Raw genomic sequence first — 57095 nt, 5'->3', positions numbered from 1 at the left:
TGGAACCATTTCACGCAGTGCCTGGCCACCGCTGGAGGCGGGCATGCCGCCGGCCATGCGATCGAATTCAACCTGATAGGCACCACGGGCCAGGCCTACTTCCATGCGACCGTTGCTGATGACGTCGAGCAACGCGCATTCACCGGCAACGCGCAACGGGTGCCAGAACGGCGCAATGATGGTGCCGGCGCCGAGGTGAATGGTGGTGGTTTTGGCCGCGAGGTAGGCGAGCAATGGCATCGGGCTTGGCGAGATGGTGTATTCCATGGCGTGGTGTTCGCCGATCCACACGGTGCTGAAACCGCCGGCCTCGGCTATCAGGGTCAGTTCGGTGAGGTCTTCGAACAGTTGGCGGTGGCTGACGCTTTCGTCCCAGCGTTCCATGTGGATGAACAGGGAAAATTTCATGACGCTTCCTCGGATTTTTTGTTGTTGAGGCTACAAAAATCGGTGGGAGTGAGCGGTTCGCGATCGCGCTGTGTCAGTCGCTTGCTGCGTGGCCTGTAACACTGCCTTCGCGAGCAGGCTCGCTCCCACATTTGATTTGCATAGGGCTGGAGGTTTTGATCAGGCCAGGACGGGCAGGGCGCCCATCTTGCCGTGGCAATACACCAATGGCCCGGTGTGCTGTTCGGGAACGATCAGATTCTTCACCGCGCCGACCATGATGGCGTGGTCGCCGCCTTCGTATTCGCGCCACAGCTCACATTCGATGATAGCTGTCGCGTTGGCCAGGATCGGGTTACCCAGTTCGCTCAATGTCCATTCGATGCCTTGTGCCTTGTCCTTGCCTTTGCGGGCGAAGGCGTAGGCTTCGCTTTGCTGGCCGCCGGACAGAACGTGGATCGCAAAACGCTTGTTCTTGATCAGTACCGGGTACGAATCGGAGCTGTAGTTGGGGCAGAACAGCACCAGCGCCGGGTCCATCGACAGCGAGCTGAACGCGCTGGCCGTCAGGCCGACAATCTGACCGTCATCGTCCAGGGTGGTGATAACGGTTACGCCGGACGGGAACGAGCCCATGACTTGTTTGTAGATGGCGGCATCGATCATTGGTCGGTCCTCGGGTGTTGTGACGCTATTTTTATGTGTTTGTTGGTCTGATGGTATACCAGTATTCAATCTTTGCAAGGGCTTTTAAGCTGAACCGATAAACGTGCCGCGTTCGTCGGAAACTCAGCATTCACGGGGCTTTCGGCTGGTCTGCAAGCGGCTGTTTCAGCGAGGATGGCGTATCAGTTGGCGCCGTAAACTACGGATCAGTCTTGTGAATTGTTTGGAATACCATAATATGGTCTGCATCTGAGGGGCGGCCAGAGAGTCCCCCCGGTTTGGCTTCATACAACGATAAGAACAGACAAACTCGAGTTCATGCATATGTCCCAGATGTCCCGGCAAGATCCGTTGATCGAGAACCATACGGTCGACTACGTCCCACTCGCGGAACGCCACGGGAAGGCCCGCGACCTGTTCACTCTTTGGTTCAGCACCAACATTGCGCCACTGCCCATCGTCACCGGCGCCATGGTGGTTCAAGTGTTCCATCTCGATTTGCTTTGGGGGCTGCTGGCGATTGCGCTGGGGCACATGATTGGCGGTGTAGTGATTGCGCTGGCGTCGGCGCAAGGCCCGCGCATGGGCATTCCGCAAATGGTCCAGAGTCGCGGCCAGTTCGGTCGTTACGGCGCGCTGCTGATCGTGTTTTTCGCAGCGCTGATCTACATCGGTTTCTTTATTTCCAATATCGTCCTGGCCGGTAAATCCATCGTTGGCATCGCGCCCTCGGTGCCGGCGCCGCTGAGCATTCTGATCGGTGCACTCGCCGCTACGGCGATTGGCGTGATCGGCTACAACTTCATTCACACGCTCAATCGCATCGGTACGTGGGTGATGGGTGGCGCGTTGCTCGCCGGTTTCATCTATATCTTTGCCCATGACTTGCCGGCGGATTTTCTTAGCCGTGGCAGCTTCAACCTGTCCGGTTGGCTGGCGACGGTGTCGCTGGGGATCATCTGGCAGATCAGTTTCTCGCCGTACGTGTCCGATTACTCGCGCTACCTGCCTGCGGATATCGGCATTGCCAAGCCGTTCTGGGCGACTTATCTGGGCGCGACGCTGGGCACGATTCTGTCGTTCAGCTTTGGCGCCGTTGCGGTGCTGGCGACCCCGGAAGGCACCGAAGCGATGGTCGCGGTCAAGCAATCGACCGGGTGGCTCGGGCCGATTCTGATGGTGTTGTTTCTGCTGAATATCATCAGCCACAACGCGCTGAATCTGTATGGCGCGGTGCTGTCGATCATCACCTCGATCCAGACCTTCGCCAGCCAATGGACGCCGAGTATCAAGGTGCGCGTCGTGTTGTCGAGCTTGGTGCTCGCGGGTTGCTGCGTGGTTGCGCTGGGTGCATCGGCGGATTTCATTTCCGAGTTCATCGGTTTGATTCTGGCGTTGCTGCTGGTGTTGGTGCCGTGGGCGTCGATCAACCTGATCGACTTCTACCTGATCAAGCGCGGCAGCTACGACATCGCCTCGATCTTCCGCGCCGATGGCGGGGTTTACGGGCGCTTCAATCTGCACGCGATCACTGCGTACTTTATCGGCATCCTCGTGCAGTTACCGTTCGCCAACACCTCGCTGTACGTCGGGCCGTACGCCAATCTGGTCGAGGGCGCGGACTTGTCCTGGCTGGTCGGCCTGGTGGTCACCGTGCCGTTGTATTACTGCCTGGCGACACGCGGCCAGACTCAGCAGAGCAGGGCGGCGAGGTTGGGTTACACCGACTGAACTGATCCGCTTCACGACAATGCCCGGCCATTCGCCGGGCAATGTTGTTTCCGCATCCCGGCGGTCAATCAAATTGGCCACATCGATCCCCTTTTGGCCCATCCCCCACTGTGCTCCGGCTACGCTGTCAGCAAGAATCAAAGCCACAACCAGACGCTGAACCTTTTATTCCTTGGCTGCCTTTACAGCCGCTGCCGTGTACAGAACATAAAAACCATCGAACTCACGCTGCCTTTTGGGGAACAACCATGGTCACGATGAAACGTATTCTGGGTGCCACTGTGTGTGGGCTGACGCTGTTGGCCGGCGCTGTCCAGGCTGAGCAGCGCGAACTGCGCGTCTACAACTGGGCGGACTACATCCTGCCGTCCGTGCCCAAGGATTTCGCCGCAAAAAGCGGCATCAAAGTGACCTGGGACACCTTCGACACCAACGAATCCCTCGAAGCCAAACTGCTGACCGGCAATTCCGGTTACGACCTGGTGGTGCCGTCGAACCAGTTCCTTGAAACGCAGATCAAGGCTGGCGTGTTTCAGAAGCTGGATAAATCGAAACTGCCGAACTGGAGCCACCAGGACCCGGAACTGTTGAAACTGCTGGGCAAGAACGATCCGGGCAACCAGTACGGCGTGCCTTACATGGTCGGCACCGTGCTGATCGGCTTCAACCCGGCCAAGGTCAAAGCGGCGTTGGGCGACAACGCGCCGGTGGACAGCTGGGATCTGGTGTTCAAACCGGAGAACATGGAAAAACTCAAATCCTGCGGTGTAGCGATGCTTGATTCGCCGACAGAAATCCTGCCGCTGGCCCTCCACTACCTGGGCCTCGACCCGAACAGCCAGAACCCCGCCGATTATGAAAAAGCCAAGGAGCTGATGCTCAAGGTTCGCCCGTACGTGACCTACTTCAACTCGGCCAAATACATGACCGACATCGCCAACGGCGACATCTGCGTGGCCATCGGTTACTCCGGCAGCTTCTATCAGTTCGGCAACCGCGCCAAAGAGGCGAAAAACGGCGTAGTGGTCGACTGGCGCTTGCCGAAAGAAGGCGCGCCGATCTGGTTCGACACCTTCGCCATTCCGAAAAGCGCGAAGAACGTCGAGGAAGCGCATGAGTTCCTCAACAACCTGCTCGATCCGAAAGTGATCGCACCGATCAGCGACTTCCTCGGTTACCCGAATGCGAACAAGGATTCGATTCCTCTGATCAATAAGGAAATCACTGACAACCCGAACCTGACACCGACCCCGGAAGCGCTGAAAAAACTCTACGTTGTGCAGCCGTTGCCGCAGAAACTCGAGCGTGTGCGGACACGTGTGTGGACCAGCATCAAGTCCGATAAGTAACCGTCACCGCAATCCAAATGTGGGAGCGAGCTTGCTCGCGAAAGCGGTGAGTCATTCAACTTCGATGTTGACTGGTCCAACGCCTTCGCGAGCAAGCTCGCTCCCACAGGGTTTTGTGGTGTGTCATTCAGTGCTGCGTTCGCTCTCTCTGGTGGTCACCAGGCTCAGCAAAACCGAACTCAGAATAACCCCGCCCACCACCGCCAACGACCACTCCACCGGCATGTGCAACCACGGCATCAACACCATCTTGCCGCCGATAAACACCAGCACAATCGCCAGCCCATACTTGAGCAGATGAAAGCGGTCGGCCATGTCTGCCAGCAGGAAATACAGCGCGCGCAGGCCCATGATCGCGAAGATATTCGAAGTGAAGACAATGAACGGATCAGTCGTCACGGCGAAGATTGCCGGGATGCTGTCGACCGCGAACATCAAGTCACTGGCCTCGATCAGCACCAGCACCAGGAACATCGGGGTGGCCCAGCGCACGCCGTTCTGCAGGACGAAAAACCGTTCGCCATGAAAACTACTGGTGATGCGCATATGCCCGCGCACCCAGCGCAGCAACGGATTCTTTTCCAGATCGGGTTGATGGTCGGCAAACACCAGCATCTTGATCCCGGTGATGATCAGGAACACGCCGAACACGTACAGCAGCCACTCGAACTGCGACACCAGCCACACCCCGGCAAAAATCATCACCGCGCGCATTACGATGGCCCCGAGCACGCCGTACAGTAGCACCCGCCGCTGCAGCTCCGGCGGTACGGCGAAGTAGCTGAAGATCATCACGAAGACGAACATATTGTCGATCGACAGCGATTGCTCGATCAGATAACCGGTGAGGAATTCGAGGGTTTTCTGCCGGGCGATTTCGCCGCCGAACTCCCCGTTCAGATACCACCACAGCAGCCCGGCGAAGCTCAGCGCCAGCAAGCACCAGGCAATGACCCAAGCCGAGGCTTCTCGCACTGAAACCCGATGCGCCTTGCGCCCGCCGAATACAAAAAGGTCCAGGGCCAACATCGCAAGTACGAAGACGATGAAGGCGCCCCACATCCACGGTTCGCCGATATTGATGTTCGTTTCTGGCATGTCACGCTCCCTCTTTCTGGTTGTATTAGGGTCAGACGAGGTCATGCTAGCGACGTATTCGCGCGAAAGAAAAATCGTTTATTTCTGGGTTGGATTTCGGTTTTAACGAAGTATTGACCCCGTGGATGATCGCGGATCAGCGAAAAAACTCCCCCGGCGTCTCCCCAAACTGCTGGCGAAACGCTGCAATAAACGCTGACGTCGAGTCGTAACCACAGGCCAGCGCGACGTCGGTGACGCGTTCACCTTTTTCCAGCGGCGTCAGCGCACCGAGCAGGCGCAGACGCTGGCGCCAGGCGCGGAAGGTCAGGCCGGTGTCGCGCAGGAACAGGCGGGTGAGGGTCTTTTCGGTGACACCGAACTTCTCGCTCCAGTGGCTTAGCGTGGTCTGCTGTTCTGGATGCTGTTCAAGGCTCTGGTAGATCTGTTTCAAGCGTGGGTCTTGTGGCAACGGCAGCATCAGGTCGATCTGCGGCGCCTCGGCCAGTTGATCGAGGATCACCTGGGCCAGACGTCCGTGTGGGCCGCTCTGATCGTATTCCACCGGAACCTGACTGAACGCACGGATCAATTCCCGGAGCAGATCGCTGACGCCCAGCACATGGCAGCGCTCAAGCGCCCATCCGGCGACGCTGCAATCGATGTAGAGGCTGCGCATTTCCGTGTGCGGCGAGCTGAACACCCGATGCGGCACACCCGCCGGAATCCATACTGCGCGCTCGGGCGGGGCGACGAAGCGGCCGGCGCTGGTCTGTATTTCCAGTACCCCCTGAATCGCGTAGGACAACTGCACCCATGGGTGGCTGTGGCGCCGGGTCAGGGCGCGATTGGGCAGCGATTCGGTGCGCCCGTAGAGTGGACGCGGCAGGCTGGGAAGCCCGGGAATGCTGCGACGGACGCTTTTTTCATGTCCTTTAGGCGGCATCTTGTGGCCCTTCGGCGTTAGTCGGTAATTCGCAGCCACGTTAGAGTCGTCGGCACGCCCTGGCAACCCCCGGATGAACCGACCATGACTCGCCCACGTTTTTTGCCTGACAACTTCACCCTGACGCTGATCGGCGTCGTACTGCTGGCCAGTTTCCTGCCGGCCAGCGGCCAGGTCGCCGTCGGCTTCGGCTGGCTGACCAACATCGCCATCGCGCTGCTGTTTTTCCTCCACGGCGCCAAACTCTCCCGCGAATCAATCATCGCCGGCGCCGGTCACTGGCGCCTGCATTTGCTGGTGTTCGGCCTGACGTTTGTACTTTTCCCGTTACTGGGTCTGGCGCTCAAGCCGCTGCTGTCACCGCTGATCGGCGACAAGTTGTACATGGGCATGCTTTACCTGTGCGCACTGCCGGCCACGGTGCAATCGGCGATCGCTTTCACCTCTCTGGCGCGGGGCAATATCCCGGCGGCGATTTGCAGCGCGGCGGCATCGAGCCTGTTCGGGATTTTCCTCACACCGTTGTTGGTCACGCTGTTGCTCAACGTACACGGTGATGGCGGTTCGACGCTGGATGCGATTCTGAAGATCAGCGTGCAATTGCTGCTGCCGTTCATTGCCGGGCAGATCGTCCGGCGCTGGATCGGCGCGTGGGTGGGGCGTAACAAGAACTGGCTGAAGTTCGTCGATCAGGGCTCGATTCTGTTGGTGGTCTACGGCGCGTTCAGTGAGGCGGTCAATGAAGGCATCTGGCATCAGATTCCGGTCGTTGATCTGCTGGGATTGGTGGTGGTCTGCTGCATTCTGCTGGCGCTGGTGCTGTTGGCGTCGACGCTGTTGGGCAAGGCATTCGGCTTCAGCCAGGAAGATCGCATCACCATTCTGTTCTGCGGCTCAAAAAAGAGTCTGGCCACCGGCGTGCCAATGGCGCAGGTGTTGTTTGCCGGCAGCACGATTGGCGTGTTGATTCTGCCGTTGATGCTGTTCCATCAGATCCAGTTGATGGTCTGTGCGGTGCTGGCTCAGCGCTACGCCAAACGCCCCGAGTCGGTGCCGGAGTTGATGGCGCAGGTCGATCCATAACACACCGTCTACGTGTAGGAGCTGCCGCAGGCTGCGATCTTTTGATCTTGTCTTTTAAAAACAAACTCAAAAGATCGCAGCCTGCGGCAGCTCCTACAGAGTTCCTGCGTATTTCACGGCTGCCGCCCGCGAGGGCACGTTCAACGTGCGCAACAACGACGACACATGAATGCGCACCGTGAACGGGGAAATATCCAGTTCACGGGCGATTTCCTTGTTGGTCTTGCCTTGGGCGATCAAGCGCAGCACGTCTTGCTGCCGGGGCGTGAGGGCGGTGGCGGTTTCCAGCGGCAGCAGCCCTGACGGCGCGAACTTCACCAGCACTTCACCTTCTCGAATCGCCAGAATCGCCTGGCCGATTTCCTCGGGGGCGATGTTCTTGCCGATAAAACCGTCGATACCGGCGGCCATGACCTCGCTGATCAACGCCTCATCATCAACCATCGACACCACGATCAGTGTGGTGCGTGGCAAGCGCTGGCGCAGCCCGGCGAGCTGGCTGATGCAGGTCAGGCCCGGAAAACGCAGGTCCAGCATCAGCGTGTCCGGCTCGTCACCCGACGGCAGCAGTGCGAGCACCGCGTCGAGATCGCCGGCTTCGTCGACGATGGCGTCGGGCAGCAAACGCTGGACCGTGCGCAGCATCGCTTCGCGAAACAGTGGGTGATCGTCGGCTATGATAATTCGGCATGTCATGGCATGACCCTCCCTGGGTCAGGCGTTGCTCAATGCGTGCACCTTAACACCGGGCGCAAATGTTGCCTGTAGGCTGCTTCTGAATCTGACGAATACCGCACAAGGACGTTTCCCGTGAAGTTCGAGAAAAATACCGAACTCGACCAGGCCAATCTGCGCATTATCATCGCCGCGATTGCCGTGGTTTACATGCTCGTCCTCGGTTTTTTGCCGGGGCAGCGCTTCGATACCTATTTGCCGGTGGTCACTTACATCGGCCTGTTTTTGCTGGCCTCGATTGTGCTGCGCCAAGCGATTGTGCGCTGGCCCGGGCATTACCCGGTACGGCGGATCTTCGCCATGATCCACGATTACACCGGTACCTGTTTCGGTCTGGTGGTCGGTGGTGAGGCGGCATTGCCGCTGTACGCGGTGATTGTCTGGGTCAACCTCGGCAACGGTATGCGTTATGGCTCGCGCTACCTGGCAATCGCCACGGCGCTGGCGTTGCTGTCGCTGCTGTGTGTCTATCGGCTGACACCGGTGTGGCAGGCGCAACCGTTTATGGTGTTGATGCTGATGATCACCAGCACGGTGATCCCGTTTTACGCGCACTTGCTGCTGGAGCGCACGCGCAAGGCCTCCGAGGAAGCGGTTGCGGCAAATCTGGAAAAGTCGCGTTTTCTCGCGCAAGCCAGTCATGACCTGCGCCAGCCGATTCACTCCATTGGGCTATTTACCGCGTGCCTGCGTGAATCGCGTCTGGGCGATGAGGAGCGACGCCTGGTCGACAATATCGATCGTTCGTTGCTCAACGTCTCGCAGTTGTTCCGCTCGATTCTCGATCTGTACACCCTCGACAACGGGCGAGTCCTGCCCAAACTGCAAATCTTCAATTTGGGTGAATGGCTGGCAGACCTGATTCGTCAGAACGCCGAAGCGGCGCGTTGGGCGGGCGTGGAACTGCGCTTGCGGCCCTGTGAATATTGGGTGTGCAGCGATCCGGCGTTGCTGGCAACCATGGTGCAGAACGTGCTTTCCAACTGCTTCAAATACGGTGCGCATCGGCCGGTTTTGATCGGCGTGCGTCGCCGCGGGGCTGGGCTGGCCATCGTGATTTGTGACCGCGGCAACGGTATCGCCGAAGAACATCTGGCCAAGGTGTTCGAGGAGTTTTATCGGATACGGCAAGTGCGCGACAAAGATGTCGAAGGCGTGGGCCTGGGTCTGTCGATCGTCAAGCGTCTGGGTGAATTGATGGGGGTCGGTGTTGCCCTGCGTTCGCAGTCCGGGCGGGGAACCGCGGTGACCTTGTACGGCTTGCCGATCGCCGCGCCGCCGCCCTTGACGGTCAATCGCGAAGAGGCGCGACAGGTCGGTTTGCTGACCGGGCTGAAGGTGTGTCTGGTGGAGGACGACCGCAACGTGCTGCTGGCGACGTCAGCGTTGCTGGAACGTTGGGGCTGTGTGGTTCAGGCCGAGTTGACTGCGCGGGATCTGGTCACCGACTGCGACATCATCGTCGCCGACTATGACCTAGGCACCCACGCCACCGGTATCGAATGCATCGATGATGTGCGCAGGCAAAGGGGCTGGGCGGTACCGGCGATGATCATCACCGGGCATGACGTGGAAAAAATCCAGGCAGCCCTGCATGACCGCCAGATTGCCATCCTGTCCAAACCGGTACGCCCGGCCGAACTGCGCGCGACCCTACGAACGCTGCGCGACTGCGAAACCCAAACCGTGTAGGAGCTGCGGCACGCTGCGATCTTTTGATGTCAATCAGAAGAGCAAGATCAGAAGATCGCAGCCTCGTTGCACTCGACAGCTCCTACAGGGTCAAGCGTCTAGCGTTTGCACAGGTAATCCTGGGTGATGGTGGTCTGCAGGCAGTTGTACTGGCCCATGGTGCGGCAGATGTTTTTCTCCGAGCCGGTGACCTCGGCGTTTTTGTAGCCCCAGGTCTTGCAGCGTTGTGTGGCGACGGTCAGGCCCTGTTCGGCGCTGGTCTCGCCGCTTTCGAACTGGCCAAGTTCATAGGAAACCTGGACGATGCCGTCGTTTTTGCTGCCGCCAGTGGCTTCCCATTGTTTTGGCGTGGCGCAGCCAGTGAGGAAAAGGGCGCTGAGGGTGAGTGTTGCGATCAGGGTTTTCATGGGCAAACGGAGTCCTTTACCGGGCGGGAAATTATTGCAGTGGGATTGGCGAAGCGCCTTTTGGCAGGCACGACAGCGGCGGCTTCATGATGCCCATGCTCGCCACGGCGATGATGACGCCGCTGGGCAATTCACAGTTGTATTCCCCGGCCGGGGTGTAGGCGGTGTAGTAGGTGAGGGTGCTGTCGTTGCGGATGTTGTCGATTTTCGACACTGGTTTACCGATCACCGTCTGAGCACGTTCTTTCATGCTCGCTTCCGTGGGTTTGACGGTCTGGCAGCCGGCCACGCCGAGCAGTACAGCGCCGGCCAGGGCGATCTTGCAGAGGTTCGCATGGAGTTTCATGGTGTTTCTTCCTTGGTGTTGTTCTGATTTCCAGGCACAACGATCCCGTACGCTGCGAACTGGCAACGTTGAGGAGCATCGAGGGGTGCCGAGGAATATAACGCCACCTGGCAGGGCGGTCGATTAGCACAAATGTGCTAGTGCGGCGGGGAGCGACGGGCGTTAGGCGCTTCTCTTCCTGCCCGACTCGGGCAAAGCTCGAATCAGTCTAAAAACACTGAGTCGCGCTGGCGAGCCTTTGCTAGGCTCAAAGGTGTAGGCGAAGACGCAGACTGATGCGCAATCGGATAGCAAGGGGGCGTGGGGCGCGCTCCGAAAGGTACACGGTTAGAAAGATCTCCGCGCTGAGATCCAGCCCTTATGCCGTGTGAAGCAGCCGAGGCCGTACCTTTTCAATTTGGCCCGGTACTGTGGGAAGCCCGATAAACCTTGTAAGCCAGAGACCAGCACTGGCCGCCTGCTCGAACACCAAAGCCCGCTTCGTGCGGGCTTTGTCGTTCTTGCCAGGTCAGATCGATTGCAGTGCCTGCGCCAGATCGGCGCGCAGGTCTTCGACGTCTTCAACGCCCACCGACAGACGCACCAGACCATCGCCGATGCCCAGTTTTGCCCGGGTATCAGCCGGAATGGTGGCATGGGTCATGATCGCCGGATGCTCGATCAGGCTTTCCACGCCACCGAGACTTTCCGCCAGGGCGAAGATCTTCACGTTCTCCAGGAAGCGCCGCGCACCGTCCAGATCACTGTTCAGGTCGACGGAAATCATCCCGCCGAAACCGCGCATCTGGCGCTTGGCCAACTCATGCTGCGGATGCGACGCCAGTCCTGGGTAGTAGACATGTTTGACCTGCGGCTGCTGTTCCAGCCACTGCGCCAGATTCAGCGCATTGCTGCAATGACGCTCCATGCGCAGTGCCAGGGTTTTCACCCCGCGCAGGGTCAGAAACGCGTCGAACGGCCCGGCGATCGCGCCCACAGCGTTCTGCAGGAAGCCCAGTTTTTCCGCCAGTTCAGCGTTCTGCCCAACCACGGCGATGCCGCCAATCACATCGGAGTGACCGTTGAGGTACTTGGTGGTCGAGTGCAGCACGATGTCGAAACCCAGTTCCAGCGGTCGCTGGATATACGGGCTGGCAAAGGTGTTGTCGGCCACGCTGATGATCCCGCGAGCGCGGCAGATACGGGCGATAGCGGCGAGGTCCGACAGGCTCAGCAGCGGGTTGGTCGGTGACTCGACAATCACCAGTCGTGTGTCGTCCTGCAACGCCGCTTCGAACGCCGCCAGGTCAGTCAGATCGACGTAGCTGAAACGGTGTCCGGCACTGCGCTGACGGACCTTGTCGAACAGGCGGAACGTGCCGCCGTACAAGTCATTGCCGGAGATCACGTGCGAACCGGCATCGATCAGTTCGAGCACCGTGGAAATCGTTGCCAGCCCGGAAGCAAAGGCAAACGCCTGGGTGCCGCCTTCAAGATCCGCCACGCAACGCTCCAGGGCAAACCGCGTCGGGTTGTGCGAGCGCCCGTAATCGAAACCCTTGTGCACGCCGGGGCTGTCTTGCAGGTACGTGGAGTTGGCGTAGATCGGCGGCATCAGCGCGCCGGTGGTCGGGTCCGGCTCCTGCCCGGCGTGGATCACCCGGGTCGCGAAGCCTTGGGATTTATCGTCGTGATGACTCATGCGAGGGATCTCCGTAATTGGTTGAGCATGTCGGTGCGGGTGATCAGGCCATGGAAGCCCGATGCATCGGCGATGATCGCGACAAGGCCACGGCTGAGCACCGCTTCCAGTTCGGCGAGGCTGGCGCCAGGGGCGAGGGTCTGTAGCTTGTCGGTCATTACGCTGGACACCGATTGGCTGAAGCGGGCGGCGTCTTCGTGCACCGCCAGCAGGATGTCGGATTCGTCGATCACCCCGACCAGTTGTTTGCCGTCCACCAGCACCGGCAATTGCGAGACATCGGCCAGGCGCATGCGCTGGAACGCGGTGAGCAGGGTGTCGTCAGGGCCGACGCTGATCACCCGGCCGTCCTCGAAACGTCGAGCGATGAGGTCACGCAGATCACCGTAACCCTTGCGCTGCAACAGGCCTTGATCGGTCATCCACTGGTCGTTGTAGACCTTCGACAAGTAGCGTGTACCGGTGTCACAAACGAAGCTGACCACACGTTTCGGCTCGGTCTGTTCGCGGCAATAACGCAGCGCCGCAGCGAGCAGGGTGCCGGTCGACGAGCCGCCGAGAATGCCTTCGGCCTTGAGCAACTGACGGGCGTGAGCGAAGCTTTCTTCATCGCTGATCGAGTAGGCGTGGCGCACGCTGGAGAGGTCGGTGATCGACGGAATAAAGTCCTCGCCAATGCCTTCCACGGCCCATGAACCGGGCTTGGGCAGAGAGCCGTCGCGGCTGTATTGCGCCATCACCGAACCGACCGGATCGGCCAAGACCATTTCCAGGTCCGGCTGCACGCGTTTGAAGAAGCGGCTCAGGCCCGTCAGCGTGCCGGCCGAACCGACGCCGACGACGATGGCATCCAGATCATGCTCGGTCTGCGCCCAGATCTCCGGCGCCGTGCTGCATTCGTGGGCCAGCGGGTTGGCCGGGTTGTTGAACTGATCGGCGAAAAAAGCGCCGGGAATGTCTTTTGCCAAACGTGCGGCGACGTCCTGGTAATACTCGGGATGGCCCTTGCCGACGTCGGAGCGGGTGATGTGCACTTCGGCACCCATGGCCTTCAAGTGCAGGACTTTCTCGGTGGACATTTTGTCCGGCACCACCAGCACCACGCGATAACCTTTGGCGCGGCCAACCAGTGCCAGACCCAGGCCGGTATTGCCGGCGGTGGCTTCGACGATGGTGCCACCGGGTTGCAGACGACCATCACGTTCGGCGGCGTCGATCATGGCCAGACCGATGCGGTCCTTGATGGAACCGCCGGGGTTCTGCGATTCAAGTTTGAGAAACAGTGTGCACGGGCCAGTATCGAAACGAGTGACTTGAACCAGCGGAGTGTTGCCTATCAGCCCAAGTACGGCAGGGCGTGATTCCTTTGACATTTCTTCACCTCTTAATGGTGTTGATCGCGTTCCAATCGCGGGGAAAAGACTCGCGTGCAACATAGGCGCAGACATCAGCTGTCGCAACCTTTAGTCAGCCGCAAATACAGCCATTTCGATCTAACGATAGAACCAAATCAGCGACCTTGAAGGAATGAATCGAGTGCGTTTACACAGAGGCGCCATTGAGTTTCCAAAGGGCGTCTTTGCGTGATGAAAAGCTTGATCTGCAAATGAATATCCTGCACTCGCGAAGGCATTTTCTGCAGCCGACAGCAACTAACTGATCATGAGGAGATCTCGTGTTCAACAAGATTAAAATGAGTTTGTCTCACCAGTGACCGATGCCGACAATGGCCGCCATCAACAGGACATTGGAGTTGTTTGTTATGGCACTGGCCCATTCCCTTGGATTTCCGCGCATCGGTCGCGACCGCGAACTGAAGAAAGCGCAAGAGGCGTTCTGGAAAGGAGAACTGAACGAGGCTGGCCTGCGTGACGTCGGTCGCGAGCTGCGCAAAGCTCATTGGGACTTGCAGAAAAACGCCGGTATCGAGCTGCTGCCGGTCGGCGATTTCGCCTGGTACGACCAGGTCCTGACCCACTCGCTGATGTTCGGCGTGATCCCGGAGCGCTTTCGTCCGCACGACGGCAAGGCCAGTCTGCAAACCTTGTTCGCCATGGCCCGTGGCGTCAGCGACAGTTGCTGCGGCGGTGCGCACGCTCAGGAAATGACCAAGTGGTTCGACACCAACTACCACTATCTCGTCCCGGAATTCAGCGCGGATCAACAGTTCCAACTGGGTTGGGAGCAGTTATTCGAAGAGGTCGAAGAAGCCCGTGCGTTGGGCCACAACGTCAAACCAGTGATCATCGGCCCGCTGACGTACCTGTGGCTGGGCAAGGCCAAGGGCGCGGAATTCGACAAGCTGGACTTGCTCGATCGTTTGCTGCCGCTGTACGGCCAGATCTTCGCGCGTCTCGCCGCCCAAGGCGTGGAATGGGTGCAGATCGACGAGCCGATCCTGGTGCTCGACCTGCCGCAGGAATGGAAGAACGCTTTCGAGCGTGCCTACAACCAGATTCAGCGTGATCCGCTGAAAAAACTCCTCACGACTTACTTCGGTGGTCTGGAAGAAAACCTCGGCCTGGCTGCCAACCTGCCGGTTGATGGTCTGCACATTGATCTGGTCCGCGCGCCGGAACAGTACCCGACCATTCTTGATCGCCTGCCGGCCTACAAAGTGTTGTCGCTGGGCGTGGTCAACGGGCGTAACGTCTGGCGTTGCGATCTGGAAAACGCCTTGGCGACGTTGCGCCATGCCCATGAACGTCTGGGTGAGCGTCTGTGGGTCGCGCCGTCCTGCTCGCTGCTGCACAGCCCGGTGGATCTGGGCCGTGAAGACAAACTCGATGCCGAACTGAAAAGCTGGCTGGCTTTTGCCGTCCAGAAGTGCGAAGAAGTGACAATTTTGGCGCAGGCCGTCAATGAGCCGGAAGCGCCGAAAGTGCTGCGAGCACTGACCGAAAGTCGTTCGGTGCAGGCCGCTCGTGCTGCTTCGCCGCGCATTCACAAACCTGCGGTGCAAGCCCGGGTTGCCGCTATCACGGCCAAGGACAGTCAGCGTCAATCGCTGTTTGCTCAGCGTATCGCCAAGCAACGCGCTGGCCTGGATCTGCCGCTGTTCCCGACCACGACCATCGGTTCGTTCCCGCAAACTGCATCGATCCGCCTCGCTCGCCAGTCATTCAAACAAGGCAAGTTGACCGAAGCTGAATACACCGAAGCGATGCACAGCGAAATCCGCCACGCGGTGGAAATTCAGGAGCGTCTGGGCCTCGATGTGCTGGTGCACGGTGAAGCCGAGCGCAACGACATGGTCGAGTATTTCGCCGAACAACTGGACGGCTACGTATTCACCCGGTTTGGCTGGGTGCAGAGTTACGGTTCACGTTGTGTGAAACCGGCGGTGATCTTCGGCGACCTCAGTCGCCCGAAAGCCATGACGGTCGAGTGGATCCGCTACGCCCAAGGCCTCACCGACAAGGTCATGAAAGGCATGCTGACCGGGCCGGTGACCATGCTGATGTGGTCGTTCCCCCGTGAAGATGTCAGCCGTGAAGTGCAGGCCCGGCAACTGGCGCTGGCGATCCGCGATGAAGTGGTCGATCTGGAAGCCGCCGGCATCAAGATCGTGCAGATCGACGAAGCTGCGTTCCGTGAAGGTCTGCCGTTGCGTCAGGCGCAGTGGCAGCCTTATCTGGACTGGGCGACCGAGGTGTTCCGCCTGTGCGCCTCGGGTGTACGCGACGAAACGCAGATCCACACGCACATGTGCTACAGCGAGTTCAACGATGTGATCGAGTCCATCGCCGCCATGGACGCCGATGTGATCACCATCGAAACCTCGCGCTCGGACATGGAATTGCTGGACGCCTTCGAAGCCTTCGCTTACCCGAACGAAATCGGCCCGGGCGTTTACGACATTCACTCACCACGCATCCCGGATGCTTCGGAAATGGTCAATCTGCTGCGCAAGGCTGCCAAACGGATTCCCGCCGAGCGGCTGTGGGTCAACCCGGATTGCGGTTTGAAAACCCGGGGTTGGCCGGAGACCGAAGCGGCGCTGGTGCACATGGTCACCGCTGCCCGGCAACTGCGCAAAGAGCTGGCCTGACAACAAACCGGAGCATTGCTCCGGTTTTCTCACTCCAACGACAACACCTGTGGGGGCGAGCCTGCTCGCGAAAGCGTCCTGTCAGTCAACATCATTGTTGAATGATCTGCCGCCTTCGCGAGCAGGCTCGCTCCCACAGGGTTTTGTGTAAGTCAGGCGATTTTGGATGGCCTCACGGGGCCCGCAGTTGCTACTGTGCCCAGCCGCATCCCAGGTGTTTGCCGTTACATGAGTGATCAACCCGTTATCCAGGCCGTGTCCGACGCAGACATTCCCGAGGTGCTGGATTTTGTTCTAAGCGCCCGTGCCGAGCTTTTCCCCAAGCTCAGCGCGACGGGCATGCCCGACGATCTGGCGCGTTTTGCCGAGGTTTATCTGCGTGGGGCAGGGCGCTTTCTGATCGCTCGCCATGAAGGGCAGATCGTGGCCTCGATCGGCTATCTTCCTTACGACCGACGCTTCCCGCACTTGCCTTATCCGTACCTTAAAGTGGTGGAAATCGTCCGCCTGTTCGTCCTGCCATCGCAGCGACGTTCAGGGTTGGCCGGTGCACTGTATCGATCACTCAAGGATCTGGCGCTCGCCGACGCAGTCGAGGTGATCTACCTGCACACCCATCCATTTCTGCCGGGCGCCATCGAGTTCTGGCAGCGACAAGGTTTCGACATTATCGATGTCGACGCTGACCCGGTCTGGCAGACCACGCACATGCACAGCGTCATGAATGGAATCGAAGAATCTGCGCCCCATCAAACGGGTCCGTCAGGTAATGCGCCCTGACCCCGAATGTCTCTTGTAAACGCTGCGGTGTCAGCACCTCCAGCGGCGCGCCCAGCGCCACCAGCCGCCCGCGCTCCAGCACCGCCAGACGATCACATTTCAATGCCTGATTAAGATCATGCAGTGCGATCAGCGTGGTCACCGGCAACGCCTGCACCACGTTGAGAATGGTCAGTTGATGCTGAATGTCGAGGTGATTGGCCGGTTCGTCGAGCAACAGAATCTGCGGCCGCTGCGCCAATGCCCGGGCGATGTGTACGCGCTGCCGTTCACCGCCGGACAAGCTGCGCCACAGACGCGTGCGCAAGTGCATCGCGTCAACGTCGATGAGTGCCTGCTGGACGATGGCGTCGTCTGCGTTCGACCACGGTTGCAGCGCCGACAGCCAGGGCGTGCGCCCCAGCGCCACCGCATCGAACACGCGAATGCCGTCGTCGGTGTCAGCCTGCTGTTCAACCACCGCGAGTTTTTGCGCAATGCTGCGCCGGGCCATTTTGCCCAGGCGTTGACCGTCGAGCAGCACCTCGCCGGCACTCGGTTCGCGCAGGCCGGCCAGAAGTTTGAGCAGAGTGGATTTGCCCGAGCCATTCGGCCCGACAATACCCAGGGTTTCTCCGCGCCGGACGTCGAGGCTGACACCGTTGAGCAACTCGGCGCCGCGTACGCGGAAGCTCAGGCCGGAACAACTCAAAACACCGCTCATCGTGCGGACCTGCGGCCAATCAGAATCAAGGCAAACACCGGCGCGCCGACCAGTGCGGTAATCACTCCGACCGGAATCACCTGGCCCTTGATCAGCGTGCGCGACAGCACGTCGGCGGCAATCAGAAACACCGCGCCGCCCAACGCACTGGCCGGCAGCAACCGCGCATGACCCGTACCGAGCAACAGGCGCGCGGCGTGGGGAATCACCAGACCGACAAAACCGATCGAACCGACAATCGACACCATCACCGCCGTCACCAGCGCTGCGCAGCCAATCAACAGAATCTGCACACGCCGCACCGGAATGCCGAGCGATGCCGCCGAATCCGCGCCAAAGGTAAACGCATCCAGCGCCCGCCGATGCCACAGGCACACAACCAACCCCAACACGGCCACCGGCACCGCCAGCCACACCGACGGCCAGCGCACCCCACCAAGATTGCCCAGCAGCCAGAACATGATCCCGCGGGCCTGTTCGGAGCTGGCCGAGCGAGTGATCAGAAACGCCGTTAGCGCGTTGAACAGCTGCGAGCCGGCGATCCCCGCAAGAATGATCTGCCCGGTGCCGCTGGCCGAGCCGCTGACCCGCGCCAGCACAATCACCAGCACGAACGCCGTTACGGCGCCGGCAAAGGCACCGACCGACAGCGAGATCAACCCGGCACCGACGCCAAGCAGCGCGACCAACACCGCCCCGGTCGAGGCGCCGGCAGAAATGCCCAGCAGATACGGATCGGCCAACGGGTTGCGCAGCAGCGACTGCAAAATCACCCCGCAGGTGGCTAACCCGGCACCGCATGCCGCCGCGACCAATGCGCGGGTCAGGCGGTAGTTCCAGACGATGCCTTCATCGATGGGGTCGAGCACGTGCCCGGCGCCCCATAATTTGTTGGCCAGTACTTGGCACACCACGCCGGGTTCAATCGAGGTTTCACCAATGGCCACGCCGGCGATCACTGCAATCAACAGGGTCGCCAGGGCCACGAGCGTGCGGATCAGGCTGGCACTCATCGCGGCAGGTCATAGCCGTTGATGGCCTTGGCCAATTGTTCGATGCCCTCGAACATGCGCAGGCTCGCCTGCAGGGCCATGGCGTCGAGGATGATGATGCGGTTGTGTTTCACCGCGTCCATGTTGCGCGTGACAGGGTCGCTGCGCAGGAAGGCGAGTTTCTTTTCATAGTCGTCGGCGGGGAAGCGTCGACGATCCATGCGCGCGATGACCAGGAAGGTCGGATTGGCCTTGGCGATGGTTTCCCAACCGACCGTTGGCCACTCTTCATCGGACGCCACCACATTGCGCACGCCGAGCGTGCTGAGCATGAAGTCGGGAGCGCCTTTGTGCCCGGCCACGAACGGTTCGATGTCCATTTGTGCGCTGGAGAACCATACCAGGGCGCTGGCGTCCTTCAGTTGTTTGCCTTGGGCGGTGGCAATCGACTTGGCGAGGCTGGCCTTGAGTTCGTCGTTGAGCTGCTGACCACGATCCTGCACATCGAAGATTTGCGCCAGTTGGCTCACGCTCTTGTAAATCGAGTCGATGCGAAACGGTGCGAGCCGCGTGCCATCGGCGCCGACGAGGTTGTCCTTGGCTTCGCAATCGGAAGGCAGCAGATAGGTCGGAATCTTCAGCTCATGAAACTGCTCGCGAGTGCCCACCGCACCTTGCGGGCCGACCATCCATTCCAGCTCCACGGCGACCAGTTGCGGGCGCTTGCCGATCACCGATTCGAAACTCGGCTCGTTGTCGGCCAGGCGCTCGATCCGGTCGTTCTGCGCCTTGTACTTGTCCAGCACGTTGTTGAACCACAGCGAAGTGCCGACGACTTTGTCGCCCAGACCCATGGCGTAGAGCATTTCCGTGCCGGCCTGGCCGATGGTCACGGTGCGGGTCGGGGCCTGCGGGAAGGTCAGGGTGCTGCCGCAGTTCTCGATCGTCAGCGGATAGACAGTCGGTGCCGCCTGCGCCAGGGCGCAAAGGCTCAGGCCGGTGATGAGGGTGGCAATGCGGGGCAGCAGCATGGGGCAGTCTCCGAGGGAACCGTACGGGGAGCGGGAGAGTACGGTCTGGAAACACACCATCGAACGCGGTCAGGGCAACCGCGCAAGGCCGGGCAGCAATCGAAGACGCGCACGGCACGATGTCCTTCCCGGACACCCCGCCGGTTAGTAGTCACTGTGCCGGCAGGTCTCCTGACTGATGCGTCATCACCTGGCTCCGGCCTTCCCGGGTTCACCCAGTGGCAGTCGTGGAGCAGGCTCGGCACCTACAGTTGCGGGGGCAGTTCCGATCAATGCTGTGCAAGCATCTCGGATTCCCTATTAGTCCCGTTCGGGAACCAGCGGCGGCATGGTAGTCGATCAAGCCGCTGAAGGGGAGACGAATCTGTCGCGGCGAGGATCAGTGCTGGCTCATCAAACCGTGCAACACGCCCAGACGCAGGCCCGGTTCCGACGGCAGCATTTGCGCGATGCCGAACACTTTGAACGCCGCCAGCATCAACACCAGACCGCCGGGCAAAATGCTCTGGCGGTGCGGTTGCAGGCCGGCGAGCTTGAGCTGTTGTACGTTGTTCACCTTCAACAGCAGCAGCGACAGGCGCAGCAGTCCGCCGTAGGTGATGCCGTCCTGACCGAAGTCGTTTAGGCAATTGGCTTTGAGCACTTTGGCAAGCATGCGCGCGGTGCCGGAAGAGCCAATGGTCTGCTGCCAGCCTTGCGCACGGTAGCGTCGGGCAACTTTTTCAAACTGCAGGATGGCGAAGCGTTCGGCCGCCTGTAGCGCGCCGGCAGACACATCGCCGCCGCGAAAGAACCGCGTGCTCAGGGTGCCGCTGCCGATGGCGATGCTCTCCGTCAGCAACGGCTGTGAGCCTTGGCCGAGGATCAGCTCGGTCGAACCGCCGCCGATGTCGACTACCAGGCGCATGTCAGCAGCGCTCGGCAAGGCATGGGTCACACCGGCGTAGACCAGTCGCGCCTCTTCATGGCCGCAAATGACATCAATGGGAAACCCCAGATGCCGCTCGGCACTGGCGAGAAACAGTTGCGCGTTGTCAGCCTCGCGCACTGCACTGGTCGCCACCGCACGCACTCGGCCAGCCTCGAAACCGCGCAGCTTCTTGCCGAACCGCGCCAACGCCTGCCAGCCGCGATCGAGGGCCAACGCATCCAGTGCGCCGCCGTCAAAGCCTTCGGCAAGGCGCACTGGTTCACGCAATGTTTTCACTTCCTGAATCATGAAGCCTTTTCGGCTGCGCACTGACTGGCCGATCATCAGGCGAAAGGCATTCGAACCCAGGTCGATGGCGGCAAACAGCGAGGCGTCGTCTTTCATGGGAATCCTTGCAGAGCATCCGCCCGAAGGCTCAAGACGGTTGCGAGGATTCTGCCTTGATCTTGATGACATCCTGATGACGGGGCGGGGGTGGTTCAGTGAATGTGCGGTTGTCATGACACTGTCATTATCCGGCGTCTATGCTGAGGCCAATACATCGCGTGTTCTTAAAGTTTTTGCTGCCAGATTTGGCAGCTTTTTTTTGCCTGAAATTTGAGCGAGGGCCTGCCCCGCCTGATCGTTCCCACGCGGAGCGTGGGAACGATCATCAGCAAGATCAAAAGATCGCAGCCTTCGGCAGCTCCTACAGGGGGCGTATTTGCAATTTTCAATAGAGGTTGGCTAATATACGATCCATATACAAATCGTATCGGATCCATATATGGGCATCGTAAAGATTTCAGAGGACATGCACGAGAATCTGCGCATCTCGAGCAATGCGCTCAGCCGCTCGATCAACGCGCAGGCCGAGCACTGGATGCGCATCGGCATGCTCGCCGAACTGCACCCCAACCTCGACCACAGCGCCATTTGCCGCTTGCTGATCCGCGCCGAACAGAACGGCGGGCTGGATCTGCAACAACTGACTCAGGAAGCCGTCAGCGCATGAGAAACCAGATCAAGATCAACACTCCGGCCGACATCGCGCAATCGCGTGCTGCCGGCAAACTCGCCGCTGAAGTGCTGGCCATGCTGGTGCCGCATGTGAAGGCGGGCGTCACCACCGATCAGCTCGATCAACTGTGCAACGACTACATCGTCAACGTGCAGAAAGCGGTGCCGGCGAATGTCGGTTATCACGGTTTTCCGAAAACCGTCTGCGCCTCGGTCAACGATGTGGTCTGCCACGGCATTCCATCGGGCACGCCGTTGAAGGATGGCGACATCGTCAACCTCGACATCGCCGTGATCAAGGACGGCTGGTTCGGTGACACCAGCCGCATGTACGTGGTCGGCGAGGCGACGCCTGAAGCGCAACACCTGATCAAGACCACCTACGAGGCGATGTGCGCGGGCATTCGCATGGTGAAACCGGGCGCTACGTTGGGCGATATCGGCCATGCGATCCAGAGCCTGGCGGAAAAGGAAGGCTTCAGTGTAGTGCGCGAGTACTGCGGGCATGGCATCGGCAAGGTCTACCACGATGAGCCGCAGATCCTGCATTACGGCTTCCCGAATCAGGGAATGAAGTTGAAGGCGGGGATGATTTTTACCGTTGAACCGATGCTCAACGCCGGCAAGCGTCACGTGAAGAACATGGCGGATGGCTGGACGGTGCTGACCAAGGACGGCTCGTTGTCGGCGCAGTGGGAGCATATGGTGGCGGTGACCGAAACCGGCTTCGAAATCCTCACGGCGTGGCCGGATGAGATCGAAGGTTACCGCGCCATTACCTGATACCGCGTCGACTGGTTCCCTCACCCTAGCCCTCTCCCAGAGGGAGAGGGGACTGACCGAGTTGCTTTGGCGTTATACATCGACTTGAAAGTCCTGAGTCGATCTCAGGTCCTGAAAAGCCCCCCGATCTGCTCCCTTTCCCCCTCGCCCCCCTTGGGGGAGAGGGCTGGGGTGAGGGGGCAAACCTCACAGACAACACGATTTCAGTGAGCGCCCGCAGCCTTGTTGAGATCGCTTTCGGTCCATTCGGTATACACGCAGGCATCGGCAGTCGCCCAGCGCACTTGCACTGGATCCCCGGCCTTGAGCGGCATGCCAGCGGCCGACAACGCCTTCACCGTCATCGACGTGCCGCCCGAAGTAACCACACTGCAAGTCTGGCTCTCACCGAGAAACAGCACTTCCACCACCTTCGCCGAAACCTCGTTCCAACCGGCCGCCAGCGGTTCGCTGCTAGCTTGCTCCACGCTCAACGCCAAGGCCTTTTCCGGCCGCACCATCAGCAACACATCCTGATCGGTATGCAACCCGGCCGTCAGCCGAATCGACAACGATTGCCCTTCAAAACTCGCCGCCGCATTGCTTTGCGCCTTGAGCTTGAGGAAGTTCGAGTTGCCCAGAAACGACGCGACAAAGGCATTCGGCGGATTCTGATACAGGTCATAACCACTGCCCAGACCAACAATCTTGCCGTGACTGAAAATCGCGATGCGTTGCGACAAACGCATGGCTTCTTCCTGGTCGTGGGTCACGTAAACGATGGTGATACCCAAACGGCGATGCAGCTGGCGCAGTTCATCCTGCAAATCTTCCCGCAGCTTTTTATCCAGCGCACCGAGCGGTTCGTCCATCAACAGGATGCGCGGCTCGTAGACCAGCGCCCGGGCGATGGCGACGCGTTGTTGCTGGCCGCCAGACAGTTGCGAAGGACGGCGATGAGCGAACTGCTCAAGCTGCACCAGTTTCAGCATCGCATCGACGCGCTTGTCACGTTCAGCCGTAGCCAGTTTGCGAATCGCCAACGGAAACGCGATGTTGTCGCGCACCGACAGATGCGGGAACAGCGAGTAGCGCTGGAACACCATGCCGATGTCGCGCTTGTGCGGTGGCACATTCACTAGCGACTGACCGTTGACGAGGATCTCGCCGCTGCTCGGTGTTTCAAACCCGGCGAGCATCGACAGCGTCGTACTCTTGCCCGAGCCGCTGGAGCCGAGGAAGGTCAGGAACTCGCCGTCCTTGATGTCCAGCGAGATGTTGTCGACGGCGGCAAAGTCGCCGTAGTGCTTGTTCAGGTTGCGCAGGCTGACCAGGGGTTTGTCGTTCTGCTGGGAAGCGTCTTTGATCACGGCACTCATGTCGTACTCCTGGGCGCTCAGGCGCTGATTTCGTTGCGCCGGCGCAATGCGGCGGCGATGACCATGACCAAAACCGACAAGCCGATCAGCAGCGTCGAAGCGACGGCGATCACTGGCGTCAGGTCCTGGCGCAGGGTGGTCCACATTTTCACGGGAAGGGTTTGCAGGGTGGGACTTGCCATCATCACGCTGAGCACCACTTCGTCCCACGAAACGAGGAAGGCGAAGAGGGCGCCGGCGACCATGCCCGGACGAATCGCCGGGAACGTCACCTTGAACACCGCTTGCAGGCGCGAGGCACCGCAGATCACCGCTGCGTCTTCAATCGACTGATCGAACAGCTTCAGCGAGTTGATGATCGAGATAATCGTGAACGGCAGCGCGACGATCACATGGCTGACGACGAAGGCGAACATGGTCCCGGTGTAACCGAGCTTGAGAAGCAGCGCATACACCGCCACGGCAATGATCACCAGCGGCACGATCATCGGCAGGGTGAACAGGCCGTAGAGCATTTCCCGACCGGGAAAGCGCCCGCGAACCAGCGCAAACGCCGTCGGCAAACCGAGGGCCACGGCGCAGATCGTGGTCAGCACGGCAACCTTGAGGCTAGCGGCTGCGGCGTTCATCCAGTCCGGGTTGGAGAAGAACTGGCCGTACCATTTCAGCGTCCAGCCCGGTGGCGGGAACACCAGCCACTGCGAGGAGCCGAACGACAGCAGGACGATGAAGACGATCGGCAACAGCAGGAACAGACCGATCAGCCCGGTGGTGGCGTAGAGGCCGAAGCGCATGCGCCGGCTCATCGCATTGGGGGTCAGGAGCATGTCGGCTTACCTCGCGTTACTGGCGCCAACCGGGGATTCCGGCTGAAGCTTCAGGTAGAAGTAGAACAGCACCAAAGTGATCGCGATCAGCAACGCAGCGCCGGCACTGGCCAGGCCCCAGTTGAGGAACGATTGCACCTGCTGAATGATGAACTCCGGCAGCATCATGTTCTGCGCACCGCCGAGCAGCGCCGGGGTGACGTAGTAACCGAGCGACATGACGAACACCATCAAGCCGCCGGAGGCCAGACCCGGCCGGCACAGCGGCAGGAACACCCGGAAGAAGTTGGTCCACGGGCTGGCGCCGCAAATCGAGCCGGCCTGCAGAATCATCGGATCGATGGCCTGCATGGTCGCCTGCAACGGCAGCACGATGAACGGGATCATGATGTAGCTCATGCCGATCACCACGCCGGTGAGGTTATGGACCATTTCCAGCGGCTGATCGATGATGCCCATCGCCATCAAGGCCTTGTTGATCACCCCGGAGGCTTGCAGCAGCACCAGCCACGAATAGGTGCGGGCGAGCAGGCTGGTCCACATCGACAGCAGCACGATGTTGAGGATCCAGCGCCCCCAGCCGCGCGGCACCAGCGTGATCGCCCACGCCAGCGGAAAGCCCAGCAGCAGGCTGAACAGCGTCACCAGCCCGGCCACCGAGAAGGTGTTGAGCAGCACCCGCGCATAGGCCGAGTTGGCGAACAGTTGTTCGTAGTTGCCGAGGCCCGGAGTTGGTTCGAGTACGCCGCGCAACAGCAGGCCAATCAACGGCGCGAGAAAGAACAGGCCGATGAACAGCAGCGCCGGTGCGAGATTGCCGGCGCCGCGCCAGCGTTGTCTGAGGGACGGGGCTTGCTGCATCGCAACCGCCTGTTTTCCGTGGGCCTTACCGGCAGCGCTGGTCGCGCTCCCGGTGGCAGTGGAGGGACGGGACGCGGTGGCCGCCATTTTCATTTGACCAGCCATTCGTTCCACCGTGTCGCGATGGCCTGGCCGTTTTTGGCCCAGTACGCGAAATCAAGAGTGATCTGATCCTTAGCGTAGGCAGTCGGCAGGTTGGGGGCCAGCGTCGAATCCAGACGCTCCACACTGTCGAGGTTGACCGGGGCGTAGGCGGTCAGGTTGGAGAAGTCGGCCTGGCCCTTGGCGCTGCTGGCGGCGGCCAGAAACTTCATCGCCGCGTCCTTGTTTTTCGAGCCTTTTGGAATCACCAGAATGTCGGCCATGACCAGGTTTTGTTTCCAGCTCACACCGACCGGTGCGCCGTCTTCTTGCAGGGCGTGGATGCGACCGTTCCAGAACTGGCCCATGCTCGCTTCACCGGACGCCAGCAGTTGCTGCGACTGCGCGCCGCCGCCCCACCAGACGATGTCTTTCTTGATGGTGTCGAGTTTCTTGAAGGCGCGGTCGAGATCGAGCGGGTAGAGCTTGTCGGCGGCTACGCCATCGGCCAGCAGTGCCAGTTCAAGCACGCCGGGGCTTGGCCATTTATAGAGGGCGCGTTTGCCGGGGTAGGTTTTGGTGTCGAACAGGGCGCTCCAGTCCTGCGGCTTGTTGGCGCCGAGTTTGCCCTCGTTGTAGCCGAGGACGAAGGAGAAGAAGAACGAACCGACGCCGTGATCGCTGACGAAACGCGGGTCGATCTTGTCGCGCTGAATGACTTTGAAATCGAGGGGTTCGAGCAGGCCTTCAGCGGCGGCGCGCAGGGCGAAATCGGCTTCGACATCGACCACGTCCCACTGCACGTTGCCGCTCTCGACCATGGCTTTGAGTTTGCCGTAGTCGGTCGGGCCGTCCTGCACGACGGTGATGCCGCTGGCCTTGCTGAACGGATCGGCCCAGGCCTGTTTCTGCGCATCCTGGGTGCTTCCGCCCCAGCTGACGAAGTTCACGCTTTCGGCAGCCATGGCAGCCTGACCGGTAACGCTGAGCAGTCCCGCGAAAAAGATCGCGGTTGCAGCTTTGTTCAACACCATTTTTACGCCCTCATTGTTGTGTTTTTGAGCGGGCTTGCGTTGTTGCCCGCCTGTCGGGAGCAGTAGACGGACGTCCGTTGGAGTGTCCGGTCTATGGAATATCATATTATGGTATTCCAAACTTTGTGCAAGCACTTTGCCTTACCGGTTATCTGGCGGTGGGTGATTTTTTCACTCGAGAGATGTGTAGAAATTCTAGATCCAGCCCCTCACCCCAGCCCTCTCCCAATGGGAGAGGGGGAAAGGGAGCAGATTTTCATGCTGTTCAAAACCGAGTCCGACCCGGTATTGGAAAGGGAGCCGATCCTCATGTTGTTCAAAATCGAGCTCGACTTGTTATTGGAAAGGGACCTGATATTCGTGCTGTTCAAAACCTGAGTTCGCACCGGTATTTCAGGTCGATGTATAGCGACTAAACACCTCGGTCGGCGCCCTCTCCCTCCGGGAGAGGGCTGGGGTGAGGGCAGCTTCACTCGGTGAACGGAATACTCTCGACCACCTCCAGGTCATACCCGGTCAGACCAGCGTATTTCAGGGGAGGGCCCAGATGCCGCAGCTTGCCCACCCCCAGGTTTTGCAGAATCTGCGCCCCAGTCCCCACCTCCGAATAAATCCGCGATTGCGAACGGCTGAACTGTCTCGGCGGCTGGGTCAATTGCGGCACCCGCTCCAGCAGCGCCTGCGAAGACTCGTGATTGGCCAGCACCACGACAACCCCATGGCCCTCAGCTGCGACCCGTTGCAACGCCGCCCACAACGTCCAGTTCGTCGGCCCGCTGTACTCGGCGCCGACCAGGTCGCGCAGCGGATCGATTACATGCACGCGCACCAGCGTCGGCACTTCACGGCGCAAATCGCCCATGACCATCGCCATGTGCACGCCGCCCTCGATGCGATCCTCAAAGGTGATCAAGCGGAACGTGCCATGCACCGTCGGCAGCTCCCGTTCGCCGATGCGTTCAATGGTGTGCTCGGTGCTCAGGCGATAGTGGATCAGGTCGGCGATGGTGCCGATCTTGATCCCGTGCTTGCGCGCAAACACTTCCAGATCCGGGCGACGGGCCATGGTGCCGTCGTCATTCATCACCTCGACGATCACCGAGGCCGGGGTGAAACCGGCCAGCCGCGCCAGATCGCAACCGGCTTCGGTGTGGCCGGCGCGGGTCAGCACGCCACCTTCCTTGGCGCGTAGCGGGAAGATATGGCCCGGCTGCACCAGATCTTCCGCACGCGCATTCGGCGCGACGGCAGCGGCCACGGTGCAGGCGCGATCTGCTGCCGAGATACCGGTGGTCACGCCAACCGCCGCTTCAATCGACACGGTGAACGCCGTGCTGAACACGCTGCCATTGGCCGGCACCATTTGCTCCAGGCCCAGACGCTGGCAATGCTCGTCGGTCAGGGTCAGGCAGATCAGCCCGCGCGCTTCGCGGGCCATGAAACTGATCGCTTCCGGCGTGCAACGGTCGGCGGCCAGCAGCAGGTCGCCTTCGTTTTCGCGGTCTTCATCATCGACCAGCAGGACCATTTTGCCGAGACGATAATCTTCGATGATTTCTTCGATGCTGTTGAAGGCCATGCTGGACTCTCAGGGTTCGTTGGAAATATATTGGTATACCATAATACAAAATCAACAAAGAGGTCACTATGAAGGCGTACTGGATTGCTCATGTGGATATAGCCGATGCCGATCACTACAGCCAATACACCCAGCGCGCGCCGGTGGCGTTTGCTGAGTTTGGTGCGAAATTTCTGGCGAGGGGCGGGCGCAGCGAAGCGATGGAAGGGCGCAAGACGCCGCAACGCAGCGTGGTGATCGAGTTCGAGAGCTATGAGAAGGCTGTGGCGTGCTACCACTCGGCGGCGTACCAGGAAGCGAAGAGTTACCGCGAAGAATGGGCGAGGGCGGAGATCATCATCGTCGAAGGCATCGCCCCAATCTAAGCGACACCACTACACCCCTGTATGAGCTGCCGAAGGCTGCGATCTTTTGATCTTGCTTCCAAAAACAAAGTCAAAAGATCGCAGCCTTCGGCAGCTCCTACAGTGATTGGTTAATGCTGGAAATCAGCGGATAAAGTGAATCTTGCCGCTGTCATCATTGCCCATGTAAATCCCATACACCCCAGCCTGACGCTCCTCGATATAGCGCTCGAGAATCTGCCGGATCGCCGGATAGTAGATCTGCTCCCACGGAATGTCTTCCGGCGCGAAGAACTTGTAATCCAGGGTTTCCGGGCCGTACTGCCCGGTGATCTCCAGCGCAATGGCACGGAAGATGATGTACACCTCGCTGATCTTCGGCACGCTGAAAATCGAGTACGGCGAGACGATTTCCGCGCGCACGCCGCTTTCTTCCCAGACTTCGCGGATGGCCGCTTGTTCGGTGGTCTCGCCGCTTTCCATGAACCCGGCGGGCAGCGTCCAGGTGCCCGGGCGCGGGGGAATCGCCCGTTGGCACAGCAGGTATTTGCCGTCCTGCTCGATGATGCAGCCGGCAATGATCTTCGGATTGACGTAGTAGATGTAGCCGCAGCCACGGCACATCAGGCGCTCGTGCGTATCGCCCGGCGGCACCTGCTGACCGAGGTCAGGGCCACCGCATTTCGGGCAATAGCTCGGGCTGAACATATCAGTGACCTATACGGGGTTCTTTCAGCGCGATGGGCAGGGTGATGTTCGGCGTGGCGCCGGTCTCTTCCTGTTTGCGCTTGAGGTAGTCGAGCGCCACCGCAGCAGCGGCGCGAACGTGATCGACGCAGGCCTGATGCGCCGCCAGCGGATCGCCGCTCTTGATCGCCTCGACCATTTTTTCCATTTCGTGGTTACTCGCGCCGCGACGGTTTTCCTGGGACACCGAAGTCGCGCGCAGGTAGCTGATGCGCGCCTGCAACTGACGCAGCTGAGTCGCCGCGACATGGTTGCCCGAGCCTTCGAGCAGCACGTCGTAGAAGCCCTGCACCGAGTCGATTACCTGTTGCAGTTCGCCGTCCTTGAGTGCTTTGCGGTTGTCGTCGAGGGCTTTTTCCAGGGCTTTGATGTCTTTGGCTTTGGCGCGCAGGGTGAACAGCTGGACGATCAGGCCTTCGAGTACACAGCGCAGCTCATAGATGTCGACCGCATCGGCGAGGGTGATGATCGCCACGCGTGGCCCTTTGGCGTCGGCGAACTCCACCAGACCTTCGGATTCGAGATGGCGCAAGGCTTCGCGCACCGAGGTACGGCTGACGCCGAGGCGATCACACAGATCGCGTTCGACCAGACGATCCCCTGGCATGAGCTGGAAATTCATGATCGCGCTACGCAGTTTGTCCAGCACGATTTCGCGCAGGGTAACGGGGTTGCGATTGACCTTGAAGCTGTCATCGAGTGGCTGGCGTTTCATGGGGTCCGCTCTTTAAGTTGGCTGTCCATGCCAGACGGGCATCTAAACAGCCGAGGGGTTGACTGGGGCCTCGGCGTCGGCTTCGGCAAAGGCTTCACGGGCCAGCCGGAAACTGTCCACGGCCGCCGGAACGCCGCAATAAATGCCGACCTGAAGCAGAATTTCGCGTATTTGCTCACGACTAAGGCCGTTACGCAAGGCGCCACGCACATGCAGCTTGAGTTCATGCGGACGGTTGAGCGCCGAGATCATCGCCAGGTTGATCATGCTGCGCTCCTTGAGCGACAAACCCTCACGCCCCCAGACATGGCCCCAGCAGTATTCGGTGACCATTTCCTGGAGTGGGCGGGTGAAGTCGTCGGCGTTCTCTATTGAACGCTGTACATAAGCTTCGCCGAGCACCTCAGTGCGGATTTTCAGGCCTTTTTCGTACTTTTCGTTACTCATCATTCCTCCAGTCACCACAGATCCCTTGTGTAGGAGCTGCCGAAGGCTGCGATCTTTTGATCTTGCTCTTGAAAATCAAAGTCAAAAGATCGCAGCCTTCGGCAGCTCCTACAGGGGATTTGTGTGAATCCGTCAGGCCAGGGTCGGCAGCGGCCCGAGCTTGCCTTTGTGGTAGATCATCGGTGTCACCGGTTGCGCGGGCAGGATCAGGTTCTTCACCGCGCCGACGATGATCGCGTGATCGCCACCATCGTATTCACGCCACAACTCGCACTCGATGATCGCCGTCGCTTTGGCCAGAATCGGGTTACCGAGATCGCTCAAATGCCACTCGATGTTCTTGGCCTTGTCTTTGCCTTTACCGGCGAAGGCGTAGGCCTCGGCGGTCTGGTCGGCGGACAGCAAATGGATCGCGAACTTCTTGCTGTCACGCAGCACCGGGTAGGTGTCGGAAGCGTAGTTAGGGCAGAACAGCACCAGTGCCGGGTCAATCGACAGCGCGCTGAAGGCGCTGGCGGTGATGCCGACGATGCCGCCATCCGGGTCGAGGGTGGTGACCACCGTGACGCCGGACGGGAATGAGCTCATGACGTCTTTGTAAATGCCGGGTTCGATCATTTCGCAGGACTCCTAGCGCATCACAAACGGATCAGGCATTGGTGCCTGAGAAAGGTTGATCCACACCGTTTTCAGTTCGGTGTAGGCCAGCACCGAATCGATGCCGCTTTCGCGTCCATAGCCACTGTTCTTGAAGCCGCCGATTGGCGCCATCGCCGACACCGCGCGGTAAGTGTTGACCCAGATAATCCCCGAGCGCACATCACGCGCGAGGCGATGGGCGCGGCCCAGATCGCGGGTCCAGATGCCGGCCGCGAGGCCAAATTGCGAGTCGTTGGCGATCGCCAGTGCTTCGGCTTCATCTTTGAAGCGAATCACCGAAGCCACCGGGCCAAAGACTTCTTCCTGCATGATCTTCATCGAATTGCGGTCGCACTCGAACAGCGTCGGCTCATAGAACCAGCCTTCGCCGAGATCGGTCGGGCGCTTGCCGCCGGTGCGCAACCGCGCGCCCTCGGCGATGGCATCGGCGACCAGACCTTCGACCACCGCCAGTTGCTGCGCGGTGGCCATCGGGCCCATTTCGCTGTGGTCTTCCTGCGGGTTGCCGATGCGAATGCGCTGGGCGCGCTCGACCAGTCGGCTGACGAATTCGTCGTAGATCTCGTCCTGCACCAACAGCCGCGAACCGGATACGCAACTCTGCCCCGATGCGGCGTAGATCCCGGCAATCGCGCCGTTGATCGCGCTGTCCAGATCGGCGTCGGCGAAGATGATGTTCGGCGATTTGCCGCCCAGTTCCAGCGACAGTTTGGCGAAGTTCTCGGCGCTGCTGCGCACCACATGCCGGGCTGTCGCCGCGCCGCCGGTGAAGGCGATTTTGCGGATCAGCGGATGGCGGGTGAGGGCGGCGCCAGTGCTCGGGCCGTAACCGGTGACAACGTTGACCACGCCCGGCGGAATCCCCGCTTCGAGGGCCAGACGCGCCAGCTCAAGAATGGTCGCCGAAGCGTGCTCGGATGGCTTGATCACAATCGTGTTGCCGGCGGCGAGGGCCGGGGCGAGTTTGATTGCGGTCAGATAGAGCGGACTGTTCCACGGAATGATTGCCGCGACCACACCCATCGCTTCGTGCACCGTGTAGGCAAACAGGTCGGGCTTATCCAGCGGCAGGGTGCCGCCTTCGAGCTTGTCGGCAAGGCCGGCGGTGTAGTGAAAGAACTCCGGCAGATAGCTGACCTGGCCACGGGTTTCGCGGATCAGTTTGCCGTTGTCGCGGCTTTCCAGCTGCGCCAGTTGTTCTTTATTTTCCGCAATCAAATCACCGAGACGGCGCAGCAGTTTGCCGCGTGCGGTGGCGGTCAGACCACGCCAAGCCGGACTGTCGAAAGCCGTCTGTGCCGATTGCACGGCGCGTTCGACGTCAGCTTCATCAGCGTCAGGCAATTCTGCCCAGGCTTGCGCGGTGGCCGGGTTGAGGCTTTCGAAGGTCTTGCCGGAGAGGGCATCGACCCATTCTCCGCCGATGCACATCTGGAAGCGTGCGAGTGTCATGCAACGATCCCCTTTATATGGTTTTGTCGGGAGTGTGCGAATTCGAGAAATTCCAGCAGCGTCTGATTGACCAGACGCGGCGACTCTACGGGCATCATATGCCGTTGCTCAGACAGCACGGCAACCTTCGCACCGGGGATGCGCCGGGCCAGTTGCTCGGCCATTTCCGGGGTCGAACCCGGATCGAGTTCGCCGGTGGCGATCAGCGTCGGCGCCTGAATGCTGCCCAGGTCGTCGGCGCGGTACATGTCTTGGGTGGCGAACAGTTCGTAGGTGGTCAGATAGCCTTGCGGATCATTATTAGCGAGAGTCTGGCGCAGCGCGGCGATCTGCGCCGGGTTGGCCGCCTGATACTCGCGGCTGAACCAGCGTGACAACGCGGCTTCGGCGTTGGCGTCCGGGCCATGTTCGGCGGCCTGCGCAGTGCGGGCAATGACACCAGCACGCTGTTCTTCGCTGCGGTTGAACACGCTGTTCAACACCACCAGGCTTTGCAGGCGCTCCGGGTAATGCAGGGCAAACGCTCGTGCGACCAGACCGCCCATGGAGAAACCGATCACCGCTGCCTGTTGCAGATTCAGGTGATCGAGCAGCTCCAGCAACTGATCGGCGTAACCGAGCAGGGCGGTGCCGCTGGCCGGTCGCGGGCTGGCGCCATGGCCGAGCATGTCGTAGGCGATCACCCGGTATTGGCTGGACAGGCCGACAATCTGCCCGCCCCACATTTCTTTGTTCAGGCCCACGCCGTGGATCAAAACCACGGGCTGGCCTTGGCCGGTCGCCAGGTAACTGGTGCCAGCCGGGGTGAGTTCAGCGGTGAGCCGAATCATGGAGCGCTCCTGCAGTGCCTTTTTATTGTGATTACTGGGCTTTTTCGGCGGCCAGTTCTTCCAGGTCGATGTAGCGGTTGCCGATGCGCGGGTGCAGGCGACCACCGTCGGCGCAACCCAGCACGACAACGATTTCGTCGGCACGCGGCGCGTCTTCGATCTGCATTTCCAGGGTGATGTAGTGCGAACGCTGACCTTCGTCGTCCTTGTGCATCATCGGGATCTGGATCGAAGTGCCCGGGCCGCCGCGCTTGTTGGTGAAGCTCAGGTAGCTCTTGGCGTTGACCGCTTCGCGGTAGTGATTGCCAAAGCGCAGGGTGTGGATCACGGCGGAGGCGTGTTCGATCTCGCCGTCAGCGCCGACCACGGCGGCTTTGCCGTAGGCCTCGATTTTTTCCGCACCGCCGATGATGCCGACCAGACGCTCGACCATCAGCGCGCCAAGGTCGGAGCAGTTGGCGCGGATCTGTGGCTTGAGGTCTTCAACGAAACCATTGCCCACCCAAGGGTTCTTCATCACCACGGCGAGGCCGACCATGGTCACTGGCTTGTCAGTGGCCTTGCCGCCTTCGATGAAGGTTTCTTCGACATAGCTGACGATCTTGCGAATTTCGAAACTCATGAGCTGCTCCGTTGGGGGATTGAGAGTGTCTGTGCGTCTGATGGTATACCATAATACCGATCGTGCAAGTCCCCCGCGCAAGATTTGCCGCATCCATCCGGCGAATGGCGCTGCATTCACTGACAACCACAAATCCCAAGACCACCCCTAACCCCTGTGGGAGCGAGCAGGCTCGCTCCCACAGGGGAATTCATCTGTTATAGAGAGCGGCTTTCGGTTAACAAAAGATAACGTGGCGCCGATTGTCAGACGTTTCGAAAGCCCGATAGGATGAGCCAGCTTCCGAAGTGGCTCTGGATTGCGGGTTTCAGGACTATGCTTCTGACCAGCCATCAGCGGAGCACACTTGCGGCGCCCTTGAAGGCCAGATGGCCTAACAATAATAAATAGGGGAAGGTCTATGAGTCGTTGCCGCCCGCCGGCGTTACGCAACACCGCGTTGCTGGCCACAGCACTCTCTCTGCTGGGCTTTGCCACGTTATCGGCACCTGTGATTGGCGCCGAGGCGCCCGCCGACGTGGTCTATGCCACCGAATCCGCCAAAGCCGCGAAAAGCCTGATGCTTGATGTCGTCCACGCCGGCGCGCGTCTGGTCGCGGTTGGCGATCGCGGGCACATTCTCTATTCCGATGACCAGGGCAAAACCTGGACGCAAGCCAAAGTGCCGACCCGGCAACTGCTGACGGCTGTGTACTTTGTTGACGACAAGCACGGCTGGGCGGTCGGCCACGACGCGCAAATCCTCGCCAGTGCAGACGGCGGTCTGACCTGGACCAAGCAATTCGAAGACCTCAAACGTGAGTCGCCGCTGCTCGATGTCTGGTTCAAGGACGTCAACAGCGGCCTTGCCGTGGGCGCGTACGGCGCACTGCTGGAGACCACCGACGGTGGCAAAAACTGGCAAGACGTCAGTGACCGCCTCGACAACGAAGATCAATTCCACCTCAACGCCATCGCGGCGGTGAAAGACGCCGGGCTGTTCATCGTCGGCGAGTCGGGCAGCATGTTCCGCTCCGCCGATGACGGCCAGACCTGGGAAAAACTCGAAGGCCCGTACGAGGGTTCGCTGTTCGGCGTGATCGGCACGGCGCAAGCGCAGACCCTGCTGGCCTACGGCTTGCGCGGCAACCTCTACCGCTCCACCGATTTCGGCAGCACCTGGGAGCAGGTCGAACTGAAAGCTGCGCGCGGTGCGCTGGAGTTCGGCCTGTCCGGTGCGACGCTGCTCGAAGACGGCTCGATTGTCATCGTCGGCAACGGCGGTTCGGTGATCAGCAGCAGCGACAACGGCGAAACCTTCAGCGTGTTCAACCGCCCGGACCGCATCTCGCTGTCATCGGTTACCGCTGCCGGCGACGGCAACCTGATTCTGACCGGGCAGGGTGGCCTTCACACCACACTGCCAAATGGTGCCGAGATCAATAACAAGAAGGCGGGGCTATGACTTCCTTGATCACTCCTCAGCAGGACAAGGCGACGTTTCTTGAACGCCTGATCTTCAACAACCGCCCGGCCGTGATCCTGATCTGCCTGGTGGTGAGCATTTTCCTGTTCTGGCAGGCCACACTGATCCGGCCGTCGACCAGTTTCGAAAAAATGATCCCGCTCCAGCATCCGTTCATCGAGAAGATGATGGAGCACCGCAACGATCTGGCGAACCTGGGCAACACCGTGCGGATTTCGGTGGAAGCCAAGGACGGTGACATCTTCTCCAAGGAGTACATGGAGACCCTGCGCCAGATCAACGACGAGGTGTTCTACATCTCCGGTGTTGACCGCTCCGGCCTGAAGTCGCTGTGGAGCCCGAGCGTACGCTGGACCGAAGTGACCGAAGAGGGTTTCGCCGGCGGTGAAGTGATCCCGCAGAGCTACAACGGCTCGCAGGACAGCCTCGACCTGCTGCGCAACAACGTGCTCAAGTCCGGTCAGGTCGGGCGTCTGGTGGCCAACGACTTCAAGTCGAGCATCGTCGACATCCCGCTGCTGGAGGCCTACCCGGACCCGCAGGATCAGGGCAAGTTGCTGGCGCTGGACTATCGCCAGTTCTCCCATGAACTCGAAGACAAGATCCGTAATAAATTCGAAGCACAGAACCCCAACGTCAAGATCCACATTGTCGGTTTCGCCAAGAAAGTCGGCGACCTGATCGACGGTCTGGTGATGGTCGTGATGTTCTTCGGCATCGCGTTCGTCATCACCCTGATCCTGCTGTTGTGGTTCACCAACTGCGTGCGCAGCACCATCGCGGTGTTGAGCACGACGCTGGTGGCGGTGGTCTGGCAGCTTGGTCTGATGCACTTCTTTGGCTTCGGGCTCGATCCGTATTCGATGCTGGTGCCGTTCCTGATCTTCGCCATCGGCATTTCCCACGGCGTGCAGAAGATCAACGGCATCGCCCTGCAATCCAGCGAGGCCGACAACGCCCTGACCGCCGCGCGGCGCACCTTCCGGCAACTGTTCCTGCCGGGGATGATCGCGATTCTGGCGGATGCGGTGGGCTTCATCACGCTGCTGATCATCGACATCGGCGTGATCCGTGAACTGGCCATCGGCGCGTCGATCGGCGTGGCGGTGATCGTGTTCACCAACCTGATCCTGCTGCCGGTGGCGATTTCCTATGTCGGCATCAGCAAGCGCGCGATTGCCAAGAGCAAGAAGGACGCTAACCGCGAGCACCCGTTCTGGCGCCTGCTGTCGAACTTCGCCAACCCGAAAGTCGCACGCATCTCGGTAGTACTGGCGCTGATCGCCTTCGGCGGCGGCCTCTGGTACAGCCAGAACCTGAAAATCGGCGATCTCGACCAGGGCGCGCCGGAGCTGCGTCCGGACTCGCGCTACAACAAGGACAACAACTTCATCATCAGCAACTACTCCACCAGCTCTGACGTACTGGTGGTGATGGTCAAGACCAAGGCTGAAGGTTGCTCGCGTTATGAAGCCATGGCGCCGATCGACCAGTTGATGTGGAAGATGCAGAACACCGAAGGCGTGCAGTCGGCGATCTCGCTGGTGACCGTGTCCAAGCAGATGATCAAGGGCATGAACGAGGGCAACCTGAAATGGGAAACCCTGTCGCGCAACCCGGACGTGCTGAACAACTCGATTGCCCGCGCCGACGGTCTGTACAACAACAGTTGCTCGCTCGCGCCGGTGCTGGTGTTCCTCAACGATCACAAGGCTGAAACACTTGATCGTGCGGTGCAAGCGGTGCAGGAGTTCGCCAAGGACAACAACAAGGACGGTCTGGAATTCATCCTCGCCGCCGGTAACGCCGGCATCGAAGCGGCCACCAACGAAGTCATCAAACAGGCTGAGCTGACCATCCTGATTCTGGTGTACATCTGCGTGGCGGTGATGTGCATGATCACCTTCCGTTCGTGGGCAGCGACCCTGTGCATCGTCCTGCCGCTGGTGCTGACCTCGGTACTCGGCAACGCGCTGATGGCGTTCATGGGCATCGGCGTGAAAGTCGCGACCTTGCCGGTGGTGGCGCTGGGTGTGGGGATTGGTGTCGACTACGGCATCTACATCTACAGCCGCCTGGAGAGTTTCCTGCGCGCCGGCCTGCCGTTGCAGGAAGCCTATTACCAGACCCTGAAGTCCACCGGTAAAGCGGTGCTGTTCACCGGCCTGTGTCTGGCGATCGGTGTGTGCACCTGGATCTTCTCGGCGATCAAGTTCCAGGCCGACATGGGCCTGATGCTGACCTTCATGCTCCTGTGGAACATGTTCGGTGCGCTGTGGCTGCTGCCGGCCCTGGCGAAGTTCCTGATCAAACCGGAGAAACTGGCGGGGCAGAAGGGCAATTCGTTGTTTGCGCATTGATCTGAAGGGCTGAAACGACAAAGCCGCAACCTTGAGGGGTTGCGGCTTTTTTTGTGGCTCAAGATCAAGAACCCCTCACCCTAACCCTCTCCCAGAGGGAGAGGGGACTGACCGAGGTGTGCGGCTTGATCCATCGACCTGAGATACCGAGTCAATTATGGATTCACTGCAAATCGTTCGACTTGAGATACCGAGTCGATTATGGATTCACAGCAGATCGTTCGACTTGAGATACCGAGTCGATTATGGATTCACAGCAGATCTTTCAAGTCGGCGTAGTTCTTGAATATCCCCCAATCGGTCCCCTCTACCTCTGGGAGAGGGCTAGGGTGAGGGCAAGCAGTCTCAAGCCTTAAGTCAGTTCAGCGCCAAGCACAACACTCAAAGCACTGCGCGCATCATCCAGCTGCACGAGCGTCGCATGGCGAGCCCCAAGGGCATCACGATTTTCGATGGCAGTCAGAATCGCCTTATGCCGAGGCAACGCCAGCTCATGCAGATTTGGCCGCTGATTCGAATGCTTCAACGCCTCGGCAATCGCCACCGACAACATGTTGCACAGATTCGCCAGCAAATCATTGTGCGTCGCATCGGCAATCCGGCTATGGAAATCCAGATCCGGCTGCAACAACGCCTCCGGCGTCGGCGCGGCTTCCATGCGCTGATACGCTTCACCAATCGCCGCAATATCAGCCTCGGTCGCATGTTGAGCGGCGAGGGCAGCAGCGGCTGGTTCGATGATGCTGCGCACGCTGGTCAGCACATTGAAGAATTCATTCTGCGGGCTGCTTTGCATCAGCCAGTGCAGGACGTCGGGGTCGAGCATGTGCCATTCACGGCGTGCTTTGACGACGGTGCCGACGCGGGGTTTGGAATACACCAGCCCTTTGGCCACCAGTACCCGAGTGGCTTCACGCAACACCGGCCGGCTGACCGCGTACTCCTCGCAGAGCAGGGCTTCGGCGGGCAGTTTGTCGTCGGGCAAAAAGCGTCCGGAGACGATCTGCATGCCCAGTTCCTGGACGATGCGCGAGTGCATGCTTTTACGGTCGGAGGGTTTGCGGTAATCCATGGGGGGCGGCGCGATCCTGAGCGATGGAGATGCCGCGCATCATAGCAGGCACGGCACAATCTTGAGGCAGACACACAAGCCAAATGTGGGAGCGAGCCTGCTCGCGAAGGCGGCATATCAGTCAAATAGATGTCGACTGACACTCCCTCTTCGCGAGCAGGCTCGCTCCCACAGGAGAATTGCGCTGTTAGTGGGAGTGGCGCGGCACTTCAGCCCCACGGCAACCAACCAAGAAGTCAAAGTCACAACCCTGATCCGCCTGCAACACATGGTCGATGTACAGCTGACGATAGCCGCCCACCAACAACTGCTGCGGTGGCTGCAGATCTGCCATGCGCGCTGCCAGTTCAGCATCCGGAATGTCTAGGTGCAAGCGCCCGGTGGCGCAATCCAGCTCGATCCAGTCGCCTTCCTTCACGGTCGCCAAAGGCCCGCCGGCCGCCGCTTCCGGTGCCACATGCAAAACCACCGTGCCGTAGGCGGTGCCGCTCATCCGTGCATCAGAAATGCGCACCATGTCGGTCACACCCTGGGCCAACAACTTGGCCGGCAAGCCCATGTTGCCGACTTCGGCCATGCCCGGATAACCCTTCGGCCCGCAGTTCTTCATCACCAGAATCGAATCCTTATCGACATCCAGTTCCGGATCGTTGATCCGCGCCTTGTACATGTCGAAGTTCTCGAACACCACGGCGCGGCCGCGATGCTGCATCAGTTCCGGGGTTGCGGCGGACGGCTTGAGCACCGCCCCCAGTGGCGCCAGGTTGCCACGCAGCACACAGATGCCGCCATCCGCGCGAATCGGATTGTCGAGGGTGCGGATCACTTCGTCTTCGCCATAGATCGGCGCGTCCTTGGTGTTCTCGCCGATCGACTTGCCGTTGACCGTCAGTGCATTCGGATTTGGAATCAGATTGGCTTCACCGAGGCGGCGCAACACTGCTGGCAAACCACCGGCGTAATAGAACTCTTCCATCAGGAAGCGCCCCGACGGTTGCAGGTCGACGATGGTCGGCATGCCACGGCCGATACGGGTCCAGTCATCCAGATCCAGCTCGACGCCGATGCGCCCGGCGATGGCTTTCAAGTGAATCACCGCGTTGGTCGAACCGCCGATGGCAGCGTTTACACGAATAGCGTTTTCGAAGGCTTCCTTGGTCAGAATCTTCGACAGTTTCAAATCCTCGCGAACCATCTCCACCGCACGCATGCCGGACATGTGCGCCAGTACATAACGCCGCGCATCCACTGCCGGAATCGCCGCGTTGTGCGGCAGGGAAGTGCCCAGTGCTTCCGCCATGCAGGCCATGGTCGATGCGGTGCCCATGGTGTTGCAGGTGCCCGCCGAACGCGACATGCCGCCCTCGGCCGCAAGGAAATCGTCAATGGTGATGGTGCCAGCCTTGACCTGTTCACTGAGCTGCCAGACCACGGTGCCGGAACCGATGTCCTTGCCCTTGTGCTTGCCGTTGAGCATCGGCCCGCCAGTGACGACGATCGCAGGCACATCGCAACTGGCTGCGCCCATCAACAGTGCCGGGGTGGTTTTGTCACAACCGGTCAGCAGCACCACGCCGTCAATCGGGTTGCCGCGAATCGCTTCTTCGACGTCCATGCTCGCCAGGTTGCGGGTGAGCATGGCGGTCGGGCGCAGGTTCGATTCGCCGTTGGAGAACACCGGGAATTCCACTGGAAAACCACCGGCCTCGATCACCCCGCGTTTGACGTGCTCCGCGATCTGGCGGAAATGCGCGTTGCACGGGGTCAGTTCCGACCAGGTATTGCAGATGCCGATGATCGGCTTGCCATGGAACTGGTGGTCGGCGATGCCCTGATTCTTCATCCAGCTGCGGTACATGAAGCCGTTCTTGTCGGCCGTGCCAAACCATTGGGCGGAGCGCAGGGTGGGTTTCTTATCAGACATGATCGATTCTCTTATTGTATGACTATAGTGTTCCAGCTACGGCTTAATCTAAGCGCAAAATCCTAGGTTTGGAAGTGTTGTTGGTGAATTAGTATTACTATATAGTCGTTTTCGACGGAGGGATGGCCCTGACGGTTAACCGTGAGAGGCGTCCCCCGAGGTTCTATAAAAACAACAATCGGAGACCGATCTCATGAGCCAGGAACTGCGGCTAATCCGGCGCATTACGCTGAAACTGATTCCCTTCCTGATCCTGCTGTACCTGATCGCCTACGTGGATCGCTCCGCCGTCGGCTTCGCCAAGCTGCACATGGGCGCCGACATCGGCATCGGTGATGCCGCCTACGGCCTCGGTGCCGGGCTGTTCTTCATTGGTTACTTCCTTTTCGAAATCCCCAGCAACCTGATGCTCGAACGCTTCGGCGCGCGACGCTGGTTTGCGCGGATCATGATTACCTGGGGCGCGATCACCATCGGCATGGCCTTCGTCCAGGGCCCGCACAGTTTCTACGTGATGCGCTTTCTGCTCGGCGCGGCCGAGGCGGGGTTCTTTCCCGGCGTTCTCTACTACATCACCCAATGGTTCCCGGTGCGCCATCGCGGCAAGATCCTCGGCCTGTTCATCCTTTCGCAACCCATCGCCATGATGATCACCGGCCCGGTGTCCGGCGGCTTGCTCGGCATGGACGGCGTCCTTGGCCTGCACGGCTGGCAGTGGCTGTTCATCGTCATTGGCACTCCGGCGATCTTGCTGACCTGGCCGGTGCTGCGCTGGTTGCCGGACGGCCCACAGCAAGTGAAATGGATGGATCAGGCAGAGAAAGACTGGCTGACCGGCGAGCTGAAAAAGGATCTGCAGGCATACGGCCAAACCCGTCACGGCAACCCGTTGCATGCGCTGAAAGACAAACGCGTGTTGCTGCTGGCGCTGTTCTATCTGCCGGTGACGTTGAGTATTTACGGCCTCGGTCTGTGGTTGCCGACGCTGATCAAGCAGTTTGGCGGCAGTGATCTGGTCACCGGTTTCGTGTCATCGGTGCCGTACATCTTCGGGATCATCGGTTTGCTGATCGTGCCGCGCAGTTCCGACCGGTTGAATGATCGTTACGGGCACCTGGCTGTTCTTTATGTGCTGGGCGCGATTGGCCTGTTTCTCAGTGCCTGGCTGTCGTTGCCGGTGGCGCAACTAGCGGCGCTGTGTCTGGTGGCGTTCGCGCTGTTTTCCTGCACGGCGGTGTTCTGGACCTTGCCGGGGCGCTTCTTTGCCGGCGCGAGTGCGGCGGCGGGGATCGCGTTGATCAACTCGGTGGGCAATCTGGGCGGGTATATCGGGCCGTTCGTGATTGGGGCGTTGAAGGAGTACACCGGCAATCTGGCTTCCGGGTTGTACTTCCTCTCGGGTGTGATGGTGTTTGGCTTGATCCTGACCGGCGTTGTCTATCGCGTACTTGAGCGCAAACACGTCCTGCCGGTTGACCAATTCGCCGCCAGCGCCCGAGGCGCAACGCGCACCTGAAACCCAACCACCAATCACCACTAAACCTGTGGGAGCTGGCTTGCCAGCGATGACGGGGGCACATCCAACATAGATGTGTCAGACAGATTGCTATCGCTGGCAAGCCAGCTCCCACAGGGTTTTGCAGTGTTTCGAAGTTTTGTAGACAGGAGAGGACATATGCATCTGGTTCAATTCGAATTAAGCAACGGCGAGCGCCGCGTCGGCGTGGTCGACAACGATCTGGTGCGCGAGGTGCAGGACGCCCGCAGCGTGCGTGATCTGGCGCTGGCCGCCATCGAGTCCGGCCACTCCCTTGAGCAGCACGTGCAAACCCTCGGCCTCGGCGGCAGCCACGACTATGCCGAGCTACTGTCGCAACTGCGCATCCTGCCGCCTCTCGACCACCCGGACCCGGCGCACATGCTGGTCAGCGGCACCGGCCTGACACACCTGGGCAGCGCTTCGGCGCGGGACAAGATGCACCAGCAGGCTGGCGACGAAGCGGCGATGACCGACACCATGCGCATTTTCAAATGGGGCGTGGAGGGCGGCAAACCGGCGGCGGGGCAGGCCGGTGTGCAACCGGAGTGGTTCTACAAGGGCGATGGCAGCATCGTTGTGCGCCCCGGTCAGCCGTTCCCGCTGCCACCGTTTGCCGAAGACGCCGGCGAAGAACCGGAGATGGCCGGCCTCTATGTGATCGGCCACGACGGCAAGCCTTACCGTCTCGGTTTTGCGGTGGGTAACGAGTTCTCCGACCATGTCATGGAGCGCAAGAATTACCTGTACCTCGCGCACTCGAAACTGCGCAGTTGCAGTTATGGCCCGGAACTTCGCACCGGGGAACTGCCTCAACATCTGGCAGGCACCAGTCGCATCCTGCGTAACGGCGAAGTGCTCTGGCAAAACGAGTTTCTCAGTGGCGAGGCGAACATGTGCCACAGCCTCGCCAACCTCGAATACCACCACTTCAAATATCGTCAGTTCCTGCGTCCGGGCGACGTGCACATTCATTTCTTCGGCACCGCGACCCTGTCGTTCGCCGATGGCATCCGCACGCAACCGGGCGACCTGTTCGAAATCAGCCAGGCCGAATTCGGCGCCCCGCTGGTCAACGGCATCGTGCCGATCACCGCCGCTTTTGCGCCGGACAGCATCGGCACTCTTTAAGGAGATCCCATGACTCAGATTCTCGGTCACAACTACATTGGCGGTCAGCGCAGCGCGGCTGGCGACGTCAAACTGCAATCCGTCGATGCAACGACGGGCGAACAATTGCCGCACGATTTCATTCAAGCCACGGTTGATGAAGTCGACGCCGCTGCCAAAGCTGCCGCTGCTGCGTACCCGGCTTACCGTAGCCTCAGCGCCGAACGCCGCGCGCAGTTTCTCGACGCAATTGCCGATGAACTGGACGCGCTCGGCGATGATTTCGTTGCCGTGGTCTGCCGCGAAACGGCGCTGCCCGCCGGACGCATTCAAGGTGAGCGCGGACGCACCAGCGGGCAGATGCGTCTGTTCGCCAAAGTCCTGCGCCGGGGTGATTTCTACGGTGCGCGCATTGATCTGCCACTGCCGGATCGCCAGCCATTGCCGCGTCCGGATCTGCGCCAATACCGTATTGGCCTCGGCCCGGTAGCGGTGTTTGGTGCAAGCAACTTCCCGTTGGCGTTCTCCACCGCTGGCGGCGACACCGCTTCGGCACTCGCCGCCGGTTGCCCGGTGGTGTTCAAGGCTCACAGCGGCCACATGGCCACCGCTGAGTTGGTCGCCGATGCGCTGATCCGTGCAGCGGAAAAAACTGCGATGCCGGCCGGCGTGTTCAACATGATCTACGGCGGTGGCGTCGGTGAATGGCTGGTCAAGCACCCGGCGATTCAGGCGGTCGGTTTCACCGGTTCGCTCAGAGGCGGACGGGCGTTGTGCGACATGGCCGCTGCACGCCCGCAACCGATCCCGGTGTTCGCCGAGATGTCGAGCATCAACCCGGTGATCGTCCTGCCACAGGCCCTCGCCGAACGCTCGGAAACCGTTGCTCGTGACCTGACCGCTTCGGTGGTGCAGGGCTGCGGTCAATTCTGTACCAATCCCGGTCTGGTGATCGGCATCCGTTCGCCACAATTCACGGCGTTCGTGCAGCAGGTCGCCGGTTTGATCGGTGATCAGCCGGCGCAAACCATGCTCAATGCCGGCACCCTCGGCAGCTACGGCAAAGGCTTGCAGAAGTTGTTGGCGCATCCCGGCATCGAGCATCTGGCGGGTAATCCGCAGCAGGGCAATCAGGCGCAACCGCAACTGTTCAAGGCGGATGCGAGCCTGTTGATCGATGGCGATGAAGTGTTGCAGGAAGAAGTGTTCGGCCCGACCACGGTGATTGTCGAAGTGGCGGACAAGGCGCAACTCAGCGCCGCGCTGCATGGCCTGCACGGGCAACTGACCGCGACGATCATTGGTGAGCTGGCGGACTTTGAACAGTTTGCTGAACTTACACCGCTGCTGGAACAGAAGGTCGGGCGGATTCTGCTTAACGGTTATCCGACCGGTGTCGAAGTGTGTGATTCGATGGTGCACGGCGGGCCGTATCCGGCGACGTCCGATGCCCGTGGCACTTCAGTGGGCACGCTGGCCATCGACCGTTTCCTGCGTCCGGTGTGCTTCCAGAACTACCCGGACAGCTTGCTGCCGGAACCGCTGAAAAACGCCAACCCGTTGCGTATCCAGCGCCTCGTTGATGGCAAGCCTAGCCGCGAAGCCCTCTGACACGGTACCCCTGTAGGAGCTGCTGAAGGCTGCGATCTTTTGATCTTGATCTAAAAAAACAAAATCAAAAGATCGCAGCCTTCGGCAGCTCCTACTCGGGAGTGGAGCGCCATGAGCTATCATTGGCCCTTTCCCCCCTAGAAAGACTGTTTGCCATGACTGCCCAAACCCTTCTCAACGCCCTCGAACACTGCGGTATGGTGGAAATCGACGGCCTGCATGCCTTCGAATTCGCCCTCGACGAAGACGACAACCTGCACATCGAATGCATCGATGGTCATACGGCCAAGCATTGGGAATTCACGCCGGCGCAGGTTGCCGCTGCAACCTTCGACGACTCTTTACAGAGCTGGTTGATCGTCGGCTATTTCAATGAAACCAAAGCGATCGGCGAACACCGCCTGGTTTGTCATGGCGACGTAGTCAGCAGCAGCGACGACGAGGATGACAATCAATGAAAATGCGTAAATTCTGGCCGCTGCTGATGGCCGGCAGCGTCGGCGCCATGGGCCTGTCCACGGCGTCCGCCGAAGGCTACCAGTTGCTGGTCGGCTCCTACACCGCTGGCACCAGTCAGGGCATCTATCGCATGAACTTCGACAGCGCCACCGGCCAGATCGACGCCAAACCGCTGCAAGTGGTGAAGAGCGAAAATCCGTCGTGGCTGACCCTGTCCAAAGATCAGCAGCGCCTGTTCGTGGTCAACGAAAACGGCCCGGGCCAGAAAGACCCGGTCGGTCGCGTCAGCAGCTATTCGATCGACCCCAAGACCCACGCCCTGAGCCTGATCAATCAAGTGCAGAGCCTGGGCAACGAGCCGACTCATTCCAGCCTCAGCGGCGATGCCAGCCATCTGTTCGTCAGCAACTACTCGGTGGTGGAAGACCCGGGTGGAACGCTGGCGGTATTGCCGGTCGGTGCTGATGGCAAACTCAAACCGGTGGTGCAGATGAGCGCGCACCCGGCGAGCCGGGTCAATCCTGAGCGCCAGGCTTCGAACCACGTGCACTCGACGGTTTCTTCGCCGGATGGCCGCTACGTGTTCTCCAATGATCTGGGCGCGGACAAGGTGTTCATTTACCAGTTCGATCCGAAGGCCAACCCAGAGCTGCCGCTGACCCCAGCGAAAACCGCTTCTGTGCCGTTGCCTGCCGGCAGCGGCCCGCGTCACTTGCTGTTCAGTGCTGACGGCAAACACGCCTGGCTGACCATGGAAATGAGCGCGCAGGTCGCGGTGTTCGATTACCACGACGGCGTGCTGACCCAGACGCAACTGGTCGATCTGGCGGCTGGCCAGCCGACTTCGGACAAGGCTGCGGCGGCGCTGCACGCTTCGGCGGATGGCAAGTTCCTCTACGTCAGCAACCGTGGCACCGCTAATCAACTGGTGGTCTTTGCGATTGATCCGGCGAGCGGCCAGCTCAAAGAACTGCAAAAACGCTCGGTGGACGGTGATCACCCGCGCGAGTTCAGCCTCGACCCGAGTGGCAAATTCCTGCTGATCGCCAACCAGAAGAGCAACCAGATTGTCGTCGTCGAGCGCGATGGCAAAACCGGTCTGCTCGGCAAAACCGTGCAAAAACTGCCGATGGACGCGCCGAGCGACCTCAAGTTTCTAGTGCGACAATAAGCCACAGGCCCCGGTTTACGGGGCCTGCCTCTTTGTATTAATCGCGCTGATATCCGGTAATGCTACAAAGCATTTCAAGCGATCAACCCTCGAGCGTTAAGTTTGCTTCACGGCCCAACCGGGCAAACAAGCCAACCGAACACGAGGGTTACCGCCATGAACTTCAATCTCTTCTCCGTGATTGCCGCTTCCGCCATCTCTGCCACCGTTGTGCTGCCAGCCAGTGCCAACGTTGAAATCAACAGCAAAAAATCCCACACCCAGAGCTACACCCAGAAATACCTGCAACAGAGCGCCAACTTCTACGCCGCCCTGGATCACAAAGCCCAACACTGAAATGCCCGCTTCGAACAACTCCCTGTAGGAGCTGCCGAAGGCTGCGATCTCTTGATCTTCAACGTCAAAAGATCGCAGCCTTCGGCAGCTCCTACACGCCTGCGTGGGCAAAAAATCTCGGTGCCATAGCGAATGTGCAACACGTCCATAGACTGGCTAAATAATCAACGAAGCTGATGTTTACTATGGCAAACCCTGAGTGGTTAGCGCGGCTTTTTTGATTGATTCTGTGGACATCGAAACATGCCCACGGGAGAACACCATGGCCAGCGCAATCCTTCATTCAGCCAAACGCGGCGCCTATCTGGCCATCGGTCTTTACCTGGCCGTGGTACTGGTCGTCAGCATCGCCTCGCAGATGGAACACAGCTTCGAAGCGCCGATTCAAGTCGCCCACCCCGGCGTCCAGTTCGAACTGCGCTCGCAAAGCGTGATGGTCGACCGGGCCGAACTCGCGGGAGTCGGCGGCGCATGAAAGGCTACAGACTTTGGGTAGTCGCCGGTTTGGCGTTTTTCACCAACGGCGCTTCATTATTGGGCATCGGCCAGGGCTCGGTGGGCGCATTGGCCAGAGCCATAGAGGCCAATCACAATATCGCGCACAACATCGAACGGGCGAATACCTTGGGGCTGATGGCCGGCAATCCGCCGGTGAAAGTCTCGGCCGACTTTCTCGGGCCATTCGAGATAGATTGCATGGCCCTCGGCATGTGCAACGCGCTGGCCTGACTGATCGTTCCCACGCTCCGCGTGGGAATGCAGCCCCGGACGCTCCGCGTCCGATTGGAACGCAGAGCGTCCCTTGAGGCATTCCCACGCAGAGCGTGGGAACGATCAAAGCAGGAGGGTAAGGGTTATTTCTTCATGATCGAAGTGAATAGCTCGGATTCGAGGAAGCGCTGCAACCAGGCCTGCAACCGAACATAAGGCGTCTGCGCAAACCACTCACGATCAACATGGGCAAACTGTCGAACGAAGGGCAGCAGGGCGATATCCGCCAGGCTGGCATGATCGGCCAGCAAGTACTGACGATCGGTCAGCAGCTCATCCAGCCTCTGCAAGAACAACGCCCCCTCAGCCCGATAAACTTCCATCGGCTGCTCCGGGTAGCGCTCGGCGTATTTGTAGCGATTCAAGTGCAGCTTGAACCCCTGATCATTCGCGTCGATCAATTCAGCAATCCTTGAGTCGTCATCCAGCAGCCAATCTTGCGGATCATTCTGCGCTAACGCCCAGCGCATGATCTCCAGACTCTCGTCGATCACTCGGCCACCGGCATCCAGCACCGGCACTGTGCCCTTGGGCGAGATCGCCAGCATCTCGGCCGGTTTGGCCTTGAGGCTGACTTCGATGATGTCCACCGGCACACCCGAATAGCGCAACGCCATCCGCGCCCGCATCGCGTACGGGCAGCGGCGGAAGGAATACAGCGTGTTCATTTCACCTCCAGGGTGCTCAACCCGTTGCCCTGACGCTGCACCTGAATCTGCACCGGGATCCGCTCGTGCATTTCCTGCACGTGGGAAATCACCGCGACCTTGCGGCCCTGCGCCTGCAACCCATCGAGCGCATCCATCGCCAGTTGCAACGACTCAGGATCGAGGCTGCCAAAGCCTTCATCGATAAACAGCGATTCGATTTTCAGCGTGCTCGACGCCATCGATGCCAGACCCAGCGCCAGCGCCAGCGACACCAGGAACGTCTCGCCGCCGGACAACGAATGCACCGAGCGCAGCTCATCGCCCATTTCCGTGTCCATCACCAGCAGGCCGAGCATGCTACCGCCGCGTTTCAAGCGATAGCGTTTGACCAGTTGGCGCAGTTGCACGTTGGCGTGATGCACGAGCAAATCGAGGTTGTAGGCCTGGGCGATCTTGCGGAAGGTGTCGCCGGTCGCCGAACCGATCAAGGCACTCAATCGCGCCCAGCGCTGATATTCGGCGTAGGCCGAGGCGATCTGCTGCGCCAGCGCCTGATTGGCGTTCTGCCGGCGCTGGTCTTCGACCTGTTCGGCACGCAGTTCGGCGCACTGTTGCTCGCTGACGGTGAACTGGTTTTGCAGGTCGGTGAGGGCGCTGGCCAGTTGTTCGGCATCGAGGTTGCCGTTGTGCTGCGCCTGATGATCGAGCAGACGCTGGTCACGTTCCTGCAGCAACACCTTGGCCTGTTCGATGGTTTTTTCGTTGTGCTGCAAGCGCTGGCGCAGTTCGGCGACTTGCGCGTCATCGACCCGTAACAGATCTTCGAGGCCACCGTCATCCAGCTCCGGATGGCGGGCGCGCCAGTCGGCAATCTTGCCGGCCAGATCCCGCTCTTCGCTTTGCAGCGCCTGCAAACGTTCCTGCTGCGCCTTGAGTTCGGCGACGATCTGCACAAGTTGCGTGCGCAGGTTTTGCAGTTCCTGCGCGGTGCCGGTTTCGGCATTGCGCGCCTGTTCGACCGCTTGCTCAAGCTGCTGCTGCCAGTGCTCGGCGCTGCTGTGCTCGCCGAGCAATTGCGCGATTTTCTGCTGGCAGGCTTGCTGTTGTTCGGTCAGCGCAGTGAATTGCTGTTCGGCGCTGAGCAACTGTTGTGCACGGGTCTGCTGGCGATCCTGTTCTTTCTCCAGCGTCTGTTGCCGCTGTTGCTGCTCGGCCAGTTCTTCTTTCTGCTGCTCGACCTGCGCCAGGCGCTCGGCGATCTGCCGGTCAAGCTGCATGAACGTCGCCGCCGGCTCCTGGCGCAAGGCTTCAAGGGTGTCGGCTGGCAGCAGATTGCCGAACGCGCTGAGTTCTTCGTCGAAGCGCTGACGGTCGCTGCTCAGCTCGCGCTGCTGATTGCTTAGGTGCTGCGCCGCTTGCTGGTGCGCAGTTTCGGCCTGGCGCAATTGCTGGGTCAGCCGCGCAGCGTCCTGTTGCAAGGTGAGCAGGGCGCTTTGGCGTTGTTCGTCCTGAGTGATGCTCTGATTCAGTTGCTCGTTTTGTCGGGCGAGCCAGGCATCGCGCTTGTCGGCGTCCTGATTGAACAACTGCGCGGCCAGCGGATGCGCGTCGAGGCTTGGCGCCAAGGCTTGCTGCTGGCTGACCAGTTGTTCCTGCTGTTGCAGCAATTCTTTCTGCTGAGCAATCACGCCACCGACTTCGGCACGCAGCTCGATGAGTTTTTCCTTGAGCTGATCGACCACCTGCTGCGCATTGGCCTGCTCGCTTTCATCGTGACGGCCAAGACTTTGCAGCAGCGCTTCAGGCTGATGATACGGGTGCTCGTTGCTGCCGCAGACCGGGCACGGCTGATCGTCCTGCAACTGCGCGCGCAACTCCTCGACACTGGCACTGCGCGCCAGCCGCTGGCGTTCAAGCAGTTCGCGGGTGACGTTAAGGGTTTGCTCGGCGACGGTCAGCTCGGCTTTGGTTTTCACGCCGTCCTGAGTCAGGCGTTCGCGTTCCTGCTGGGCGCTGAGCTGGCGCTGTTGCAACTCGGCGCTGCGCTTGTCCAGATCCTGTTGCGTGGCCCACAGGCGTGATAAATCTTCGAAGGCGCGCAGTTGCTTGCGGTTGTCCTGCAACAGCGTGCCGAGGAGGCCGATCTGTTCGGCGACGGCATCAGGTTCGGCGCCGGCCTCCTTGAATAGCACTTCAAGTTGCTGTTTCTGCGTGGTCAGCTCTGCGGCGCTGCGGGTGGCGTTTTCTTCGAGGCTCGCCAGTTCCGCTTGGCCCTTGTTCAAGCGATTGCCGATCAGCATCAGCTGTTGCAGGCGATCGCGGTAGGCATTCCACGCGTCACTCAGCGGCGCCAGATGAGCGCTTTGCTCAAGTTCGGCGGCGATGCGCTGCAGGCGCTCGGCGACTTGGGTCTGTTTATCCAGCAAGGCTTGAATGGCATTCTGGCCCTCGGTGCAAGCCTGCTGCGCATTGAGCTTGGCTTCGGTGCTTTGCGCGACATCCTTGGCCAAGCGGGCGAGGGTGCTTTGTTCTTCAAAGGCCTGACGCAACAGCGGTGCGTTTTCGCTTTGCCGTTGTTGCGCGTCGCTCAGGGCGACTTTCGCCGCCTCGAGGTTTTGTTCCAGCTGCGTCTGGCGCTCAGTCAGTTCGGCATGTTGCCGGGTATGCGCGGCGATTTGTGCGGCTAACGGCGCCAACAGCGCATCGAGTTCGCTTTTGCGCGCGAACTGATGCCGTTGCGGTCCGAGTTGCTCCAGGCGCGTCAGTTTCACCCGTTCGCCGGCCAGACCTTCCGCTTGCTGCTGGGCACTGTGCAGTTGCTCAGCGGCGGCTTGCTGCGCGTCCTGCAACACACGTAAATCCTTGAGCCAGCCGTGCTGTTGCTCAAGCTGCTTGAGCTGCGCCTGCTGCAACTTCATTTGCTGTTGCGCGGCATTGAAGCGCTCATCCAACTCGGCCCGCGCTTCGGGCGCCAACGGGGTCACGCCGGTGGCCTGATCCTGCAACAGCTTGTGTGCTTCGCGGGCCTCTTTGGTCTTGTCGAAGGCGCGGCGGCCGAGACGGGTGTACAGCGCGGTGTCGGTGAGTTTTTCCAACAGTTCGCTGCGGTCGTTGTCGTCGGCCTTGAGGAACGCGCTGAACTCGCTCTGCGCCAGCAACACGGCGCGAGTGAACTGTTCGAAGTTCAGGCCGAGCGCAGCTTCCAGCTGGGTTTTGTATTCACCTTTCTGGCTGGCGAGCAGTTGATCCTGATCGATGTCGCGCAGGCTCTGCCGGCTGGCCTGCAACTTGCCGCCGGCCTTCTCGCGCGCACGGTTAGCTTCCCAACGTGCCCGATAGCGACGGCCATCGACACCGACGAAATCCACTTCGGCATAACCTTCGCCGGTACCGCGACGCAGCAAGGTGCGCGGGTCGCCGGTGGCAATTTCGCCGTCGGCATCGGGGACTTTGGCGTCACGGCCAGTGTTGTTCAGACGCGGCACCGCGCCAAACAACGCCAGGCACAAGGCGTCGAGCAAAGTACTTTTACCAGCACCGGTCGGGCCGGTAATCGCAAACAAACCGGCGCTGGCCAGCGGTTCAGCGGTGAAGTCGATTTCGAACGGCCCGGCCAGCGAGGCGAGATTTTTCAAGCGAATGGCGAGAATCTTCATGGCTGCTCACCCTCCAGTTGCACGTCCTGCAGCAGTTCGGCGAAGTCCTTCAGCGTTTGCTCATCGACCTCGCTGCCGAAGTTATCGAACCAGGCGCGGCTGAACAGTTCTTGCGGGGTGAGTTGGTCGAGTTCGATCAGTGCGCTGCCGTCCTCCGAGCCATCAACACCACGGTTGCCGGCGTATTCGGCGGCGATGCGCACCAGGCGTACGGCTTTGCCTTGCAGCGCGCTTTCGACTTGATGGCGCAGATCCGGTTGCGGCTCGTCGAGGGTGACGCGCACTTCCAGCCACGGCTGGCGTTGGGTTTCGGCGAGCAAGTCGATGTTCGGCAGATCCGCCAGTTGCAGCAGAATCTCGGCCAGCGGTGCCGGGCCGATGCGTTGCAGATTGACCGAGCGCGGGATCAGTTTCGGCTCGACGCTGACCAGGGTTTCGCCGTCGAGGGTGACGTCGAGGATCTGGTGCTGATAGCCGATCTCCGAGAATGACAACGGAATCGGCGAGCCACTGTAGCGAATGCGTTCTTCACCGTTGACCTTCTGCGGCTTGTGCAAATGGCCGAGGGCGACGTAGCTGATACTCGGCCCGAACAGGCTGGCCGGCAGGGCTTCGGCGTTGCCGATGATCAGGCTGCGCTCGGAGTCTTCCGACACCGAGCCGCCAGCCATGTGCGCGTGGCTGATGGCGATCAACGCCTGACCGGGTTTGCGCTTGGCGTTGGCGGCTTCGATCAGCCATTCATGCACCTGACCGATGCCACGCAAATAGTTGTCACCCAGATGCGCGCCAGTCACCTCCGCCGGGCGCAGGAACGGCAGCGCCAGGCACCACGCGGCAATTTCGCCTTGGGCATTTGGCAGCGGCAGCAGCAGACGTTCGGCATCCAGTTGCCCGTCATCCAGCCACAACACACGGCCCAACGCGTGGGTGCGCAAACGGCGCATCAACGGCGCGGGCAATTCGATCCGCGAGCCGGAATCGTGGTTGCCGGCAATCATCACGATGGTCAGCAACGGCTGCTGCTCGTGGGCGCTGACGATGAAGTCGTAGAGGCGTTCCTGAGCTTTGACCGGAGGATTGACGGTGTCGAAGATGTCCCCGGCGATCAGCAGCACATCCGGCTGCGCCAGTTGCAGTTGGCGCAGCAGCCATTCGAGAAAACAGGCGTGCTCGAAATCGCGCTCCTGGCCGTGCAGGTTTTGCCCAAGGTGCCAGTCGGAGGTGTGGAACAGACGCAAGGTGGACTCCGCAACAATTAAATAGGTGATGGCCGCGAGGAAATGATGGGCGGCGAAAGAGGGGAGAGTTTACAGATTATTGCGGCGGGAGGGCTTTTCGGGGAGGGCGCGCGCGATCGCGTCGATTTCAAAAATTGACCCCCTGACACCCACTGCCTACCATCGTGCCACTATATTGATATCGTTTTCGCTGCGTGCGAATCACCGCTGGTTGACCCGGAGGAGAGCGGAAAGGCGCGTTGAAGGTTTGTTCTTGTGCATGCATTTGAAATGACGACACAAAGCGCGTTGGGTAATGCTACGTGACGCTATTGTGATGGGGGGAGTAGTAATGAATATTGGCACTGGTGTTGACTTGCAAGGGTGGCTGGTAATTGTAAGTCATAAACTATTCCTTATTCCGGAAGCCTATTCCGAAAACTATGAGGATGGTGAACGCTATGAGATTTCAAGGCCGGAGATAATATTTGCTGTTGCAGAGTTGGTTCTTCCGCTCGGCGGTGGGAAAAGCTTTATATTTCACAGGTCAAAATTGTCGGGAGTTGTGGTCGGCGATTCGCCGATCAAAATAGATCCAGTGTTTCTGTCTGTTGAGGAGAGAGGACGTGGATATATTTCCATAGATGTTGCAGCTGCTTCTCTAGATAAATACAGAGAACGCTATCAGGCTTTTTTTGAAAAGGGACGTTCGGGTAATTCAAATGACTGGTTGGACTATTTATAAGGATGTAATCGTCTGCCCTCTGGAAATGGCTGGTGAACATTAAACCTGCGCATCAATCTGCGTGCCGCCGATTGCCTTTAGCCTTTTTTAATTTTTAGCAAAATCAAAAGATCGCAGCCTTCGGCAACTCCTACACATACCCTCTGTAGGAGCTGCCGGAGGCTGCGATCTTTTGCTTTTACTTCGGATAAAGCGGCGGTAACCCGCTATCACTCACCGGATCCTGCACCCGTTCCGCCGCTGGAATCGTGCGGATCGCCCGCCACAAATCCTCACCCTGCCAGTGCTGCCCCGTCTCGCTGTACAGCGCACCATTCAACCCATCCAGCGCATCCGACAGCGGCACAAACCGCGCCGCCATGTCCGCCAATGTTTCCGGCTGCTGCCGCGCCCAGGCATCCAGTGCCTGCCGCGTCGCCTGCGGATCATTCGCCTGACTCGCCCGCTTGATGTCATCCATCAACGTGCGCGGGCTCGGGCCGGTTTGTGCGGCACGATGCACCGCTGGTTGCCAGCGTGCGCGCCACCACAGGCCGAAGCCGAGGAGGGTGGTGCAGGCGAGGATCAGGGTGCTGAGTTTCCACCACCACAACACATCGTTATCGACGGCGCTCACTTGCAGGTTGCCGGCCGGGGTGTCGACTTGCAGGCTCGGGTTGTTGGCCACTTGCAGGGTGCGTGCGGGCAGGCTGCTGTGTTCAAGGTGATCTTCGAAGGTGTTCCACCAGACCACGTCCACCGTCGGCAAGTCGATGGCGCCGCTGCGGCTCGGCACCAGGGCTTCGCGCTCTTCGCGACTGCCGACAATGCCGCGGTCAGTGCTCTGGTTGCTCAGCACCGGTTGGTCGGGGTAGCGGCGCAGGCCGTTGACGTCGGTGGCGGGCAGCGCCGGCAATTGCGAGGCGGCCAGGCCTTCGACTTTCAATGTCAGGCTGCGGGTCAGGGAATCGCCAACCTGAGTGTGTTCCGGTTCCGGGTTCCAGCTTTCGCTGAGGCTCAGGCTGCGCGCGGGCAGCCATGGCGCGTCGACCGGGTAGGTCAGCGGTTTGGGTTTGACGGTCAGGGGGATTTGAGAAGAACTGACGCGCATGAGTTTGCCCGGCTTCGGCCCCTGTGCATTGGTGTCCTGAGACGGCTGCGTGTCGACCAGTGTGGCGCTGAAGGTCTGCGGCGCGATGGTCAGCAAACCGCTGTGTTGCGGGTAGATCGCATAGCGCATTTCGATCACGCCATGGCGCACACCGTTGAGGTCTTTTTCATAGGTGCGCGTGTCGCCCAGTTGCTCGATGCGCGCGTCGGCGATTTGCAGCGGCGTCAGGCTGCTGTCGTCGTACAGCGACACCGAATGGTAGATGCGCAGGGTCAGGATCGCCTGCGCCTGCACATAGACGCTGGACTGATCGAGGCTGGCTTCGATGAACACCGGATCAAGGCTGTTCTTATTCTCGCGGGTATCGCTTTCGACCACTTGCACGGTGATCGGCTGGCTCTGCGCGTCGCCCAGTTGCAGCGGCGGGATCACCACGCTGCCGTTCTCTTTCGGCAGCAGAGTGATGATCCAGCGCGTGGTCGCGCGGTTGTCACCGTTGAGGGTGTTGAGCTGGTTGACTTGGCGCGTACCGCGCACTTCGAACAACGTTTCCAGCGCGGTCAGATCGGGCTTGCCGAACTGGGTGACGTCGCTGGTTTCGAGGGTGAGTTCGACCGTCTCGCCGGAGTTCAGGCGACTGCGATCCACACTGGCTGTGAGCTCGGCCGCGTGGGCGGTGGCCGTGCAGAGCAGCAGGGGCAGCAAGAGAGCGGTGAAGCGGGTCATCGAGTGTTTTCCTGATCCTGATGTTGTTGCTGTTCGTACCAGAATTTGCGTCGGAGCAATTCGCCGGGGTCGTCGGGGATCTTGCCCAGCCATTGTTCCAGTGCCTGACGTTGCTCGCCTTCGAGGTTGTCTTCACTCGGGCGCAGCGTCGGCACGGTGTCCGTTTGTTCTTCTTCGTCGCTGCCCGGTACTTCGTTGGGGCCTGGCTGCGGCGGCGTGGTCGGTGGCGGTTCGCTGGCCGATTCGCTCGGTTGCGCCTCGCTCTGGGTTTCACTTTTTACCGCCGGTGGCGGTGCGGTCGCTGGCGGTGGTTCGTCGCCCGGAAGACTTTGCTGTTCACTCGGTTTGGTGTCCGGCTCGGCGGGCGGCGGTGTGTTTTTCTGCTTGAGCAGGTTTTCCACCAGCGCCTTGTTGGTCTGCGCCGGACGCAAATCCGGTTGCAGCTCCAGGGCCTGTTCATAGGCGTCGATCGCCGCTTCCAGCTCACCGCTTTTTGCCAGGGCGTTGCCACGATTGTAGTGGGCGCGAGCATCGCTGCCTTCGGCGAAGCGCTGGGCGGCGCCACTGTAGTCGCCGGCCTCGTACAACGCCACCCCTTGCCACTGATGATCGTCAAAATGCTGCGCGGCTTCGATCGGGCGCTTTTGCTTGAGCAAATGCAGGCCCTGTTGGTCGGGACGCAGCCACAGGTCTTCGAAGTCAAAAGCGTAGCTGGGCTGCGGCAAGCAAAACAGCAGCGGCAGGCAGAACAGCCAGCCACGGCGCCCGGCGCAAGCGGCGAGCAGCAATAGCGGCAACAGCAGCCAGTAACCCTGATCGGCCCAGGTATCCAGGCGCACGGTCTGGCCGTCGTCGCGCAAGCTGCGCGGGCCGTTGAGCAGGCCGAGCGCGCCAAGATCCGCTTCGTCGAGGCGGGCAGGATGGTATTCGCCGCCAACACTGTTGAGGAATGCGCTCAGGCCCGGACTGTCGAGTTGCGGCACGCGGATCGCGCCTTGTTCGTCCTTGAGGAAACTGCCGTCCTCCTGGGCAATTGGCGCACCTTCGGCGGTGCCGACGCCGAGCATCAGCAGTTGTGTCGACTGTCCGCTGAGGGCGCGGCGAATGCCTTGACGTTCTTCTTCATTAAGTGACGAGCCGATCAGCAGAATTCGCCCCTGACCGAGCGCGCCTTGTTTCAGCAGGGCAAGTGCTTTGTCGACGGCCAGATCGGCGCGATGGCCGCTTTCGGGCATCAGCGACGGTTTAAGCGCATCGAGCAAATT

The 57095-nt window shown here is 60.2% G+C and carries 53 protein-coding genes and 1 riboswitch (2 of these 54 only partly in view); of the genes, 21 read left to right on the top strand and 32 right to left on the bottom strand.

What is annotated here, in order from left to right:
• Positions 1-408, bottom strand: the 5' portion of a protein-coding gene (locus tag M9827_RS10955; protein WP_250605450.1) for an LLM class flavin-dependent oxidoreductase. Its footprint begins 636 nt before the window's first position; 408 of the gene's 1044 nt are visible here — the first part of the coding sequence; the start codon lies at positions 406-408; the stop codon falls past the left edge of the window.
• A gap of 159 nt (positions 409-567) precedes the next feature.
• Positions 568-1053 carry a flavin reductase family protein gene (locus M9827_RS10950; protein ID WP_003225754.1) on the bottom strand — a complete coding sequence of 162 codons (486 nt, stop codon included), beginning with the start codon at positions 1051-1053 and terminating at the stop codon, positions 568-570.
• Between the two features lie 324 nt (positions 1054-1377).
• Here M9827_RS10950 and M9827_RS10945 point away from each other — a divergent pair, with 324 nt between their 5' ends.
• Both M9827_RS10945 and M9827_RS10940 read left to right on the top strand, forming a co-directional pair.
• On the top strand, positions 1378-2784 hold the full coding sequence (locus M9827_RS10945; RefSeq protein ID WP_250605449.1) for a purine-cytosine permease family protein: 1407 nt from the start codon (positions 1378-1380) through the stop codon (positions 2782-2784).
• A 248-nt stretch (positions 2785-3032) separates the two neighbouring features.
• The gene (locus M9827_RS10940; RefSeq protein ID WP_250605448.1) at positions 3033-4133 is read left to right on the top strand and encodes a polyamine ABC transporter substrate-binding protein; all 1101 of its coding nucleotides are present in this window, start codon (positions 3033-3035) and stop codon (positions 4131-4133) included.
• A gap of 123 nt (positions 4134-4256) precedes the next feature.
• Here M9827_RS10940 and M9827_RS10930 read toward each other — a convergent pair whose 3' ends face one another.
• Both M9827_RS10930 and M9827_RS10925 read right to left on the bottom strand, forming a co-directional pair.
• Positions 4257-5231, bottom strand: coding sequence for a TerC family protein (locus M9827_RS10930; RefSeq protein ID WP_250605447.1), 975 nt, complete (start codon positions 5229-5231; stop codon positions 4257-4259).
• A 136-nt stretch (positions 5232-5367) separates the two neighbouring features.
• Positions 5368-6156 (bottom strand): AraC family transcriptional regulator, encoded by a 789-nt coding sequence (locus tag M9827_RS10925; RefSeq protein ID WP_250605446.1) that lies wholly within the window; start codon positions 6154-6156, stop codon positions 5368-5370.
• An 84-nt stretch (positions 6157-6240) separates the two neighbouring features.
• On the opposite strand from M9827_RS10925, the gene M9827_RS10920 reads away from it, so the two are divergent.
• Positions 6241-7239 carry a bile acid:sodium symporter family protein gene (locus M9827_RS10920; RefSeq protein WP_250605445.1) on the top strand — a complete coding sequence of 333 codons (999 nt, stop codon included), beginning with the start codon at positions 6241-6243 and terminating at the stop codon, positions 7237-7239.
• A 93-nt stretch (positions 7240-7332) separates the two neighbouring features.
• On the opposite strand, the gene M9827_RS10915 is transcribed toward M9827_RS10920, so the two are convergent.
• A complete protein-coding gene (locus tag M9827_RS10915; protein ID WP_250605444.1) occupies positions 7333-7935 on the bottom strand; it encodes a LuxR C-terminal-related transcriptional regulator in 603 nt (200 codons plus the stop codon).
• A gap of 114 nt (positions 7936-8049) precedes the next feature.
• On the opposite strand from M9827_RS10915, the gene M9827_RS10910 reads away from it, so the two are divergent.
• Entirely contained in the window at positions 8050-9666 is a 1617-nt protein-coding gene (locus tag M9827_RS10910) for an ATP-binding response regulator (protein ID WP_250605443.1), read from the top strand.
• A gap of 98 nt (positions 9667-9764) precedes the next feature.
• On the opposite strand, the gene yecR is transcribed toward M9827_RS10910, so the two are convergent.
• The 4 genes from yecR to M9827_RS10890 all read right to left on the bottom strand — a co-directional run bounded on the left by yecR (position 9765) and on the right by M9827_RS10890 (position 13473).
• Positions 9765-10073, bottom strand: coding sequence for a YecR family lipoprotein (yecR, locus tag M9827_RS10905; protein WP_250605442.1), 309 nt, complete (start codon positions 10071-10073; stop codon positions 9765-9767).
• 31 nt (positions 10074-10104) lie between these two features.
• Positions 10105-10419 carry a hypothetical protein gene (locus M9827_RS10900; protein WP_250605441.1) on the bottom strand — a complete coding sequence of 105 codons (315 nt, stop codon included), beginning with the start codon at positions 10417-10419 and terminating at the stop codon, positions 10105-10107.
• 508 nt (positions 10420-10927) lie between these two features.
• On the bottom strand, positions 10928-12100 hold the full coding sequence (locus M9827_RS10895) for a cystathionine gamma-synthase (protein WP_250605440.1): 1173 nt from the start codon (positions 12098-12100) through the stop codon (positions 10928-10930).
• Positions 12097-13473: a pyridoxal-phosphate dependent enzyme gene (locus tag M9827_RS10890; RefSeq protein ID WP_250605439.1), complete on the bottom strand. Its 1377-nt coding sequence runs from the start codon at positions 13471-13473 to the stop codon at positions 12097-12099. The genes M9827_RS10895 and M9827_RS10890 overlap by 4 nt, the downstream gene beginning before the upstream one ends.
• A gap of 389 nt (positions 13474-13862) precedes the next feature.
• On the opposite strand from M9827_RS10890, the gene metE reads away from it, so the two are divergent.
• Both metE and M9827_RS10880 read left to right on the top strand, forming a co-directional pair.
• Positions 13863-16151, top strand: coding sequence for a 5-methyltetrahydropteroyltriglutamate--homocysteine S-methyltransferase (metE, locus tag M9827_RS10885; protein WP_250605438.1), 2289 nt, complete (start codon positions 13863-13865; stop codon positions 16149-16151).
• A 228-nt stretch (positions 16152-16379) separates the two neighbouring features.
• On the top strand, positions 16380-16931 hold the full coding sequence (locus M9827_RS10880) for a GNAT family N-acetyltransferase (protein ID WP_250605437.1): 552 nt from the start codon (positions 16380-16382) through the stop codon (positions 16929-16931).
• Here the strand turns inward: M9827_RS10880 and M9827_RS10875 are convergent.
• From M9827_RS10875 to M9827_RS10860, 4 genes are all read right to left on the bottom strand, one after another.
• A complete protein-coding gene (locus tag M9827_RS10875; protein ID WP_250605436.1) occupies positions 16870-17634 on the bottom strand; it encodes an ABC transporter ATP-binding protein in 765 nt (254 codons plus the stop codon). The genes M9827_RS10880 and M9827_RS10875 overlap by 62 nt on opposite strands.
• Entirely contained in the window at positions 17631-18635 is a 1005-nt protein-coding gene (locus tag M9827_RS10870) for a FecCD family ABC transporter permease (RefSeq protein WP_250605480.1), read from the bottom strand. Before M9827_RS10870 ends, M9827_RS10875 begins: the two co-directional genes overlap by 4 nt.
• An 8-nt stretch (positions 18636-18643) precedes the next feature.
• A complete protein-coding gene (locus tag M9827_RS10865) occupies positions 18644-19657 on the bottom strand; it encodes an ABC transporter substrate-binding protein (RefSeq protein ID WP_250605435.1) in 1014 nt (337 codons plus the stop codon).
• A gap of 144 nt (positions 19658-19801) precedes the next feature.
• Positions 19802-19994, bottom strand: a riboswitch (cobalamin riboswitch).
• A gap of 42 nt (positions 19995-20036) precedes the next feature.
• The gene (locus M9827_RS10860; protein WP_250605434.1) at positions 20037-20972 is read right to left on the bottom strand and encodes a Ppx/GppA family phosphatase; all 936 of its coding nucleotides are present in this window, start codon (positions 20970-20972) and stop codon (positions 20037-20039) included.
• Between M9827_RS10860 and M9827_RS10855 the strand changes: the two genes are divergently transcribed.
• The 3 genes from M9827_RS10855 to map all read left to right on the top strand — a co-directional run bounded on the left by M9827_RS10855 (position 20971) and on the right by map (position 22370).
• The gene (locus M9827_RS10855; RefSeq protein WP_250605433.1) at positions 20971-21189 is read left to right on the top strand and encodes a hypothetical protein; all 219 of its coding nucleotides are present in this window, start codon (positions 20971-20973) and stop codon (positions 21187-21189) included. The two genes, M9827_RS10860 and M9827_RS10855, sit on opposite strands and share 2 nt — an antisense overlap.
• Positions 21190-21354: 165 nt before the next feature.
• The gene (locus M9827_RS10850; RefSeq protein ID WP_007918027.1) at positions 21355-21582 is read left to right on the top strand and encodes a ParD-like family protein; all 228 of its coding nucleotides are present in this window, start codon (positions 21355-21357) and stop codon (positions 21580-21582) included.
• A complete protein-coding gene (map, locus tag M9827_RS10845; RefSeq protein WP_250605432.1) occupies positions 21579-22370 on the top strand; it encodes a type I methionyl aminopeptidase in 792 nt (263 codons plus the stop codon). The genes M9827_RS10850 and map overlap by 4 nt, the downstream gene beginning before the upstream one ends.
• Before the next feature lie 203 nt (positions 22371-22573).
• Here map and M9827_RS10840 read toward each other — a convergent pair whose 3' ends face one another.
• From M9827_RS10840 to ribBA, 5 genes are all read right to left on the bottom strand, one after another.
• Positions 22574-23728, bottom strand: coding sequence for an ABC transporter ATP-binding protein (locus tag M9827_RS10840; RefSeq protein ID WP_250605431.1), 1155 nt, complete (start codon positions 23726-23728; stop codon positions 22574-22576).
• Between the two features lie 17 nt (positions 23729-23745).
• Positions 23746-24555 carry an ABC transporter permease gene (locus tag M9827_RS10835; protein WP_250605430.1) on the bottom strand — a complete coding sequence of 270 codons (810 nt, stop codon included), beginning with the start codon at positions 24553-24555 and terminating at the stop codon, positions 23746-23748.
• Between the two features lie 6 nt (positions 24556-24561).
• Positions 24562-25509 (bottom strand): ABC transporter permease, encoded by a 948-nt coding sequence (locus M9827_RS10830; protein ID WP_250605479.1) that lies wholly within the window; start codon positions 25507-25509, stop codon positions 24562-24564.
• Entirely contained in the window at positions 25506-26531 is a 1026-nt protein-coding gene (locus tag M9827_RS10825) for an ABC transporter substrate-binding protein (protein WP_007918009.1), read from the bottom strand. Before M9827_RS10825 ends, M9827_RS10830 begins: the two co-directional genes overlap by 4 nt.
• 469 nt (positions 26532-27000) lie before the next feature.
• The gene (gene ribBA / locus M9827_RS10820; protein ID WP_250605429.1) at positions 27001-28110 is read right to left on the bottom strand and encodes a bifunctional 3,4-dihydroxy-2-butanone-4-phosphate synthase/GTP cyclohydrolase II; all 1110 of its coding nucleotides are present in this window, start codon (positions 28108-28110) and stop codon (positions 27001-27003) included.
• A gap of 68 nt (positions 28111-28178) precedes the next feature.
• On the opposite strand from ribBA, the gene M9827_RS10815 reads away from it, so the two are divergent.
• A complete protein-coding gene (locus M9827_RS10815) occupies positions 28179-28475 on the top strand; it encodes a DUF1330 domain-containing protein (RefSeq protein WP_250605428.1) in 297 nt (98 codons plus the stop codon).
• Positions 28476-28598: 123 nt separating this feature from the next.
• Here M9827_RS10815 and M9827_RS10810 read toward each other — a convergent pair whose 3' ends face one another.
• The 7 genes from M9827_RS10810 to M9827_RS10780 all read right to left on the bottom strand — a co-directional run bounded on the left by M9827_RS10810 (position 28599) and on the right by M9827_RS10780 (position 33927).
• Entirely contained in the window at positions 28599-29162 is a 564-nt protein-coding gene (locus M9827_RS10810; RefSeq protein ID WP_250605427.1) for an NUDIX hydrolase, read from the bottom strand.
• Position 29163: 1 nt separating this feature from the next.
• Positions 29164-29916, bottom strand: coding sequence for a GntR family transcriptional regulator (locus M9827_RS10805; protein WP_116256671.1), 753 nt, complete (start codon positions 29914-29916; stop codon positions 29164-29166).
• Positions 29917-29958: 42 nt separating this feature from the next.
• Positions 29959-30363, bottom strand: a complete 405-nt coding sequence (locus M9827_RS10800; RefSeq protein WP_250605426.1) for a carboxymuconolactone decarboxylase family protein — start codon at positions 30361-30363, stop codon at positions 29959-29961.
• A 132-nt stretch (positions 30364-30495) separates the two neighbouring features.
• Entirely contained in the window at positions 30496-30981 is a 486-nt protein-coding gene (locus M9827_RS10795) for a flavin reductase family protein (RefSeq protein WP_250605425.1), read from the bottom strand.
• A gap of 12 nt (positions 30982-30993) precedes the next feature.
• Positions 30994-32475 carry an aldehyde dehydrogenase gene (locus tag M9827_RS10790; RefSeq protein WP_095050099.1) on the bottom strand — a complete coding sequence of 494 codons (1482 nt, stop codon included), beginning with the start codon at positions 32473-32475 and terminating at the stop codon, positions 30994-30996.
• On the bottom strand, positions 32472-33305 hold the full coding sequence (locus M9827_RS10785) for an alpha/beta fold hydrolase (RefSeq protein WP_250605424.1): 834 nt from the start codon (positions 33303-33305) through the stop codon (positions 32472-32474). Before M9827_RS10785 ends, M9827_RS10790 begins: the two co-directional genes overlap by 4 nt.
• A gap of 31 nt (positions 33306-33336) precedes the next feature.
• Entirely contained in the window at positions 33337-33927 is a 591-nt protein-coding gene (locus M9827_RS10780) for an amino acid synthesis family protein (protein WP_007917992.1), read from the bottom strand.
• Positions 33928-34327: 400 nt separating this feature from the next.
• On the opposite strand from M9827_RS10780, the gene M9827_RS10775 reads away from it, so the two are divergent.
• The gene (locus tag M9827_RS10775) at positions 34328-35371 is read left to right on the top strand and encodes a WD40/YVTN/BNR-like repeat-containing protein (RefSeq protein ID WP_250605423.1); all 1044 of its coding nucleotides are present in this window, start codon (positions 34328-34330) and stop codon (positions 35369-35371) included.
• Complete coding sequence (locus M9827_RS10770) at positions 35368-37752, top strand: efflux RND transporter permease subunit (RefSeq protein WP_250605422.1); 2385 nt, start codon at positions 35368-35370, stop codon at positions 37750-37752. Before M9827_RS10775 ends, M9827_RS10770 begins: the two co-directional genes overlap by 4 nt.
• A gap of 352 nt (positions 37753-38104) precedes the next feature.
• Here M9827_RS10770 and M9827_RS10765 read toward each other — a convergent pair whose 3' ends face one another.
• Both M9827_RS10765 and M9827_RS10760 read right to left on the bottom strand, forming a co-directional pair.
• Entirely contained in the window at positions 38105-38824 is a 720-nt protein-coding gene (locus tag M9827_RS10765; RefSeq protein ID WP_064392969.1) for a FadR/GntR family transcriptional regulator, read from the bottom strand.
• 187 nt (positions 38825-39011) lie between these two features.
• On the bottom strand, positions 39012-40748 hold the full coding sequence (locus M9827_RS10760; protein ID WP_007917984.1) for an IlvD/Edd family dehydratase: 1737 nt from the start codon (positions 40746-40748) through the stop codon (positions 39012-39014).
• Positions 40749-40941: 193 nt separating this feature from the next.
• Here M9827_RS10760 and M9827_RS10755 point away from each other — a divergent pair, with 193 nt between their 5' ends.
• From M9827_RS10755 to M9827_RS10720, 8 genes are all read left to right on the top strand, one after another.
• Positions 40942-42264 carry an MFS transporter gene (locus M9827_RS10755; RefSeq protein ID WP_250605421.1) on the top strand — a complete coding sequence of 441 codons (1323 nt, stop codon included), beginning with the start codon at positions 40942-40944 and terminating at the stop codon, positions 42262-42264.
• A 159-nt stretch (positions 42265-42423) separates the two neighbouring features.
• Positions 42424-43416, top strand: a complete 993-nt coding sequence (gene araD1, locus M9827_RS10750; RefSeq protein WP_250605420.1) for an AraD1 family protein — start codon at positions 42424-42426, stop codon at positions 43414-43416.
• Positions 43417-43425: 9 nt separating this feature from the next.
• Positions 43426-45006: an aldehyde dehydrogenase (NADP(+)) gene (locus M9827_RS10745; RefSeq protein ID WP_250605419.1), complete on the top strand. Its 1581-nt coding sequence runs from the start codon at positions 43426-43428 to the stop codon at positions 45004-45006.
• 155 nt (positions 45007-45161) lie between these two features.
• Positions 45162-45464, top strand: coding sequence for a DUF5629 family protein (locus M9827_RS10740; protein ID WP_250605418.1), 303 nt, complete (start codon positions 45162-45164; stop codon positions 45462-45464).
• On the top strand, positions 45461-46636 hold the full coding sequence (locus M9827_RS10735) for a lactonase family protein (protein WP_250605416.1): 1176 nt from the start codon (positions 45461-45463) through the stop codon (positions 46634-46636). Before M9827_RS10740 ends, M9827_RS10735 begins: the two co-directional genes overlap by 4 nt.
• 156 nt (positions 46637-46792) lie before the next feature.
• Entirely contained in the window at positions 46793-46972 is a 180-nt protein-coding gene (locus M9827_RS10730) for a hypothetical protein (protein ID WP_007917967.1), read from the top strand.
• A gap of 262 nt (positions 46973-47234) precedes the next feature.
• A complete protein-coding gene (locus M9827_RS10725; protein ID WP_250605415.1) occupies positions 47235-47447 on the top strand; it encodes a hypothetical protein in 213 nt (70 codons plus the stop codon).
• Positions 47444-47701 (top strand): hypothetical protein, encoded by a 258-nt coding sequence (locus M9827_RS10720; RefSeq protein WP_095050108.1) that lies wholly within the window; start codon positions 47444-47446, stop codon positions 47699-47701. Before M9827_RS10725 ends, M9827_RS10720 begins: the two co-directional genes overlap by 4 nt.
• A 125-nt stretch (positions 47702-47826) precedes the next feature.
• On the opposite strand, the gene M9827_RS10715 is transcribed toward M9827_RS10720, so the two are convergent.
• From M9827_RS10715 to M9827_RS10705, 3 genes are read right to left on the bottom strand one after another with little or no spacing between them, the layout of a single operon-like run.
• Complete coding sequence (locus tag M9827_RS10715; protein WP_250605413.1) at positions 47827-48411, bottom strand: glutathione S-transferase; 585 nt, start codon at positions 48409-48411, stop codon at positions 47827-47829.
• The gene (locus M9827_RS10710) at positions 48408-52049 is read right to left on the bottom strand and encodes an SbcC/MukB-like Walker B domain-containing protein (protein ID WP_250605412.1); all 3642 of its coding nucleotides are present in this window, start codon (positions 52047-52049) and stop codon (positions 48408-48410) included. The genes M9827_RS10715 and M9827_RS10710 overlap by 4 nt, the downstream gene beginning before the upstream one ends.
• Positions 52046-53290: an exonuclease SbcCD subunit D C-terminal domain-containing protein gene (locus M9827_RS10705; protein WP_250605410.1), complete on the bottom strand. Its 1245-nt coding sequence runs from the start codon at positions 53288-53290 to the stop codon at positions 52046-52048. Before M9827_RS10705 ends, M9827_RS10710 begins: the two co-directional genes overlap by 4 nt.
• 331 nt (positions 53291-53621) lie before the next feature.
• Between M9827_RS10705 and M9827_RS10700 the strand changes: the two genes are divergently transcribed.
• On the top strand, positions 53622-54014 hold the full coding sequence (locus M9827_RS10700; protein ID WP_250605409.1) for a hypothetical protein: 393 nt from the start codon (positions 53622-53624) through the stop codon (positions 54012-54014).
• A 178-nt stretch (positions 54015-54192) separates the two neighbouring features.
• Here the strand turns inward: M9827_RS10700 and M9827_RS10695 are convergent, their stop codons facing one another.
• Positions 54193-55830, bottom strand: coding sequence for a BatD family protein (locus M9827_RS10695; RefSeq protein WP_250605408.1), 1638 nt, complete (start codon positions 55828-55830; stop codon positions 54193-54195).
• Positions 55827-57095: the 3' portion of a tetratricopeptide repeat protein gene (locus tag M9827_RS10690; RefSeq protein WP_250605407.1), read on the bottom strand. The gene runs 471 nt beyond the window's last position; the window shows 1269 of its 1740 coding nt (coding positions 472-1740); its start codon lies off the right edge, out of view — the gene reads right to left on this strand; its stop codon occupies positions 55827-55829. Before M9827_RS10690 ends, M9827_RS10695 begins: the two co-directional genes overlap by 4 nt.

It is taken from the genome of Pseudomonas sp. AKS31 (assembly GCF_023634765.1).
Lineage (GTDB): Bacteria > Pseudomonadota > Gammaproteobacteria > Pseudomonadales > Pseudomonadaceae > Aquipseudomonas.
This window is presented reverse-complemented; position numbering and strand designations above follow the sequence as displayed.

Coding starts and splice junctions, on each gene's coding strand:
- M9827_RS10950 (WP_003225754.1), bottom strand. CDS start 1,053: ATGATCGATGCCGCCATCTACAAACAAGTCATGGGCTCGTTCCCGTCC.
- M9827_RS10945 (WP_250605449.1), top strand. CDS start 1,378: ATGTCCCAGATGTCCCGGCAAGATCCGTTGATCGAGAACCATACGGTC.
- M9827_RS10940 (WP_250605448.1), top strand. CDS start 3,033: ATGGTCACGATGAAACGTATTCTGGGTGCCACTGTGTGTGGGCTGACG.
- M9827_RS10930 (WP_250605447.1), bottom strand. CDS start 5,231: ATGCCAGAAACGAACATCAATATCGGCGAACCGTGGATGTGGGGCGCC.
- M9827_RS10925 (WP_250605446.1), bottom strand. CDS start 6,156: ATGCCGCCTAAAGGACATGAAAAAAGCGTCCGTCGCAGCATTCCCGGG.
- M9827_RS10920 (WP_250605445.1), top strand. CDS start 6,241: ATGACTCGCCCACGTTTTTTGCCTGACAACTTCACCCTGACGCTGATC.
- M9827_RS10915 (WP_250605444.1), bottom strand. CDS start 7,935: ATGACATGCCGAATTATCATAGCCGACGATCACCCACTGTTTCGCGAA.
- yecR (WP_250605442.1), bottom strand. CDS start 10,073: ATGAAAACCCTGATCGCAACACTCACCCTCAGCGCCCTTTTCCTCACT.
- M9827_RS10900 (WP_250605441.1), bottom strand. CDS start 10,419: ATGAAACTCCATGCGAACCTCTGCAAGATCGCCCTGGCCGGCGCTGTA.
- M9827_RS10895 (WP_250605440.1), bottom strand. CDS start 12,100: ATGAGTCATCACGACGATAAATCCCAAGGCTTCGCGACCCGGGTGATC.
- M9827_RS10890 (WP_250605439.1), bottom strand. CDS start 13,473: ATGTCAAAGGAATCACGCCCTGCCGTACTTGGGCTGATAGGCAACACT.
- metE (WP_250605438.1), top strand. CDS start 13,863: ATGGCACTGGCCCATTCCCTTGGATTTCCGCGCATCGGTCGCGACCGC.
- M9827_RS10880 (WP_250605437.1), top strand. CDS start 16,380: ATGAGTGATCAACCCGTTATCCAGGCCGTGTCCGACGCAGACATTCCC.
- M9827_RS10875 (WP_250605436.1), bottom strand. CDS start 17,634: ATGAGCGGTGTTTTGAGTTGTTCCGGCCTGAGCTTCCGCGTACGCGGC.
- M9827_RS10865 (WP_250605435.1), bottom strand. CDS start 19,657: ATGCTGCTGCCCCGCATTGCCACCCTCATCACCGGCCTGAGCCTTTGC.
- M9827_RS10855 (WP_250605433.1), top strand. CDS start 20,971: ATGGGAATCCTTGCAGAGCATCCGCCCGAAGGCTCAAGACGGTTGCGA.
- M9827_RS10860 (WP_250605434.1), bottom strand. CDS start 20,972: ATGAAAGACGACGCCTCGCTGTTTGCCGCCATCGACCTGGGTTCGAAT.
- M9827_RS10850 (WP_007918027.1), top strand. CDS start 21,355: ATGGGCATCGTAAAGATTTCAGAGGACATGCACGAGAATCTGCGCATC.
- map (WP_250605432.1), top strand. CDS start 21,579: ATGAGAAACCAGATCAAGATCAACACTCCGGCCGACATCGCGCAATCG.
- M9827_RS10840 (WP_250605431.1), bottom strand. CDS start 23,728: ATGAGTGCCGTGATCAAAGACGCTTCCCAGCAGAACGACAAACCCCTG.
- M9827_RS10835 (WP_250605430.1), bottom strand. CDS start 24,555: ATGCTCCTGACCCCCAATGCGATGAGCCGGCGCATGCGCTTCGGCCTC.
- M9827_RS10830 (WP_250605479.1), bottom strand. CDS start 25,509: ATGAAAATGGCGGCCACCGCGTCCCGTCCCTCCACTGCCACCGGGAGC.
- M9827_RS10825 (WP_007918009.1), bottom strand. CDS start 26,531: ATGGTGTTGAACAAAGCTGCAACCGCGATCTTTTTCGCGGGACTGCTC.
- ribBA (WP_250605429.1), bottom strand. CDS start 28,110: ATGGCCTTCAACAGCATCGAAGAAATCATCGAAGATTATCGTCTCGGC.
- M9827_RS10815 (WP_250605428.1), top strand. CDS start 28,179: ATGAAGGCGTACTGGATTGCTCATGTGGATATAGCCGATGCCGATCAC.
- M9827_RS10810 (WP_250605427.1), bottom strand. CDS start 29,162: ATGTTCAGCCCGAGCTATTGCCCGAAATGCGGTGGCCCTGACCTCGGT.
- M9827_RS10805 (WP_116256671.1), bottom strand. CDS start 29,916: ATGAAACGCCAGCCACTCGATGACAGCTTCAAGGTCAATCGCAACCCC.
- M9827_RS10800 (WP_250605426.1), bottom strand. CDS start 30,363: ATGAGTAACGAAAAGTACGAAAAAGGCCTGAAAATCCGCACTGAGGTG.
- M9827_RS10795 (WP_250605425.1), bottom strand. CDS start 30,981: ATGATCGAACCCGGCATTTACAAAGACGTCATGAGCTCATTCCCGTCC.
- M9827_RS10790 (WP_095050099.1), bottom strand. CDS start 32,475: ATGACACTCGCACGCTTCCAGATGTGCATCGGCGGAGAATGGGTCGAT.
- M9827_RS10785 (WP_250605424.1), bottom strand. CDS start 33,305: ATGATTCGGCTCACCGCTGAACTCACCCCGGCTGGCACCAGTTACCTG.
- M9827_RS10780 (WP_007917992.1), bottom strand. CDS start 33,927: ATGAGTTTCGAAATTCGCAAGATCGTCAGCTATGTCGAAGAAACCTTC.
- M9827_RS10775 (WP_250605423.1), top strand. CDS start 34,328: ATGAGTCGTTGCCGCCCGCCGGCGTTACGCAACACCGCGTTGCTGGCC.
- M9827_RS10770 (WP_250605422.1), top strand. CDS start 35,368: ATGACTTCCTTGATCACTCCTCAGCAGGACAAGGCGACGTTTCTTGAA.
- M9827_RS10765 (WP_064392969.1), bottom strand. CDS start 38,824: ATGGATTACCGCAAACCCTCCGACCGTAAAAGCATGCACTCGCGCATC.
- M9827_RS10760 (WP_007917984.1), bottom strand. CDS start 40,748: ATGTCTGATAAGAAACCCACCCTGCGCTCCGCCCAATGGTTTGGCACG.
- M9827_RS10755 (WP_250605421.1), top strand. CDS start 40,942: ATGAGCCAGGAACTGCGGCTAATCCGGCGCATTACGCTGAAACTGATT.
- araD1 (WP_250605420.1), top strand. CDS start 42,424: ATGCATCTGGTTCAATTCGAATTAAGCAACGGCGAGCGCCGCGTCGGC.
- M9827_RS10745 (WP_250605419.1), top strand. CDS start 43,426: ATGACTCAGATTCTCGGTCACAACTACATTGGCGGTCAGCGCAGCGCG.
- M9827_RS10740 (WP_250605418.1), top strand. CDS start 45,162: ATGACTGCCCAAACCCTTCTCAACGCCCTCGAACACTGCGGTATGGTG.
- M9827_RS10735 (WP_250605416.1), top strand. CDS start 45,461: ATGAAAATGCGTAAATTCTGGCCGCTGCTGATGGCCGGCAGCGTCGGC.
- M9827_RS10730 (WP_007917967.1), top strand. CDS start 46,793: ATGAACTTCAATCTCTTCTCCGTGATTGCCGCTTCCGCCATCTCTGCC.
- M9827_RS10725 (WP_250605415.1), top strand. CDS start 47,235: ATGGCCAGCGCAATCCTTCATTCAGCCAAACGCGGCGCCTATCTGGCC.
- M9827_RS10720 (WP_095050108.1), top strand. CDS start 47,444: ATGAAAGGCTACAGACTTTGGGTAGTCGCCGGTTTGGCGTTTTTCACC.
- M9827_RS10715 (WP_250605413.1), bottom strand. CDS start 48,411: ATGAACACGCTGTATTCCTTCCGCCGCTGCCCGTACGCGATGCGGGCG.
- M9827_RS10710 (WP_250605412.1), bottom strand. CDS start 52,049: ATGAAGATTCTCGCCATTCGCTTGAAAAATCTCGCCTCGCTGGCCGGG.
- M9827_RS10700 (WP_250605409.1), top strand. CDS start 53,622: ATGAATATTGGCACTGGTGTTGACTTGCAAGGGTGGCTGGTAATTGTA.
- M9827_RS10695 (WP_250605408.1), bottom strand. CDS start 55,830: ATGACCCGCTTCACCGCTCTCTTGCTGCCCCTGCTGCTCTGCACGGCC.